Annotated in this window: 73 protein-coding genes and 1 pseudogene (1 of these 74 running past the window's edge); 64 read left to right on the top strand and 10 right to left on the bottom strand. The window is 71.5% G+C overall.

Annotation, left to right across the window (positions count from 1 at the left end; all coding sequences use genetic code 11):
* Positions 1-437: pseudogene (locus tag IG88_RS0113940) on the top strand (serine/threonine protein kinase); the annotation flags it as partial.
* Positions 438-481: 44 nt separating this feature from the next.
* On the opposite strand, the gene IG88_RS0113945 reads toward IG88_RS0113940, so the two are convergent.
* Positions 482-1,864 carry a hypothetical protein gene (locus tag IG88_RS0113945; protein WP_031039740.1) on the bottom strand — a complete coding sequence of 461 codons (1,383 nt, stop codon included), beginning with the start codon at positions 1,862-1,864 and terminating at the stop codon, positions 482-484.
* A 136-nt stretch (positions 1,865-2,000) separates the two neighbouring features.
* On the bottom strand, positions 2,001-2,129 hold the full coding sequence (locus tag IG88_RS44265) for a DLW-39 family protein (protein WP_003999697.1): 129 nt from the start codon (positions 2,127-2,129) through the stop codon (positions 2,001-2,003).
* A gap of 338 nt (positions 2,130-2,467) precedes the next feature.
* Between IG88_RS44265 and IG88_RS0113955 the strand changes: the two genes are divergently transcribed.
* From IG88_RS0113955 to IG88_RS0113965, 3 genes are all read left to right on the top strand, one after another.
* Entirely contained in the window at positions 2,468-2,851 is a 384-nt protein-coding gene (locus IG88_RS0113955) for a DUF6344 domain-containing protein (protein ID WP_031039742.1), read from the top strand.
* 247 nt (positions 2,852-3,098) lie between these two features.
* Positions 3,099-3,887: a GntR family transcriptional regulator gene (locus IG88_RS0113960; RefSeq protein WP_031039745.1), complete on the top strand. Its 789-nt coding sequence runs from the start codon at positions 3,099-3,101 to the stop codon at positions 3,885-3,887.
* Positions 3,884-4,666: a glycosyltransferase family 2 protein gene (locus IG88_RS0113965; protein ID WP_037835885.1), complete on the top strand. Its 783-nt coding sequence runs from the start codon at positions 3,884-3,886 to the stop codon at positions 4,664-4,666. Before IG88_RS0113960 ends, IG88_RS0113965 begins: the two co-directional genes overlap by 4 nt.
* Before the next feature lie 90 nt (positions 4,667-4,756).
* Here IG88_RS0113965 and IG88_RS0113970 read toward each other — a convergent pair whose 3' ends face one another.
* Both IG88_RS0113970 and IG88_RS0113975 read right to left on the bottom strand, forming a co-directional pair.
* The gene (locus tag IG88_RS0113970) at positions 4,757-5,635 is read right to left on the bottom strand and encodes an FkbM family methyltransferase (RefSeq protein WP_037835906.1); all 879 of its coding nucleotides are present in this window, start codon (positions 5,633-5,635) and stop codon (positions 4,757-4,759) included.
* Between the two features lie 62 nt (positions 5,636-5,697).
* Positions 5,698-5,910 (bottom strand): ferredoxin, encoded by a 213-nt coding sequence (locus IG88_RS0113975; RefSeq protein ID WP_031039752.1) that lies wholly within the window; start codon positions 5,908-5,910, stop codon positions 5,698-5,700.
* Between the two features lie 219 nt (positions 5,911-6,129).
* Between IG88_RS0113975 and IG88_RS0113980 the strand changes: the two genes are divergently transcribed.
* Positions 6,130-6,693 (top strand): hypothetical protein, encoded by a 564-nt coding sequence (locus IG88_RS0113980; protein WP_037835907.1) that lies wholly within the window; start codon positions 6,130-6,132, stop codon positions 6,691-6,693.
* A 427-nt stretch (positions 6,694-7,120) separates the two neighbouring features.
* Positions 7,121-11,389 (top strand): NACHT and WD repeat domain-containing protein, encoded by a 4,269-nt coding sequence (locus tag IG88_RS0113985; RefSeq protein WP_031039756.1) that lies wholly within the window; start codon positions 7,121-7,123, stop codon positions 11,387-11,389.
* 412 nt (positions 11,390-11,801) lie between these two features.
* Here the strand turns inward: IG88_RS0113985 and IG88_RS0113990 are convergent, their stop codons facing one another.
* The 3 genes from IG88_RS0113990 to IG88_RS0114000 form a co-directional block, all read right to left on the bottom strand.
* Positions 11,802-13,247 carry a tyrosine-type recombinase/integrase gene (locus tag IG88_RS0113990; protein WP_051851897.1) on the bottom strand — a complete coding sequence of 482 codons (1,446 nt, stop codon included), beginning with the start codon at positions 13,245-13,247 and terminating at the stop codon, positions 11,802-11,804.
* A gap of 16 nt (positions 13,248-13,263) precedes the next feature.
* Positions 13,264-13,509: a hypothetical protein gene (locus IG88_RS0113995; RefSeq protein ID WP_031039761.1), complete on the bottom strand. Its 246-nt coding sequence runs from the start codon at positions 13,507-13,509 to the stop codon at positions 13,264-13,266.
* 174 nt (positions 13,510-13,683) lie between these two features.
* Entirely contained in the window at positions 13,684-14,130 is a 447-nt protein-coding gene (locus tag IG88_RS0114000; RefSeq protein WP_234332142.1) for a helix-turn-helix domain-containing protein, read from the bottom strand.
* A gap of 211 nt (positions 14,131-14,341) precedes the next feature.
* Here IG88_RS0114000 and IG88_RS43765 point away from each other — a divergent pair, with 211 nt between their 5' ends.
* The 32 genes from IG88_RS43765 (at position 14,342) to IG88_RS0114165 (ending at position 32,152) form a co-directional block, all read left to right on the top strand.
* Positions 14,342-14,842 (top strand): hypothetical protein, encoded by a 501-nt coding sequence (locus IG88_RS43765; RefSeq protein WP_199807451.1) that lies wholly within the window; start codon positions 14,342-14,344, stop codon positions 14,840-14,842.
* 70 nt (positions 14,843-14,912) lie between these two features.
* On the top strand, positions 14,913-15,509 hold the full coding sequence (locus IG88_RS0114010; RefSeq protein ID WP_051851898.1) for an RNA polymerase sigma factor: 597 nt from the start codon (positions 14,913-14,915) through the stop codon (positions 15,507-15,509).
* Positions 15,506-15,829: a hypothetical protein gene (locus tag IG88_RS0114015; RefSeq protein ID WP_031039771.1), complete on the top strand. Its 324-nt coding sequence runs from the start codon at positions 15,506-15,508 to the stop codon at positions 15,827-15,829. Before IG88_RS0114010 ends, IG88_RS0114015 begins: the two co-directional genes overlap by 4 nt.
* On the top strand, positions 15,826-16,401 hold the full coding sequence (locus IG88_RS0114020) for a BN159_2729 family protein (RefSeq protein WP_051851899.1): 576 nt from the start codon (positions 15,826-15,828) through the stop codon (positions 16,399-16,401). Before IG88_RS0114015 ends, IG88_RS0114020 begins: the two co-directional genes overlap by 4 nt.
* A complete protein-coding gene (locus tag IG88_RS0114025; protein WP_031039777.1) occupies positions 16,398-17,306 on the top strand; it encodes a hypothetical protein in 909 nt (302 codons plus the stop codon). Before IG88_RS0114020 ends, IG88_RS0114025 begins: the two co-directional genes overlap by 4 nt.
* Positions 17,303-18,070: a hypothetical protein gene (locus IG88_RS0114030; RefSeq protein WP_031039781.1), complete on the top strand. Its 768-nt coding sequence runs from the start codon at positions 17,303-17,305 to the stop codon at positions 18,068-18,070. Before IG88_RS0114025 ends, IG88_RS0114030 begins: the two co-directional genes overlap by 4 nt.
* Positions 18,067-18,357, top strand: a complete 291-nt coding sequence (locus IG88_RS0114035) for a hypothetical protein (protein ID WP_031039783.1) — start codon at positions 18,067-18,069, stop codon at positions 18,355-18,357. The genes IG88_RS0114030 and IG88_RS0114035 overlap by 4 nt, the downstream gene beginning before the upstream one ends.
* On the top strand, positions 18,354-19,631 hold the full coding sequence (locus IG88_RS0114040) for an AAA family ATPase (RefSeq protein WP_051851900.1): 1,278 nt from the start codon (positions 18,354-18,356) through the stop codon (positions 19,629-19,631). The genes IG88_RS0114035 and IG88_RS0114040 overlap by 4 nt, the downstream gene beginning before the upstream one ends.
* Positions 19,632-19,707: 76 nt before the next feature.
* Entirely contained in the window at positions 19,708-21,186 is a 1,479-nt protein-coding gene (locus IG88_RS0114045) for a UvrD-helicase domain-containing protein (protein WP_031039787.1), read from the top strand.
* Positions 21,183-21,446: a WhiB family transcriptional regulator gene (locus IG88_RS0114050; RefSeq protein WP_031039800.1), complete on the top strand. Its 264-nt coding sequence runs from the start codon at positions 21,183-21,185 to the stop codon at positions 21,444-21,446. Before IG88_RS0114045 ends, IG88_RS0114050 begins: the two co-directional genes overlap by 4 nt.
* Before the next feature lie 84 nt (positions 21,447-21,530).
* Positions 21,531-22,214: a hypothetical protein gene (locus tag IG88_RS40220; protein ID WP_031039802.1), complete on the top strand. Its 684-nt coding sequence runs from the start codon at positions 21,531-21,533 to the stop codon at positions 22,212-22,214.
* Positions 22,214-23,545 (top strand): AAA family ATPase, encoded by a 1,332-nt coding sequence (locus IG88_RS40225; RefSeq protein ID WP_051851902.1) that lies wholly within the window; start codon positions 22,214-22,216, stop codon positions 23,543-23,545. Before IG88_RS40220 ends, IG88_RS40225 begins: the two co-directional genes overlap by 1 nt.
* Positions 23,546-23,732: 187 nt before the next feature.
* Complete coding sequence (ssb, locus tag IG88_RS0114070) at positions 23,733-24,236, top strand: single-stranded DNA-binding protein (protein ID WP_051851903.1); 504 nt, start codon at positions 23,733-23,735, stop codon at positions 24,234-24,236.
* Positions 24,237-24,274: 38 nt separating this feature from the next.
* Positions 24,275-24,412 carry a hypothetical protein gene (locus tag IG88_RS43770; protein WP_199807456.1) on the top strand — a complete coding sequence of 46 codons (138 nt, stop codon included), beginning with the start codon at positions 24,275-24,277 and terminating at the stop codon, positions 24,410-24,412.
* Between the two features lie 65 nt (positions 24,413-24,477).
* Positions 24,478-24,843, top strand: a complete 366-nt coding sequence (locus IG88_RS0114080) for a hypothetical protein (RefSeq protein ID WP_031039808.1) — start codon at positions 24,478-24,480, stop codon at positions 24,841-24,843.
* Positions 24,840-25,214: a hypothetical protein gene (locus tag IG88_RS0114085; RefSeq protein ID WP_031039810.1), complete on the top strand. Its 375-nt coding sequence runs from the start codon at positions 24,840-24,842 to the stop codon at positions 25,212-25,214. The genes IG88_RS0114080 and IG88_RS0114085 overlap by 4 nt, the downstream gene beginning before the upstream one ends.
* Positions 25,211-25,855, top strand: a complete 645-nt coding sequence (locus tag IG88_RS40230; RefSeq protein WP_051851904.1) for a hypothetical protein — start codon at positions 25,211-25,213, stop codon at positions 25,853-25,855. Before IG88_RS0114085 ends, IG88_RS40230 begins: the two co-directional genes overlap by 4 nt.
* Positions 25,852-26,046: a hypothetical protein gene (locus IG88_RS0114095; protein WP_031039814.1), complete on the top strand. Its 195-nt coding sequence runs from the start codon at positions 25,852-25,854 to the stop codon at positions 26,044-26,046. Before IG88_RS40230 ends, IG88_RS0114095 begins: the two co-directional genes overlap by 4 nt.
* Positions 26,043-26,300 (top strand): hypothetical protein, encoded by a 258-nt coding sequence (locus tag IG88_RS40235; RefSeq protein ID WP_031039817.1) that lies wholly within the window; start codon positions 26,043-26,045, stop codon positions 26,298-26,300. Before IG88_RS0114095 ends, IG88_RS40235 begins: the two co-directional genes overlap by 4 nt.
* 1 nt (position 26,301) lies before the next feature.
* Complete coding sequence (locus IG88_RS43350; protein ID WP_158853922.1) at positions 26,302-26,457, top strand: hypothetical protein; 156 nt, start codon at positions 26,302-26,304, stop codon at positions 26,455-26,457.
* Between the two features lie 97 nt (positions 26,458-26,554).
* The gene (locus tag IG88_RS0114110; RefSeq protein WP_031039819.1) at positions 26,555-27,244 is read left to right on the top strand and encodes a hypothetical protein; all 690 of its coding nucleotides are present in this window, start codon (positions 26,555-26,557) and stop codon (positions 27,242-27,244) included.
* A complete protein-coding gene (locus IG88_RS38665; RefSeq protein WP_037835887.1) occupies positions 27,231-27,563 on the top strand; it encodes a hypothetical protein in 333 nt (110 codons plus the stop codon). The genes IG88_RS0114110 and IG88_RS38665 overlap by 14 nt, the downstream gene beginning before the upstream one ends.
* Positions 27,564-27,696: 133 nt before the next feature.
* Positions 27,697-28,467, top strand: coding sequence for a DUF2637 domain-containing protein (locus IG88_RS40240; RefSeq protein ID WP_051851905.1), 771 nt, complete (start codon positions 27,697-27,699; stop codon positions 28,465-28,467).
* Positions 28,468-28,475: 8 nt separating this feature from the next.
* A complete protein-coding gene (locus IG88_RS43355; RefSeq protein WP_158853924.1) occupies positions 28,476-28,631 on the top strand; it encodes a hypothetical protein in 156 nt (51 codons plus the stop codon).
* An 11-nt stretch (positions 28,632-28,642) separates the two neighbouring features.
* The gene (locus IG88_RS0114130; protein ID WP_031039824.1) at positions 28,643-29,155 is read left to right on the top strand and encodes a hypothetical protein; all 513 of its coding nucleotides are present in this window, start codon (positions 28,643-28,645) and stop codon (positions 29,153-29,155) included.
* On the top strand, positions 29,155-29,517 hold the full coding sequence (locus IG88_RS0114135; RefSeq protein ID WP_031039827.1) for a hypothetical protein: 363 nt from the start codon (positions 29,155-29,157) through the stop codon (positions 29,515-29,517). The genes IG88_RS0114130 and IG88_RS0114135 overlap by 1 nt, the downstream gene beginning before the upstream one ends.
* 77 nt (positions 29,518-29,594) lie before the next feature.
* Positions 29,595-29,732: a hypothetical protein gene (locus tag IG88_RS43360; RefSeq protein ID WP_158853927.1), complete on the top strand. Its 138-nt coding sequence runs from the start codon at positions 29,595-29,597 to the stop codon at positions 29,730-29,732.
* Positions 29,729-30,280 carry a hypothetical protein gene (locus IG88_RS0114145; protein WP_031039830.1) on the top strand — a complete coding sequence of 184 codons (552 nt, stop codon included), beginning with the start codon at positions 29,729-29,731 and terminating at the stop codon, positions 30,278-30,280. The genes IG88_RS43360 and IG88_RS0114145 overlap by 4 nt, the downstream gene beginning before the upstream one ends.
* 1 nt (position 30,281) lies before the next feature.
* Complete coding sequence (locus IG88_RS0114150; RefSeq protein WP_031039837.1) at positions 30,282-30,491, top strand: hypothetical protein; 210 nt, start codon at positions 30,282-30,284, stop codon at positions 30,489-30,491.
* 157 nt (positions 30,492-30,648) lie between these two features.
* Complete coding sequence (locus IG88_RS0114155; protein ID WP_031039839.1) at positions 30,649-31,023, top strand: hypothetical protein; 375 nt, start codon at positions 30,649-30,651, stop codon at positions 31,021-31,023.
* Positions 31,024-31,179: 156 nt separating this feature from the next.
* Positions 31,180-31,566 (top strand): hypothetical protein, encoded by a 387-nt coding sequence (locus IG88_RS0114160; RefSeq protein ID WP_031039842.1) that lies wholly within the window; start codon positions 31,180-31,182, stop codon positions 31,564-31,566.
* 160 nt (positions 31,567-31,726) lie between these two features.
* Positions 31,727-32,152: a hypothetical protein gene (locus tag IG88_RS0114165; protein ID WP_031039844.1), complete on the top strand. Its 426-nt coding sequence runs from the start codon at positions 31,727-31,729 to the stop codon at positions 32,150-32,152.
* A 606-nt stretch (positions 32,153-32,758) separates the two neighbouring features.
* On the opposite strand, the gene IG88_RS0114175 is transcribed toward IG88_RS0114165, so the two are convergent.
* Both IG88_RS0114175 and IG88_RS0114180 read right to left on the bottom strand, forming a co-directional pair.
* Complete coding sequence (locus IG88_RS0114175) at positions 32,759-32,941, bottom strand: hypothetical protein (RefSeq protein ID WP_031039848.1); 183 nt, start codon at positions 32,939-32,941, stop codon at positions 32,759-32,761.
* Between the two features lie 37 nt (positions 32,942-32,978).
* Positions 32,979-33,176 carry a hypothetical protein gene (locus tag IG88_RS0114180; protein WP_031039849.1) on the bottom strand — a complete coding sequence of 66 codons (198 nt, stop codon included), beginning with the start codon at positions 33,174-33,176 and terminating at the stop codon, positions 32,979-32,981.
* 59 nt (positions 33,177-33,235) lie between these two features.
* Between IG88_RS0114180 and IG88_RS0114185 the strand changes: the two genes are divergently transcribed.
* Entirely contained in the window at positions 33,236-33,451 is a 216-nt protein-coding gene (locus IG88_RS0114185; protein ID WP_031039854.1) for a hypothetical protein, read from the top strand.
* Between the two features lie 6 nt (positions 33,452-33,457).
* Here IG88_RS0114185 and IG88_RS0114190 read toward each other — a convergent pair whose 3' ends face one another.
* Positions 33,458-34,072, bottom strand: a complete 615-nt coding sequence (locus tag IG88_RS0114190; RefSeq protein WP_031039856.1) for a hypothetical protein — start codon at positions 34,070-34,072, stop codon at positions 33,458-33,460.
* Between the two features lie 688 nt (positions 34,073-34,760).
* On the opposite strand from IG88_RS0114190, the gene IG88_RS0114195 reads away from it, so the two are divergent.
* The 25 genes from IG88_RS0114195 to IG88_RS38680 form a co-directional block, all read left to right on the top strand.
* Positions 34,761-35,021 (top strand): hypothetical protein, encoded by a 261-nt coding sequence (locus tag IG88_RS0114195; RefSeq protein ID WP_031039860.1) that lies wholly within the window; start codon positions 34,761-34,763, stop codon positions 35,019-35,021.
* A gap of 14 nt (positions 35,022-35,035) precedes the next feature.
* The gene (locus IG88_RS0114200; protein ID WP_031039863.1) at positions 35,036-35,326 is read left to right on the top strand and encodes an HNH endonuclease; all 291 of its coding nucleotides are present in this window, start codon (positions 35,036-35,038) and stop codon (positions 35,324-35,326) included.
* A gap of 2 nt (positions 35,327-35,328) precedes the next feature.
* Positions 35,329-35,583 carry a hypothetical protein gene (locus IG88_RS0114205; protein WP_031039867.1) on the top strand — a complete coding sequence of 85 codons (255 nt, stop codon included), beginning with the start codon at positions 35,329-35,331 and terminating at the stop codon, positions 35,581-35,583.
* On the top strand, positions 35,583-35,801 hold the full coding sequence (locus IG88_RS0114210; RefSeq protein ID WP_031039871.1) for a hypothetical protein: 219 nt from the start codon (positions 35,583-35,585) through the stop codon (positions 35,799-35,801). The genes IG88_RS0114205 and IG88_RS0114210 overlap by 1 nt, the downstream gene beginning before the upstream one ends.
* 2 nt (positions 35,802-35,803) lie before the next feature.
* Entirely contained in the window at positions 35,804-35,992 is a 189-nt protein-coding gene (locus IG88_RS0114215; RefSeq protein ID WP_031039875.1) for a hypothetical protein, read from the top strand.
* A 6-nt stretch (positions 35,993-35,998) separates the two neighbouring features.
* Positions 35,999-36,442 carry a hypothetical protein gene (locus IG88_RS0114220; RefSeq protein ID WP_031039877.1) on the top strand — a complete coding sequence of 148 codons (444 nt, stop codon included), beginning with the start codon at positions 35,999-36,001 and terminating at the stop codon, positions 36,440-36,442.
* A gap of 429 nt (positions 36,443-36,871) precedes the next feature.
* Positions 36,872-37,135, top strand: a complete 264-nt coding sequence (locus IG88_RS0114225; protein WP_234332143.1) for a hypothetical protein — start codon at positions 36,872-36,874, stop codon at positions 37,133-37,135.
* Positions 37,125-38,666 carry a terminase gene (locus IG88_RS0114230; protein WP_234332144.1) on the top strand — a complete coding sequence of 514 codons (1,542 nt, stop codon included), beginning with the start codon at positions 37,125-37,127 and terminating at the stop codon, positions 38,664-38,666. The genes IG88_RS0114225 and IG88_RS0114230 overlap by 11 nt, the downstream gene beginning before the upstream one ends.
* Positions 38,648-38,839: a hypothetical protein gene (locus IG88_RS43365; RefSeq protein ID WP_158853930.1), complete on the top strand. Its 192-nt coding sequence runs from the start codon at positions 38,648-38,650 to the stop codon at positions 38,837-38,839. Before IG88_RS0114230 ends, IG88_RS43365 begins: the two co-directional genes overlap by 19 nt.
* On the top strand, positions 38,839-40,221 hold the full coding sequence (locus tag IG88_RS0114240; RefSeq protein WP_051851906.1) for a phage portal protein: 1,383 nt from the start codon (positions 38,839-38,841) through the stop codon (positions 40,219-40,221). The genes IG88_RS43365 and IG88_RS0114240 overlap by 1 nt, the downstream gene beginning before the upstream one ends.
* Position 40,222: 1 nt before the next feature.
* A complete protein-coding gene (locus IG88_RS0114245) occupies positions 40,223-41,191 on the top strand; it encodes an HK97 family phage prohead protease (protein WP_031039888.1) in 969 nt (322 codons plus the stop codon).
* A 3-nt stretch (positions 41,192-41,194) separates the two neighbouring features.
* Positions 41,195-42,688, top strand: a complete 1,494-nt coding sequence (locus tag IG88_RS0114250; protein WP_031039893.1) for a phage major capsid protein — start codon at positions 41,195-41,197, stop codon at positions 42,686-42,688.
* Between the two features lie 74 nt (positions 42,689-42,762).
* On the top strand, positions 42,763-43,041 hold the full coding sequence (locus IG88_RS38675) for a hypothetical protein (protein WP_037835890.1): 279 nt from the start codon (positions 42,763-42,765) through the stop codon (positions 43,039-43,041).
* A gap of 10 nt (positions 43,042-43,051) precedes the next feature.
* The gene (locus IG88_RS0114260) at positions 43,052-43,867 is read left to right on the top strand and encodes a hypothetical protein (RefSeq protein ID WP_031039899.1); all 816 of its coding nucleotides are present in this window, start codon (positions 43,052-43,054) and stop codon (positions 43,865-43,867) included.
* Between the two features lie 3 nt (positions 43,868-43,870).
* Entirely contained in the window at positions 43,871-44,320 is a 450-nt protein-coding gene (locus IG88_RS0114265; RefSeq protein ID WP_031039902.1) for a hypothetical protein, read from the top strand.
* Positions 44,307-44,507: a hypothetical protein gene (locus tag IG88_RS43370; protein WP_158853933.1), complete on the top strand. Its 201-nt coding sequence runs from the start codon at positions 44,307-44,309 to the stop codon at positions 44,505-44,507. Before IG88_RS0114265 ends, IG88_RS43370 begins: the two co-directional genes overlap by 14 nt.
* Before the next feature lie 49 nt (positions 44,508-44,556).
* Complete coding sequence (locus tag IG88_RS0114275; protein ID WP_199807452.1) at positions 44,557-45,003, top strand: hypothetical protein; 447 nt, start codon at positions 44,557-44,559, stop codon at positions 45,001-45,003.
* A gap of 2 nt (positions 45,004-45,005) precedes the next feature.
* The gene (locus IG88_RS0114280; protein WP_031039908.1) at positions 45,006-45,518 is read left to right on the top strand and encodes a hypothetical protein; all 513 of its coding nucleotides are present in this window, start codon (positions 45,006-45,008) and stop codon (positions 45,516-45,518) included.
* 16 nt (positions 45,519-45,534) lie between these two features.
* On the top strand, positions 45,535-45,984 hold the full coding sequence (locus IG88_RS0114285; RefSeq protein WP_031039909.1) for a hypothetical protein: 450 nt from the start codon (positions 45,535-45,537) through the stop codon (positions 45,982-45,984).
* Positions 45,985-46,118: 134 nt separating this feature from the next.
* On the top strand, positions 46,119-49,082 hold the full coding sequence (locus IG88_RS0114295; protein WP_051851907.1) for a hypothetical protein: 2,964 nt from the start codon (positions 46,119-46,121) through the stop codon (positions 49,080-49,082).
* On the top strand, positions 49,083-50,036 hold the full coding sequence (locus tag IG88_RS0114300; RefSeq protein WP_031039915.1) for a phage tail family protein: 954 nt from the start codon (positions 49,083-49,085) through the stop codon (positions 50,034-50,036).
* A 15-nt stretch (positions 50,037-50,051) separates the two neighbouring features.
* Positions 50,052-51,236, top strand: a complete 1,185-nt coding sequence (locus IG88_RS0114305) for a Gp37-like protein (RefSeq protein ID WP_031039917.1) — start codon at positions 50,052-50,054, stop codon at positions 51,234-51,236.
* 3 nt (positions 51,237-51,239) lie between these two features.
* Positions 51,240-52,190: a hypothetical protein gene (locus IG88_RS0114310; RefSeq protein WP_031039920.1), complete on the top strand. Its 951-nt coding sequence runs from the start codon at positions 51,240-51,242 to the stop codon at positions 52,188-52,190.
* Entirely contained in the window at positions 52,190-53,992 is a 1,803-nt protein-coding gene (locus IG88_RS0114315) for a glycosyl hydrolase family 28-related protein (protein WP_031039929.1), read from the top strand. The genes IG88_RS0114310 and IG88_RS0114315 overlap by 1 nt, the downstream gene beginning before the upstream one ends.
* Before the next feature lie 155 nt (positions 53,993-54,147).
* Positions 54,148-54,230: the 5' portion of an N-acetylmuramoyl-L-alanine amidase gene (locus tag IG88_RS38680; protein ID WP_234332146.1), read on the top strand. Its footprint extends 763 nt past the window's final position; 83 of the gene's 846 nt are visible here — the first part of the coding sequence; it begins with the start codon at positions 54,148-54,150; its stop codon lies beyond the right edge, outside the window.

Consider the following 54,230-nt stretch of genomic DNA (forward strand, 5'->3'; position numbering starts at 1 on the left):
CCCCCGCGCCCCCTCCGCCCCCCGGTCCCGCCCACCCCGCACCAGCCGGAGGCCTGCCGCCGACGGCTCCCGGAGCCGAGCCGACCGGAGCCGAGCCGACCGGAGCCATGTCGGAGACCGGGAGTTTCCACCTGCCGCCTCCGCACCCGGCCCCGGCCACCGCCGGGGACGCCCCGCGGCACCCCCCGTACACCGAACACCGCGCGCCCCACGTGCCGCCGCTCCCCGCCCAGGCCCTCGTGCCGTCGCCGCAGCAGCCCGCGGACCTTCCCACCGCCGCGTACACCGCCCCGAACCCCCGGACGGCGCCGCCCGCCCAGCACCGCGGGGCACGGCGACGGCGCCGATCCGGCCCCCCGGCGAGGGTGGCGTTGCCCCTGCTGCTGCTCGCGCTGGCCTGCTACGCCGTGGGTTTCTGGGCGCTGGCCCGCGTCTGACCCCGGCGTTCCAGGGGGCCGGGCCAGGTCCGGTCAAGGCCGGGTCAGGTCCGGCGCCGGGCGGCCGCGGTCCACACGGCCAGGACCAGGAGCAGCAGGCTGCCGGTGCCGATGCCGCCGACGGCGACCGCTTTCATGGCCGTGTCGTCGCCCGCGGCCCCGCTCCCGCCACCGGGGGCGGCGATGCGGTCCCGTGCGGAGACCTCGAAGAGGCCCTTGGGACGGGACTCCCCCGCGTACTCGGGCCCGCTCCGCGCCGCTCCCCCGAGGCGCAGGCGCAGCGTGAGTCCGAACGGGCCCTGGCCGAAGTCGTCGGCGGCCTGGGCCGCGAGGTGGACGACGACGTAGTAGTCCCCGGCGAACCGCAGCGCGGCGACCCGCCCCGCGGTGGCGTACCGGTTGGCGTACGCCACCGGCGGCAGGGGAGCGAGGCCGACGGTGGTCCGGCGTCCGGTGTAGCCCTTGGCCGCGTCGGCGACCTCGCCGCGCACGGGGTTGTGCAGGGCCAGGCGCAGGGCACCGGTGGCATAGCCGGAGGCGTCCGCGGAACCGGCGAGTTCGGCGGTGGCGTACACCTGATGGCCCCAGTCGACGGGCACCCTGTAATAGAGGGTCTGGCCGGGCCGGATGTCGTCGCGCCAGACGCCCTGCCCGAGGAGGGTGGCGTGGGCGAACCCGCTGCCGCCCGCCCGGCGTTCCGGCTCGCCGCCGAGGGGTTCGGGCGAGGCGGAGTCCCAGGTCTCGGGCGCCTTCGTCGTCCCGGTCCGCCGCAGGCCGGGTTCGGTGGCCACGGTGAGTTCCAGGTCCCAGTCGTCCGGCGGGGAGTCCTGCGGCCTGGTCCGCTCGACACCGACGTAGTAGGTGCCGGGGCCCTGGCACCGGTTGCCGCCGGGGCCGACCTCGCGCACGCCCCAGGCGGTGACCGGACGGGGACTGCGGGCGGCGCCGAACGTCGCGCTGTGCACGGAGCAGGAGCCGCCGTCGGCGTCCCGCACGGAGACCCGGATGCCGTCGACCGCGGTGACCTCTTCGCCGGCGCCGGGTACGGCGGTCACGGAGACGTAGGCGTCGGAGGCGGCGTCGAGGTCGAGGCGGTAGTAGCGGGTGCCCTCCCTCGGCAGGGAACTTCGGTAGGCGGAGCCCGCCGCCAGCGTTTCGGCGCCCTCGGTGTCACTCGCGCCCGCGACCGGCAGGACGCCGTCGGCGAAGCCGTACCCGGCGGACGCCCCGGCCGCCCCGGCCGCACGGGCGGCACCGGCCGGTACGGCCGGACCGGCCGCGAGCACCGTGGCGCCCGGCAGGGCCGCGGTCGTGGCCAGAACGGCGGCCACCACGGCCGTCCGTGTGAACGCCGTCGGCAGTGCGGACCCCCTCGCCCGCGACCGCCCCGTTCCGGCACGCCGCCGAGCCGTACACCACCGTCCCATGACCCGCCACCCCTCGCGTCCACCGGCTCAGTCGCCCCGTCACCGCCCGCCCCGACCGGACCTGCCCCCTGAGGGCAACACAAAACCCCGACCGTTTCACGGCCGGGGTCTGCTCAGGACCGGATGTCGGTCGTACTCACGAACCCGTGGGCACGGAGTCAGTCGCCTCCGTCCACAGATCCTGCTCGGCGCGATCCGCCTGGATCTGGCGGTACACGAGGAGCCCGCCGATGGCGGCCAGTGCGACCAGGAGAAGCTTCTTCACCGCGCGACCTCGTCTTTCCTTGACGTAGGGGACCTCTGGCGCCCGACTATACACACCGGTCGATACCGATCGGTGACCTGCGTCGGCGGTCAACTGCCCGGTGCCGGAGCCCTTTAGAAGCGGACGAAGCCGTTCTGACCGGAGGGTGATCACGCCCTCACATGCGGTGACTTTTGCCCGCCTCCCTCCCGTCTGCGCACCTTTTCCACCGCCTTGCGGCTATTCGGGTGGTGTTCATCTGAACATCGACGCGCCACGGACGTAGGTCCACCACTTCGCGACGCTCATACACATCATGAGGAAAGTACGCAAATCGCCCAACCCGAAAGTGAGGGGCCATGGCCCGGAACAAGGTCCTGACGCTGTGGACCAGCATCGTCACCGCCTTCCTCGCGCTGTGCACGGCGCTCGGACTCATCACGACGACGGCCGCCGCGGCCACGCCGCAGACCGGCACGCACAGCAACAGCGAGAGCGAGAGCGCCTCCCCCGAGGCGGCACCCGCGGCCACCGCCCACCGGACCTGGCCCCGGACCGGTTCCCTGCCTCCCACGATGAAGCAGCGCATCCGTGCCGAGGCGCACGGCGCGGCCCCCAGTTGCCGGCACCACCCGCTCGCCGGCACCTCCGCCCCCGCCCCCGCCACCGCCGCCATCGGCCTCCCGTGCGGCGACACCGCCGCCGAGCCTCCGGCCCAGCACACCATCCCGCTCCAGCGCTGAGCGGACCGCACCACCCCGACCCCGACGCAACGGCGATCTGCGTACCGCTCCACACGCGAGAACGGCCCGGCGGCTCGACCGAGCAGCCGGGCCGCCGCCGTGTGTACGCAGAGCGGCGGCTCCGCCGGCAGGCCCCCGGACCCTCAGACCCCTCTCGTAGGGCACACCCTCGTACGGCAGACCCCTCTCCCACGGCCGACGGGACCCGACTCCTCAAGTCCTCTTGAGGAGTTGTAGCCTGCGGACCGTGCCCAAGGCGTACGAAGTGATCGCTGACGACCTCCGCCGCTCGATCCGCGCGGGCGAACGCGGGCCCGGCGAGCGGCTGCCCTCGGAGGCGGACCTCGCCCACCACTACCGGCGCAGCGTGCCCACCGTGCAGAACGCGCTCCGGCTGCTGAGCGACGAGGGCCTGATCGACAGGCGGCACGGACGCGGCACCTTCGTCCGGCGCCCCCGCATCCCGGCGGTGCGGGACAACCGCCGGCACCAGTGGGAGAAGGACCGGGCCCGGCGGCCTCTCGCCACGCGGGCCGAGACCGGCGCCACGGAGCGCGACACCGGCCTGCGCGCCGACGATCTCGTCTTCCACGCGGAGTACCGCGAACGGGAGGCGTCCGGGGAACTGGCCGAGGTCTTCGGCGTCCCCGAGGGCACCAAGCTCCTCCAACGGGACTTCCGGACCCGGCACTCGGTCGAGCCCGCCCCCTTCAGCCTGGTCACGTCCTACCTCGTCCGCGACATGATCGCGGCCAACCCCGACCTCCTGGACGAGACCAGGGAACCCTGGCCGGGCGGCACCCAGCACCAGCTCCACACCGTGGGCATCGAGGTGGACCGCGTGGAGGAGCGTTTCACCGCCCGCCCTCCGTCCCCTGAGGAAGCCGCGGCCCTGGACCTGCCGCCGGGCACCTCGGTGATCCTGTTGCGCAAGACCTCGTACGACACCGGGGGCCGGGTGGTGGACGTCTCCGACGTCACGCTGCCCGGCGACCGCACCGAACTGCTCTTCACGACCCGTCTGGAAAGGTGGTGAGTGCCGCCGTGAACCGGCGCGTCACCGTCGTCACGGCCGTCCACGGCCCCTCCGCGCCCTTCCTGCCCGAGGCCCACGCCTCGCTGTGCGCCCAGGAGCTGCCCGACGGCTGGGAGTGGCGCTGGGTGATCCAGGAGGACGGCCGGACCGAGGACGTCCGGCCGTACGTGCCCGACGACCCGCGGGTCGTCTTCCACCAGGGGCGCCCCGGCCGGCAGGGCGGACCCGGGGTGGCGCGCACCCTGGCCCTGGCCCACGCGGACGGCGCGTACGTGAAGGTCCTGGACGCCGACGACCGGCTCACCCCGGGCGCCCTGGCGCGCGACCTGGCCGCTCTGGAGGCCGACCCGTCGGTCGGCTGGGCGACCTCGCGTGTCCTGGACCTCCTGCCGGACGGTTCGACGGCCGGCTTCCCCGGCGACCCGGTGCACGGGCCCGTCGAGCGCGGGGAGGTCCTCGGCTTCTGGAAGGCGAACGGCTTCCGTGCCCAGGTCCACCCGGCGACCCTCCTGGTGCGGCGTGACCTGCTGCTCGCGCTGGGCGGCTGGATGGCCCTGCCCGCCTCCGAGGACACCGGCCTGCTGCTGGCGCTCAACGCCGTGAGCCGGGGGTGGTTCACGCAGGAGGTGGGTCTTCTCTACCGCAAGTGGGAGGGGCAGGAGACCGGCCAGGCCGCTCATGCGGAACCCGCCGAACACGCTGCCCGGATGGCGGTGGTGGAGGCCAGGGCACGCGCGCTGGCCGCCTTCGGGTGGCGGCTTCCGGAGGGCACACGGTAGCGGGAGCGGGGGTCAGGGCAGTCGCCATCACACCGTTGCACGGGCCGTTCAGACCGTCGTACGAACCGTACAGACCGTCGTACGGGCCGTTCAGGGCAGCCGCTCCGCGTCGACCCGGGAGAAGACCAGGTCGCTCTCCCCGGTGACCGGCCCGCGCCAGCGGACCGGCGCCGTCCGCGCCGCGCCGCGCAGTGCCCCGGGATAGCTGCCCGGCGCGTAGTCGTTGGCCAGCCGGTAGGCATGGAATCCGGCCTCCCGCATCACTTCCATCAGCTCGTCGGCCCGGTCGCCCAGCCGGGCCATGCGCTCGGGAGCCACCTCGACCGTGATCTCCGCGTCGGGCCGCAGCGTGCCCAGCACCGGCGCGAGACCGCGCACGACGCCTCCCTCGGCGCCCTCGACGTCGATCTTGATCACGCGGGCGGTCGCGATCTCCGCCGCGCCGAGGAGTTCCGGCAGGGGTCGGGCCTCCGTCTCGAAACGGGACTCCGCCGGACCGTCGTACGGCACGATGCTGTTCGCGCCGGTGTTCCGGGAGCTGGCGAGTGTGAAGGTCAGCTTCCCGGCGCGGTCCGACACGGCGGCGTTGAGGGCGCGGACGTTGCCGAGGCCGTTGAGCCGGACATTGTGCACCAGGCGGCGGTGGAGGTCGGGGGACGCCTCGATCGCGACGACCCGGCCCCGGTCACCGACGAGCCGGGCCGCCAGGACGCTGAAGAAGCCGATGTTCGCCCCGACGTCGACGAAGCCGTCCCCGGGACCCAGCCGTCGTCGCAGCCAGTGCGTCAGGTGCGGTTCCCAGGCGCCGAACAGATACAGGTACCGCTGGATGAGGTCCTGGGTGTCCACCGCGAACCGGCCGCCCGAGCGCGTCACGACGACGGCCCGGCGGGGATGCTCGCGCAGGTGCGCGTCGAGCCGCCGTTCGGCGAGGAGCGCCTTCCCGAGGGTGCCGGGGCCGTGCCGCACGTACCGGACGGCGAGGCCGACCAGCACCTCGGTCGCAGCGGCCCCCGGACCGGCCCGGCCGCTCAGCTCCTGGCCTCTTCCGGTTCCGTACGAGTGATCGTGATCGCGGCGGACGGGCATCCCTCGGCCGCCTCGCGCACCCGCGGGGCGTCGACGGCGTGTTCCCGGCCGGGTATGACGGCGCCCAGACCGTCGACCTGGGTGAAGACGGATGGGGCCCGGTGAACGCAGTCGCCGGAGCCGTAGCACTGCTCGGGGTCGAGGGAGATCCTCACGCGTCCTCCAGCGGCGGTCGGTGGCGAACCCTTCACGTGCTGCCTTCCCACGGATCGGCACAGCGAACCCGCCTTGTCCTCCTGCCTGTTGGCCGGTCCGGCCCGGCGCTCATAAGATCGTCCGGCAGTCCCGTCGAGCGCAGGCACGGGGCACGGGGGCACGGCGCACCAGGTGCCGAGTCGTGACTGGGGGGCGGTTTGGGGACCGGCGAGCAACTGGTGACGATCGCTGCCGTGCTGCTCGGCGCGCTGACCACCCACGTCACGAACCACCTGATGGAGCGGAGCAGGAACCGCCACCAGTTGCTGACGCGGTGGGACGACAAGAAGGTCGACGCCTATGGGGAGTACGTCGACGCCGCCAAGATGCGGATCGCCGCCGCCGTGCCGCTGTACGAGATGCGGGAGGGGCTGCGCGAGAGCCACCGCGGCGAGGAGGACCTGCGCGACGACCTGGCGGAAGCGGGCCGCCGCTGGGGAGCGGCCTTCGAGCGGGTCATGCTCCTCGGCGGGGACGACGCCATCGAGTCCGGGCACGAGCTCAACGTACTGCTCGCCGAGATCGACTGGCAGGCCACCGGCCGGGTCGAGGGCACCCTGGAGGAGTGGCGGGAGCGGCACCGGGCGGCGTTCCGCGCCATCAACGCCTTCCACGAGGACGCCAGGGCCGATCTCGGCATCCGGGGCCGCGTCACCGGCGAGAAGCATCCCGAGCGGGATCTGCTGGTCCCGTCCGCCCGGCGTCCCGCCCGCCGGCCGCCGGCGAGCGACGACGAGGGATGACCGCGGAGAACGACGGCGAGGACTGACCTCGGGGACCGGCCGCGAGGACCGGCCGTGAGGCTGACGGTTGTCGCCGGGGGGCGGGGGAATACGCGTCGGCATGGTTTGGCTCCGGTCCCTCCCCTCGTGGGGACCGGTGCCAAACCATGCCGGCGACGATTCGCGTGCGGCAGCCGGACGGCGGGACTCCGGAAGCGACGGACCGCCGAAAGCTGACCGAGAACGTGCGGCCTCGTGGCGAGTCCCTCCGAGCCCCGGGCCGCTGACCTGTCCGGGTGCCGCGGAGCCGCCTCGCCACTGCGACGCGATCCTGCCACCCGAGGTCGCCCCCGAGGAGGCACCGGAACCGCGGAACCGCTGTAGCCGCAGGTCAGCCGTATAGAGTGAGTTTTCCGGTCCGGACGTCCAGGTGCGGGGGAAGTTAGGAGTGGAGGCCTTGAGTTTCGACTCAGGGGCACGCACGGCCTTCGCGGAACGCCTCGCTCTGCTGTACAGGGAGGCCGGCAATCCTCCCCTCAAGCGCGTGTCCGAGGCCGTCGTCCGACTCCAGCGGGTCGACGAACGGGGCCGGCCCGTACGCGTCTCTGCCCAGCGGATCAGCGACTGGCGGCGCGCCAAGAACGTGCCCGCCCAGTTCACGGCTCTCGCGGCCGTCCTGCACGTCCTCATACCGCAGGCGCGGCGCGCCCGTCCGGTACCGGTCTCCGCCGGTCTGTACGACCTGGCCCAGTGGCAGCGCCTGTGGGAGCGGGCGATGGCCGACCCGGGCGGGGAGCGGCCCGGGCAGCCCGCGGCCGAGGAACGGCCCGCCGCCGAGGCCGCGGCGACGCCCGGCGGGGTCTGCCCGTACCGGGGACTGGCCGCCTACCGCCCGCAGGACGCCGGCTGGTTCTTCGGGCGGGAACAGAGCACACGGGCCCTCGTCGCCCAGCTCCGCACCGCGCGGGACACGGGCGGTCTGGTCATGCTCGTGGGCGCCTCGGGGGCCGGGAAATCCTCGCTGCTGAACGCCGGGCTGGTGCCCGCCCTGCGCGCCGGCGCACCGGACGCCGGGGCCGGAGCCGGGGCCGGGTCGCCGCCCCGGCGGGTGCTCCAGCTCGTTCCGGGGGCCGACCCGGTGGGGGAGCTGACCCGCCTGGTGCCGCAGCTCACGCCCGTCGTCGGCGCCGTGCGCGAAGCGGTCGCGCAGGGGACGGCCGCCGTGGAGCCGGACGCCTCCGGGGCCGGGGGCGCGGTGCCCCCGGGTTCCGACGACGCCACCGGGGCGGCCTTCTCGGCGTGGGCGGCATGGGCGGCGTGCGCGGAGGAGCGGGACGGTCCGGAGGGGACGGGCGGTCCGGAGCCGGAGGGGACGGGCGAACGGGGCCGCACGTCCGGTGCCAAGGACCTCCAGGGCTTCCAGGGCTTCCAGGGCCTCCAGGGCCCCTGGGATCTCCGGGACCCCAGGGCCGTCCAGTCCCCCCGGACCGCGCGCACCGGCCCGGCGGCCCCCGAACCCCCGCCCCCCGCTCCTCCGGTCGTCATCGTGGACCAGTTCGAGGAACTCTTCACGCTCTGCGCCGACGAGACGGACCGGCGCGTGTTCATCCGGCTGCTCCAGGCCGCCTGCGTGCCCGGCGCCGACGGCGACCCGGCGCCGGTACAGGTGACGCTGGGCGTCCGCGCCGACTTCTACGACCAGTGCCTGCGGTACCCGGAACTGGCCGACGCCCTCCAGCACCGGCACATGGTGCTCGGGCCGCTGACCACCGCGGAACTGCGCGAGGCGGTGACCGCGCCCGCGCGGGCCGTCGGCATGGAACTCGAACCCGGACTCGCCGAGCTGATCATCCGCGAGGTGAGCACCGACGGCCCGCGCGGGGCACACGACGCGGGCGTGCTCCCGCTCCTGTCCCACGCCCTGCTCGCCACCTGGCAGCGCCGCAAGGCCGGCCGGCTGACGCTGGCCGGCTACCGCGCTGCCGGCGGCATCCAGGGCGCGGTGGCCGCGACCGCCGAGCGGGCCTGGTCCGGCCTGGACCCTGCGGCCCGCACCGCCGCGCGGCTGCTGCTGCTCAGGCTGGTCCGGCTGAGCGAGGACTCCCAGGCCACCCGCAGGCGCAGTACGCGACGCCGGCTGGCCGAGGAGTCGGGCGACCCGGGCAAGACCGAGGAGTCCCTCGAGGCGCTGGTGCGGGCCCGGCTGGTGACGCTCGACGCGGACACCGTGGAGATCACCCACGAGGCGCTGCTGCACGCCTGGCCCCGGCTGCGCAACTGGATCGACGAGGACCGCGCCGGGAACCTGCTGCGCCAGCGGCTGGAGGAGGACGGCCTGGCCTGGGAGGAGTCGGACCGCGACTCCGCGCTGCTCTACCGGGGCTCGCGGCTGGCGCAGGCCAGTAGCTGGGCGAAGTCGGCCGGCGACACCCTGCTGACCCGCAGCGCGGTGGAGTTCCTGGCCGCCGCGGTCAGGCTGCGCAGGCGCACCGTCATGATCAGCCGTACCGCCGTCTCGGTGGTGGTCGTCCTGGCCCTGGTGGCCGTCGGCTCGGCGGTGCTCGCCTGGCAGCAGCGCAACGACGCCGTCTTCGAGCAGGTGGTCGCCGAGGCGGACCGGGTCCAGGACACCGACCCCTCGCTGTCGGCGCAGCTCGACCTGGCGGCACACCGCCTGCGCCCGGACGACGAGGGCGTCATGAACCGGCTGATCTCGATCGTGAACGCGCCCCTGGCCACCCCGCTCCACGGCCACACCGGCGCCGTATACCTGACTTCGTTCAGCCCGGACGGACGGACCTTGGCGACGGCCAGCTACGACCGCACCGTCCGGCTCTGGGACGTCTCGGACCCCGCCCGTCCCAAGCAGCTCGGCAAGCCCCTCACCGGGCACACCAGTTGGGTGAGCACCGCGGTCTTCAGCCCGGACGGCCGCACCCTGGCCAGCGCCTCGGACGACGGCACGATCCGGCTGTGGGACGTACGCCGACCCAGCCGTCCCCGTCCGCTCGGCGCCCCGCTGCCCGGCCGCGGCGGCACCGTCTACCTGCTCGCCTTCAGCCCGGACGGCCGCACCCTGGCCAGCGCCCACGACGACCACGCCGTACGCCTGTGGAACGTGGCCGACCCGCGCGCCCCCGAGGCGCTGGGCACCCTGACCGGCCCCACCGCGGCGGTGCGCTCGGTGGCCTTCAGCCCCGACGGCCACACCCTCGCCGCCGGCGGCGACGACGACAAGGTCAGGCTGTGGGACGTCACCGCCCCCGCGCGGGCCGAACCGGTCGGCGCACCGCTCACCGGCCACGGCGGCCTCGTGCACTCCGTGGCCTTCAGCCCCGACGGCCGCACCCTGGCCAGCGGCAGCGCGGACGACACCGTCCGCCTCTGGAACGTCACCGACCCGGCCCGCGCCGAACCGGCCGGCGCACCCCTCACCGGCCACAGCGGCCCCGTCTGGGCGGTCGCCTTCAGCCCCGACGGCGCCATGCTCGCGGCGAGCAGCGCGGACAGCACGGCGAGCCTGTGGAACGTCAGCGACCCGGCCTACCCCTCCCAGGTCGGCGTGCCCCTCGCCGGGGGCAGCGGCGAGATGTACGCCCTGGGCTTCAGCCCCGACGGCCGCACCCTCGCCACCGGCAGCGGCGACAGCAAGGTCCGCCTGTGGTCGCTGCCGACGTCGGACATGATCGGCCGGATCGGCGCCTTCAGCCCGGACGGGCGCGTCCTGGCCACCGCGGCCCGCGACGGCAGGGTCCGGCTGTGGAACGTGGCGGACCCCGCCCGGCCCGTGTCGCTGAGCGCCCCCTTCAGACCGGGGGAGGGCGACATACGGTCGCTGGAGTTCTCCCCGGACGGCGACACGCTCGCGGTGCTCGCCGGGGGCCGCACACTGCAGTTGTGGGACGTCACCGACCCGGCCGGGCCCCGGGCCCACGGACCGCCCTTGGCCCTGGACACCCGCTACGCGGGCCCCGACACCCTCGCGTTCGGCCCGGACGGCCGCACCCTGGCCACGGCACACGACGACCGGACCGTCCAGTTGTGGGACACCGGTGACCCGTCCCGCCCCCGTCGCCTGGGCAAGCCGCTCACCGGTCACACGGGATACGTCAACACCCTCGCCTTCAGCCCCGACGGCCGCACCCTGGCCAGCGGCGGCGCGGACGACGCCGTGCGTCTGTGGGACGTCACCGACCCCGCGCACGCCACCCTGCTCGGCGCGCCCCGCAGCGGGCACCTCGGCCCCGTCAACGTCCTCTCCTACAGCCCCGACGGCCGCACCCTGGCCAGCGGCAGCGACGACGGCACGGTCCGGCTGTGGGACGTCACGAAGCGGTCCGGGGCGTCCGGGGCCGAGGCCACGCTCGCCGGGCACACCGACTCGGTGGTGTCACTGACGTTCAGCCAGGACGGCGCCACCCTGGCCAGCGGGGCCAACGACAACACCGTCCGGCTCTGGAGTGTGTCCGACCCCGCCCGGGCCACCCCCATCGGCCAGGCGATGAGCCCCAACACCAAGGCCGGCACCTTCCTGTCCTTCAGTCCCGTGCGCCACATGCTCGGGGTCTCCAGCGGCACGGACACCGTGCGGCTGTGGAGCCTGGACGTGGGCGACGCCATCGACCGCATCTGCTCCGCCACCCGGGGCGTGCTGACCGAGGAGAAGTGGCACGAGTACCTGCCCCGCCTCGACTACGAGTCACCGTGCGGCCACTGACCACCCCACAGGCCCGTGATCCCCGTCACATCACCCGTACCCGACCGACCAGTCGGCACCCGCTGGACACCCACCCTTGTTAGCCTTGGCCACAGCCCGGCCGCTGGCGCATCCCCCGTCGCCAGCGGCCGGGTTTTTCCCTGCCCGCCATCGCAGCCCCACCAGCGGCGCCCCGAACACCGAAGACCCCCAACCGGATCCGGCTGGGGGTCTTTCGTACTGGTGGGGCTAACAGGATTTGAACCTGTGGCCTCATCCTTATCAGGATTCAGGCCAAAGTCTGTGATCTCCGCAGGTCACCTGACCTGCACGAACGCTCATCGTCTACAGCCTTCTACCCTCGGCGTATTCGCGGCGCCCCTGTGCAACGTACGCCGGTCCCGGGGTAGTTCTGGGGTAGTCCCGGGGTAGCTCACGCGGCCGCCACCGCCCGCAGCCGGCGGCCCGGCTTCCGCACCGTGCCCGGCTTCCCGTCCTCCAACGCCGCCAGCACCTGACCCGCGTAGTCCGCCGCCGCGTGCGTGTAGATCCACGTCACCTCGCCAGCCCGCTCGTGCCCGAGGATCTCCTGCGTGATCACCTCCGGGACACCGCGGTCGTGGAGCCTTGACGCGAAGGCGTGCCGGGTGTCATGGAAGTCCGGCCACCAGTCCGTGCGCTCCACCTTCTCCGGCCGGGTCCGTCCGGTCGCCTCGTCCACGGTCTGCACGGTCACCGTGCGGACCGTCTTCCGGACGACGCCGGCCTTCTCGATCGCGTCCGTCCACACCCGGCGGAAGGCCGACCGCCGGAGCGGCGCCCGGTACGGTTCGCCCTCCCCGCCGTTCCGCCGGCTGCCCCGGCGCACCTTGTTCCGCCCATGGAAGACCAGCTCGTCCTCGCACAGTCCGTCCTTCAGGTCGGACACCGCCCGGCTGGGGGTGCCGTCCTTGCTCTCCTCCGCCCACAGTTCCCGGAGCACCCGAGCCGCGAGGCCGGTGAGCGGGACCGTGCGCAGGCCGGCGTCCGACTTCGGGTACGCCTTCCGCTTGATCTTCCCGCGCGGCTCCACCAGAACCTCGCGCACGTGGATGCGCCGGCCCTCGAAGTCGACGTTGCACCAGCGCAGGCCGGCCAGCTCCTGGAAGCGGAGCCCAGTCTCCTGCGCAACGATCAACAGGCTGTGGAAATAGCTGGGGAGCTTCTGCCGGATCAGCCAGAGCTGGGCGTACGTCGGCGGCCGCCGGTCCTCGGGGTGCTTCTTCTTCACCGTCGGCAGCCGCACACCCTCGGCCGGGTTGAAGGGGATCCGCCGGTCCAGCTTGGCCGCGGTGAGCATGCGGTCCAGGACCTGGAAGCACTTCGTCACGGAACTGGCCGCGAGCGGACCGCCGTTCTCATCGTGGAGGCTGTTCACCCACGTCTGGATCTCCAGCCACGCCAGCTCGTACAGCTTGTAGCTGCCCAGCGTGGGCGCGATGTGGATGCGCCACATGCCCTCGTCGCGGAGCTGCGACTGGGTCCAGTGCTCGATCCGGGTCTCTCCCTTGGTCTGGGTCGGCCACCACAAGCGCCACCAGGCGGTGAGGGTGATCTCGCCGCGGGCCGGGTCGATCCACGTGCGTTGCCTCATCTCGGTGCGGGTCTGCTCGAGGAAGGCGACGGCTGCCGTGTAGGTCGGCTTCGTCTTGCTGCGGGTCCTCCCGGAGGGGTCGGTGTATCGGGCTTCCCAGCTCCCCGCGTGCTCGTCGGCTGGCGCCCGCTCGGGGAACTTCCCCGGCGGATACTTCTTCAGGCATGGCGGGCAGCCGCAGCGCTGAGACGGGTTCGGGCGTGGGTTCTTGCTGGCCCACGTCGGGGCCTCCTTCTTGCGCACCATGTGGGAGTGCTCCTGATCAGAGAGTCGGTGCGCCGGCCGTGGCCGGGGTGAGCGCGAGGGGCAGCTCGACGGGCTCGCCGCAGAAGCAGCGGAGGCCGGCGCCGGGGGTGTCGGGCGCGCCGAGGTCGACCGTCAGGATCGCGTGCAGTTCTCTGATCAGGTCGTGGGGGTGGGTGCCCCTGTCTACGAGGATGGTGACCTCGTCCGGGTCCCAGCTGGCGATCGTCTGGAGATCGTCGACCACGGTGATGCGAATGCACACAGGTATCCCCCCAGGGATGCACGACGGCACGGTGTGATCCGCTACGGGAGGACAGCGGGTGACTGATCGTACCTGTGTGTGAAGAGGGTGTGGAGGGGGTTAGGCATATTCGGAGCGGATTGTTTTTCCGCTCAACCAAGCCTGAAAATCACCCCTTTCTTAGGCAACCCTTAGTTACTGCGCCGAGACGTGGCTGACCTTGAACAGGGCGTCGGCGTACTTGATCACGTCGCGCTGCTTGTCCTCAGGCAGTTGGCGGTAGAGCCGGAGCAGCCGTTCCTCGCGCTGTGCGTCGGTGGGGCCTGGAACGGGACGGCCGGCCGCAGCGAAGACCTCGCGCGGTGTGACGGACACGCCCCACTTGCGGAAGACGCCGACCAGGTCGCGGAGCCGGTCAGGGTCGATGCGCGAGGTTCCGCGGGTGCGATTGATCCACGCGTTCAACGTCGGGTACGAGATGCCGGCCTCGGTGGCCAGGTCCTTCTGGGTCTTGCCTGGCGCCTCGGACAGGAGGCGGTCCAGCAGAGCCGCCAAGTCCTCGCCTCGCGGGGCGGGATCCTCGGCGGGGCCTTGCTCGCCGGGGTGCTGCTGGTGGCTGGTCACGTAGAGAGGATCAGGCATGAGCATCTACATGCGCAAGTAGATCGCAGATCGATGACCTGTATTTAACGTTGCCCCGGCGCGTCTACATCACCCCTGTGCGCCCCTCCGCTACCCGCCCGCGCCCCTGCCTGCTGCCCTTGACGTCATATGCGTCTACACGTAGATTGTAGATCCCGCTGGTCATCCAGACCGGTGGAGCCCCGATTCGGCCATGCGCCGGAGGTTCACCATGCGACGACTGGACAAAGGTGCCCCGCTGCGGGCCGCCATGAAGGCGGCTGGGCTGGACATCCCGCGCCTCGCCGCCAAGACGAAGGACGTAGACCCCGCAGGTGAGGGTCTGTCCCGATCCCTCGTCGGCTTCATCGCCGGCGGCGGGAAGACGGCGCGCGAGGAGTGCAGCGACCGAGCCGCAGAACTCATCGCCGCAGCACTCGGCAAGGAGGTCGAAGACCTCTTCCTCACGCCCGTTTTCACGCTCGCGGAATCTACATCTACGCGCAGAACGCAGACCGACGAGCGGTCGGCGACGGAACTGCCGGCGCGGCTGATGGACCAGGCCGAGCTGTCGACGTTCCTGCGGAAGTCCCGGAGCTGGATCGACAAGCAGATCCAGGAGGCCCGGGAGCGCGGCGAGATCTGGCCCGGCCTGATCTACGTCGGCAGCTCCCGCCGCTTCGACCCGCACGCCGTGCTCGACGCGATGCGGAAGCAGAGCACCGCCGCCTGACACACCAGGGGCCGCCCCGGACGCGACCCGGAACGGCCCCACACAACCCGCCTCAGATCAAGGAGAACAGGTGTCACCACAGGCTAACCCCAAGATCAGTCCGCCGGGCGTCGATGCCGGGCTGGTGGCCCGGGCCGTCGCGGGAGACCGTGAGGCTTTCGCCGCCCTGTACAACGCCCACCGCACCGATGTGTTGCGGTACCTCACCCGCCGGACCGGCAACCGGCACCTGGCGGAGGACCTCACGCAGGACGTGTTCCTGCGAGCCCTGCGCCGCATCGACACGTTCACCCCGCGCAACGCCTCCAGCTTCGTGGCCTGGCTGATGACGATCGCGCGGAACATCCACCTGGACCACCTGAAGCTGCACCGCGTGCAGAAGGAGGTCCCGGTCGACCAGGTCGACGACGAGTCGACCGACCCCAGCGCCGAGGCCTCCGCGATGCGGGGTCTGGACGCTGTGGAGGCGGCCGCCACGGTCACGGCCGCGCTCGCGGTGCTCACCCCGCAGCAGCGGGAGTGCGTGCGGCTGCGGTTCTTCGCCGAGCTGTCCGGTCCGGAGACGGCCGTGCGAATGGGCAAGGGCCTGCCGGCAGTGAAGACGCTCCAGTTCCGGGCGCTGCGGATCATGCGTTCGGCACTGACCGAGACGGCGGTGGCGGCATGACCGAGCAGACCACCGAGCTGGGATCGCTGGGCTACCAGGGACCCGCACTGGGGATCTTCGCCCGCCTCGCCGAGGTCCAGCCGACGCTGCCCGACGCGTACCTCGTGTTCTCGGGCAGCGAGGTGATGGTCCAGCTCGACAGCGTGCCGGAGGTCGAGGCGTGGCGTGAGGCGCTGCACGTCGCACCGCAGGACGTCGTGCTCAACAAGGGCGCCTCCCGCACCTACCTGGAGTTCTTCACCCGGGTCAGCGGCGTGGCCGTGCACGCATACACCACCGTCGACATCGCCCAGCCCGAGCAGGAAGGGGCAGCAGCGTGAGCAGCGAGCGTGAGCTGACCGAGCTGGAGCAGCAGGCCATCGCCTGGGACCGGACCTGTGCCCGGGCCCGCGCGGTCGCGGCCAGCATCCACGACCGCACCGGCGACCACCCGGTGGGCAAGCACGTGCAGACCGACGGCGACCGGGTTCTGGTCGCGCTCCACATCACGGACCAGACGCAATGGGCGGAGTGGCGCCGCTACTTCGGGATCACGCCCGCCACGGAGCGGCCGCTGCCGTACGCCGTGTGCGCCGAGGGCTACCGCGACGGGGTCCGGGTGTCCGTCGTGGCGTACGACGTCCCGCAGGTCCGGGCCCGGGCGACCGAGGTGGCCGCCCGCCCGTACCTCCTCGACGGCATCGTGTACGACCTGGCGCTGCCGCAGCGCGACAAGGACGGCGACGTCTGGTTCTTCCAGGGGGAGCGCCGCGAGGACGGGATGCCGCTGCTGTCGATGGACAGCCGGCCGGAGCGGTGCACGCTCGGCAACATCGTGCAGCAGGTCGGCCCGCTGACGCCCGTCACCACCACGGCGACGCCCGTCACCCGCAAGGACGGTGAGGCGGCATGACCCGGATCGCCTACGTAGGGAAGCGGTTCAGCCAGTCGAGCCTCGACCTGATCGCCACGGCCGAGAGTATCTGCCGCGACTACGCCGCCCAGGGCTTCGACCTCACCCTGCGCCAGCTGTACTACCAGTTCGTCGCGCGGGGCTACATCGCGAACAAGCAGACCGAGTACAAGCGGCTCGGCGGCATCGTCAACGACGCCCGCCTGGCCGGCCTGCTCGACTGGGACTACATCGTCGACCGCACCCGGAACCTCCGCGGCCTCTCCCACTGGGACAACCCGGAGTCGGTCATCCAGTCGGCGGCGTACGGCTACCGCACTGAGCGGTGGGCGAACCAGCCCCACCGCGTGGAGGTGTGGATCGAGAAGGACGCCTTGGTCGGCGTGATCTCCCAGGTCTGCCAGCGCAACGACGTCAACTACTTCAGCTGCAGGGGATACACCTCCCAGTCCGAGCTGTGGGGCGCGTCCCAGCGGATGATCCGCTACGAGCAGGCCGGGCAGAAGCCGGTGATCATCCACCTCGGCGATCACGACCCGTCCGGCGTCGACATGACCCGGGACATCGAGGACCGGATGGCGCTCTTCGGCGCCGACGTCACGGTCCAGCGCATCGCCCTGAACATGGACCAGGTCGAGGCCCACCGCCCGCCGCCGAACCCGGCCAAGCTCACGGACTCGCGGGCCACCGCGTACATCCGCGAGCACGGGCGGAGCAGCTGGGAGCTGGACGCCCTGGAGCCGACGCTCCTGGACCAGCTCATCGAGGACGAGATCTGGGCATGGCGTGACGCCGGGCTCTGGGAGCAGGAGACCCAGGCCATGGAGCGGGAGCGCACCCTGCTGCGTGGCGTCGCGGACCGGTGGTCCGAGGTCGCTGACCTGATCGGCGGTGACTCCCGATGATCTCCCCGCTCGTCATGACGGCGAAGAAGGTGATCGAGGCCGCGTGGCTCAACGGCCCGACGTACGACATGGCGGTCCAGGCCGCCGAGGCGCTGGAGTCCGCTCAGCTGCTCCAGTCCCCCGAGACCGCCGCCGAGCTGGCCCGCCTGCGAGCGGACCAGGCGGCGAACGACCGCGAGTACGAGGCGGCCACCAGCCGCATCGCCGAGCTGGAGCAGCAGACCAAACCGCAGGAGCTACGCGACGTCACCAAGCCGGACTTCTACCAGCCCGGCCACACGTACGGGACCAGCGGTCTGAGCGACTGGAAGTTCCGCGTCGATCACATCACCACCCGCCCCGACGACGGCGAACGCACGGCCCTGGGCTGGCGGCACTTCCAAGGTGTGTGGGAGCCGTACGCCTACGGCGAGGACGACTACGACATTCACCAGCTCTCTGACCATGGCCTCACCGATGAGTGCACCGCCTACGCCAGGACCCAGGAGAAGAGCAGCCGCCCGGCGGCCGACGCCACTCCCGAGTCGGCACGCGAGCAGCGCCTCGCCCAGCTCCTCGACACGATCCGCACGCACCGCGGGGAGTGGCGGGCCAGCGACATCGTGACCCTGCGTCGCCTGACCGGCGGCCCGACCAAGCGCAGCACCGCTCGCCGAGACCTCGCCGAGCTGCATCGCCGGGGCCACCTCAACCAGCACGGGCCGACCGACGGCCGGTTCTACACCCTCAGGCGCAAGCGCACTCGGGGCGGTGACGAGCGGTGAGCGCGTACACCACGGCCTTCCAGGCCCTCACCAGCGGTCGCGCCCTGCGCCCCGCCGAGGCGGCCGCGCTCCTCGCCCAGCTCCGCAAGGAGACGGGCGAGGAGCTGGCGGCCGCCGTGGAGCGGGAGCTGTCCGGCCAGTTCCGGCGGACCGAGACCGACACCGACGCCGAGTTCCGGCGGAAGCGTCGGGCGTACGGGGCGGCCATCCGCACCGTGAACCGCGTCCGAGAGATCGCCGCCACCCGCACGACCACGACCCACCAGCGCACCCGGAGCACCTCATGACCTTCACGTTCACGCCCGCGACCCGCGAGCAGGCCCGCGCCCGGATCGGACTCCAGGGACCGGCCGGCTGCGGCAAGACCAAGACCGCCCTCCGCCTCGCCGAAGGCCTCGCCCAGGGCGGACAGATCGGCCTGGTCGACACCGAGCGCCGGTCCGCCCTGAAGTACGCGGTCGTCCCGGGGAAGCCGGAGCTGGGTGGTCACGTTTTCGGCCACATGCCGATGGACACCCACGACCCCCGCAACCTCATCGCCGCCGTGCGGGCCGCCGAGGAAGCCGGCCTGGCCGTCCTCGTCGTCGACTCCTGGTCGCACTTCTGGAACGGGCGCGGCGGCCTGCTGAGCATCGTGGAGCAGACCGGCTCGAACGCCCGCGCCGGAACCTTCGGCGCCTGGAAGGACGCGAACCCGATCGAGCAGGACATGCTCGACGCGATGCTCAACTTCCGCGGCCACCTGATCGTGACCCTGCGGACGAAGAACGACTACGTGATCGAGGGCAAGACGGTCACAAAGGTCGGCACCAAGGCCGTGCAGCGCGAAGGCGCGGAGTACGAACTGGACGTCGTGATGGACATGGTGGAGGGCACCGCCACCGTCACGAAGACCCGCTACCAGCCGCTGGAGGGCATGGTCATCCACCACCCCGGCGAGGCTGAGGCGGAGCTGATTCTTGAGCAGCTCGGCCAGGGCGTGGACCCGGTGCAGGTGATCGTGGACGAGCTGGTCGCCGAGGGGCTGACGTACCAGCGGGCGATCCAGCTGCACCGTCGGGCGGAGGACCGGCGCATCTTGGGCGCCGATCTGCTGCACCCGACGACGGGGCAGCCGGCCAAGCTCGGCGACGTGATCCGCGAGTACGGGCAGGCCGTCAAGGCACCGACGACGGGCGTCACGACGAGTGCGGGCGAGGGGGAGTACACCGGTCCGTCAGCGCACTCGCTCTCCGACGCCGAGTCTTCCGCCCCGGCGGTGCGTAACGCGCAGCCCGCCGGCGACCGCGTGACGCCCCCGCAGATGCGGATGATGCATGCCCTGTTCACCCGCGTCGGACTCGGCGCGAAGGAGGACAGGGAGCAGCGGCTCCAGGCCACGTCGCTGATCATCGGCCGCCAGGTCGAGTCGGCCAACGAGCTGACGCTCGACGAGGCCAAGACCCTCCTCGACACGCTCGGCGCGTACGGCGAGCGCGGGGAGACGGCGGCCGCCGACTTCGCCGCCATGGTCGAAGGCCTCATCACCGACGCGACCGGTGCCACCGGCGCCGCCGCCTGATCCACCACTGACCGCGGGCCGCCCCTCTCCCCCGTCCAGGGGCGGCCCGCACCCCCAGAAAGGAGGTGCACCAGTGGTGGACCCTACCCCTGAGCAGGCCGAAGCCATCGCCACCTACGGCGACGGCACCGACCTGGTCCTCCAGGCCGGCGCCGGATGCGGCAAGAGCTCCACGCTCAAGATGATCGCGAAGGCCGACCCGCGCGCCAGCATGCTCTACGTCGCCTACAACAAGAGCATCGCGGCCGACGCGAAGCGGTCCTTCCCCGGGAACGCCTCGTGCTCCACCGCCCACGGCCTCGCCTTCCGCGCCATCGGCAAGGAGTACGCACACCGGCTGTCCGGCCCCCGGCAGACCGCGTACAAGGCCGCCCAGCTCCTCGGCATCGACAGCATCATCGGCCCCGGCATCCCCCGGATCACCGGCGACCTCGGCGACATCGTCGCCATGCCGTCGAAGCGGATCACGCGGTACGCGCTGGAGACGATCACGAACTGGTGCTACTCGGCCGACGACGAGATCCACTCGCGGCACATCCCGCGCAAGCCCAACCTGAAGCTGCCCGCAACCATCGCGCAGATCGCCGAACTGGTGCTGCCCGTGGCCCGCGCCGCCTGGCGTGATCTGCGCAAGACGGACGGCGTCCTGAAGTTCGCCCACGACCACTACCTCAAGATGTGGCAGCTCGGAGGCCCGACCCTCGCGGCGGACGTCGTCCTCCTCGATGAGGCACAGGACACCAACGACGTGGTGGCCGCCGTCATCCAGGGCCAGGACCACGCGCAGCGCATCGTGGTCGGCGACTCGGCGCAGCAGATCTACGAGTGGCGCGGCGCGAACGACGCCCTGGCCAAGTTCGAGGCGGCCGGCGCCCAGGTGCGCACGCTGTCCCAGTCCTTCCGGTTCGGCCCCGCCATCGCCGAGGCCGCCAACGCCTGGCTGTACGTCGTCGGCACCGACCTCCGGCTGAAAGGTTTCGAGCAGGTCGAATCCCGCCGGGGCCACCTCCCGGACCCCGACGCGGTGCTGTGCCGCACGAACGGCGGCGCGATGGAGGTCGTCATGGACGCCCTGTCCCGGGGCGTCAAGGTCGCCCTGGTCGGCGGCGGCGCCGAGATGAAGCGGCTCGCCGAGGCGGCCGCCACGCTCCAGGCCGGCGGCGAGACCGACCACCCGGAGCTGATGGCGTTCGCCTCGTGGGACCAGGTCCGCCAGTACGCCGACGAGGAGGCCGACGGCGCCGACCTCCGGGTCCTCGTCCGCCTGGTCGACGACCACGGCCCGGCGGTCATCATCGCGGCAACGGAGCAGCTCGTCACCGAGACCCAGGCCCAGTTGGTCGTGTCGACGGCGCACAAGGCGAAGGGCCGTGAGTGGCCGCGCGTGCGGATCCACACGGACTTCCGGGCCCCGTCACCGGACCCGTCAACGGGGCTGGTGACGGTCCGCCGCGAGGAGGCCCGCCTCGCCTACGTCGCCGTCACCCGGGCCCGTCAGGTCCTGGACGACATCGCGCTGGCGTGGGTGGACGACGTGAAGGCGGTGGCGGCATGACGGCCGTCAGGGACTGGGAGCAGCTGTCCGCCTGCCGGGCATACGACCCGGATCTCTGGTTCTCGGACCGGAGCCGCGGGCTGGCGATCGCGATCTGCGACGGGTGCCTGGTGCGCGAGGAGTGCCTGACGGCCGTGCTCGCCCGCGAGGACGGCGTGGCCAAGGGGCACCGCATGGGCATCGCCGCGGGCCTGACCGGCACCCAGCGGTGGGAGCTGGCCCGAAAGAACACCGGCACGTCCGAGGTCCGCACTGAGTGAGCTGCCGTCGGCCCGGCGGATGTGGCCGGCCGCCGGGCCGACGGCCACCAGCACAGATCCACTGCACAGAAGGGGGCGTCACCAGTGGGAGACCGCCTGGTCACCGAGGTCATGGACATGGCCCCGGCGACGCTGACCCACCGCGAAGCGTGGGTGCTCGCGGTGCTGGCGGCCGACGCCCACGACGACACGCGCACCACCCAGTCCAGCGTGGAGGCCCCGGCCGTGCTGCGCCGGGCCCGGGTCTCCCGTCCGCAAATGTACGCCGTACTCAAGGCGCTCATCACGAAGGGCGTGCTGAAGCGGGCGGCGGCCGGCCAGCGGAATCGGGCGGCGGCGTACACGCTGCTGCCGCTCGATGCCGAGCCTCAGCCAGTGCCAGCCCGCCCGGCCCCGGGGGCGCCCCGTCGTCCGGCGCCGCAGCCGCAGGCCCGCCCGGCCCGCAAGCGGACGCCGCCCCCCGTCGACACCGGGTTCGACGAGTTCTGGGCGGCCTACCCCCGGAAGGTCGCGAAGGGCACGGCCCGGACCGCCTGGACCAAGGCCCTCAAACGCGGCGTGACGGCGGAGCACATCACCGCGGCCGCCAGCCGGGCTGCCGCCCAGTGGCGGGCAGCACACACCGAACTCCGCTTCATCCCGCATCCGGCGACCTGGCTGAACGGCGAGCGGTACGACGACGAACCCGAGCAGCCCCCCGCCCAGAATCAGCCGACGCTCCCCGGCACCGCCCGCTACACCGACCCGTCAGAGAAGGGGATCTTCTGATGACGCACGACCACGTCCCCGAGGACGACGAGCTGTTCACCCGCACCATGCCGCACGACCTCGGCGCAGAGCAGGCGTACCTCGGCGCGCTGTCCTTCGCGGCGAACGCCTCGGGCAACGACACCCGTCGCGTCCACCAGCTCGTCAGCACGGGCGACTTCTACCGCCCCGCCCACGCCACCATCCACGCCACCGCCGGCGTCCTCATCGACCGCGGCGAACCCGTCGACCCGATCACCCTCGCCGCCCAGCTCCAGGCCGACGGCACGCTCAGCAAGGTCGGGGGCGCCCCGTACCTTCACACCTTGGTCCAGGCGGTGCCGACCGTGGCGCACGCCGAGCACTACGCCGAGCGCGTCCGGGACCTGGCCCAGCGCCGCGCGCTCATCTCGGCCGGGCACCAGATCATGCAGCGCGGGTTTGACCCCACCGCCGGTGAACCCGGCGACCTTGCCGAGGAAGCCGTTGCGCTGGCCCGTGACGTCCGTGACGCCGGGCGTGCCGCCGCTGACGCCCCCGTCACGGACATGCACGACTTCCTGACGGTGGTCGACACCTACGACTGGGTCATCCCCGGGCTGCTGGAGCGCGGCGACCGGATGATCCTCACGGCCGGTGAGGGCGGCGGCAAGTCCGTTCTGCTGCGGCAGATCGCCGTGGCGACGGCGGCCGGGGTCAACCCGTTCACGATCGAGCCGTCCGAGTACGGCCCGCAGAAGGTCCTCGTTCTGGACTGCGAGAACTCCGCGCCGCAGTCCCGCCGGCACTACCGGCACCTGATGAACGCCGCCTCGCGTGCGCACATGCCGGTGAAGCGGGGCCAGCTCCACATCGACGTGCGGCCCGAGGGTGTCGACCTCACGAAGGCGGAGGGCCGCGCGTGGCTGATGCGCCGCGTGGAGCAGGTCATGCCGGACCTGCTGGTGATCGGCCCGATCTACCAGCTGCACACGGGGGACCCGAACAGCGAGGACCACGCGCGCCGGGTGACGGTGGCGCTGAACGAGGCCAGGATCACCGCGAACTGTGCGCTGGTCATGGAGGCTCACGCCCCGCACGGGAACGGCTTCGGTCCCCGCTCGCTCCGCCCGGCCGGGTCCTCGCTGTGGATGCGGTGGCCTGAGTTCGGGTTCGGGCTGCGGCCGGTGGAGGACGAGAAGAGCGCGGAGGAGGACCGGGCGCGGCGCCTGGTCCCGTGGCGTGGCCTGCGCGACGACCGGTCGTTCCCGCCGTTTCTCAGGCAGGGGGAGAAGGGATCTTGGCCGTGGATCCCGTACACCCCGATCGACTCCGACGTCCGCGGCTACAGCTCGACCGGGGCCACCGGGTGAGCGGCACGTGCTCCGAGTGCGGCCGCCCCCTCCGGGTGTCTACCGGAATCGGACCGAAGTGCGCACGGAAACGCGACGGCCCCCCGCCGCCGGCCGTCCGCTCCACCCGGGCCGCACCGCCGGTCGAAACCCACCCCGACCAGATCACCATCCCGATCCAGCTCCCCCTCCCGAAGGAGACCTGACCGTGGCACTGCCCACCATGACGGGCGTCGGACGCCTCGTCGACGACCCCGAACTCCGCTTCACCCAGTCCGGCAAGGCCGTCGCCACCGTGCGGCTCGCCTTCAACTCCCGACGCCTCAACCAGCAGACGAACCAGTGGGAGGACGGCGACGTCTTCTGGGTCCGCGGCACCCTGTGGGAGAAGCTCGCCGAGAATGCCTCCGAGTCCCTGGAGAAGGGCATGGAGGTCCTCGTCTCCGGGGAGCTGCGCACCGAGTCGTGGGAGAAGGACGGCCAGAAGCACAGCCAGCCGTCGCTGCTGGTCCGCTCGATCGCCCCAAACCTGGCGTACGCCACGGCGCAGGTCACGAAGGCCAACGGCCAGCAGCAGGGCGGCGGACAGCAGCAGCGGCCCGCGCCGCAGCAGCAGCGCCGCCAGGGCCCGCCGCAGGACGACCCCTGGGCCACCGGCCCCGCCACCAGCGGGAGCCAGGCCGGCGGCTACAGCGACGAGCCCCCGTTCTGATGGCGGTCCTCCTTCGCCTCCCCGGAGGCGCTGACGACGTGGCGGAGATCATCGACGCCCTGCTGTCGACGGCTGACGGCTGTGAGGACCGCGCACCCGCACTCGCGGCCCGACGCCGGCAGTTGGCCCACGACATGGGCGACGCCCTGGACCAGTTGCCCGCACCTCCGCAGTAACCCCCACCTCTCCCGGACAGGGGCCCCACGCAGGGACCCGCCCCGGCCACCACCGGAGGCACCCCATGTTCGGACGCAAGATCAACCGCCGCCGCGCCGCAGCGCCGCCGGCCAAGCCCGACCGCATCACCATCGACCTCGGCTCCCTGTGGGAGCGCATCGTTCTGGAGCCGCGCGAGTTGCGTGCGGTCCAGCGTTGGCTGCGCCTCAACCGGATCGACCCGAATGACGTCCCCGTCCGGTCCCAGCTGGTCCTGGAGGACAGCGCGTTCGGTCCGGTGATCCGGTACGACGCCTTCCTCACCACGGACGAGGGCCACCGGTTCATCGACGTGGCGTACGGGGACCGGCCCGCGACCCAGCGGCGCACTGCGCTGCTGTGGCAGGAGCCCTCGCTGGAGTGGATCGTCGCCGCTGGCGGTGAGCAGTGACCGCCTTTACCCGCGGGTTCCGTCTGCACGTCGCCGACGGCCAGGTCCTCGACGGCGCCGCGTTCCCGTCCGGCCGCACGATCGTCGTCGACGACCCGGAGTACGGGCTCGCCACGGTGACCTCCTCCCTCGAAGTTCTGCTACAGGGCTACCACCGGGCGCGGGTTGAGTGGGACGACGAGGCGCTGCTGGACGGGCAGCCCCGGCCCACCGTCGACTCGATCACCAGCGACCAGCTGGATGCGCTGCTGGTGCAGGCCGCCGCGCTGTCCCGCGTCCGCGCGTACCTCGAAGCGCGCCTCGACCAGGTGGCCGTGGATCCCGCCGACCTCTTCAACCTGTGCCTGCCCCAGGCCGGGGAGGCGTCGTGACGATCGCCGCGCTGCGCCGACTCCTCGACGAGATCGACACCCAGGGCGGGCCCAACGCCGCCCGCCGGCGTCACCTCAGCCTCGACGACAGCCCACGGCAGGACACCGCCGCTCCGCAGGTCGAGTCCGCGCCGCCCGCTCAGGCAGGTCTGCACGCCGCGATCGCCGAACTCCTGCGGGCTGGCGCCACGTACGAGGAGATCCGCAAGGAACTCGGCGGTGGCAGCTACAGGACGATCTCCCAGGTACGGCGCGCCGAGGACATCCCGGTCATCCCGCGCCCGCGCGCGTCACACACGCCTGAGGCGACGTACGCCCGGTACGCCGAGCCGTACGGCGACGGGCACGCCCGCTGGACCGGGGCCTGGGCGGGCCGCATGCCGCAGATCCAGCACCCCGGCCCGAACGGCAAGGGCCGGAAGGAGTCCGCGCTGCGCGTCGCCTTCCGCATGTTGTACGGCCGCGAGCCCACCGGCTATGTACGGGCCAGCTGCCTGGAGTCCGGCTGTGTTGCCGCTGGTCACCTGGCCGACCGCGAGATGCGACAGGAGCTCAACCGGACTCGTCCTCGCGCTCTGCCGACAGCGCACCCGACGCCCGAGCGCTCCGACCCTCTCGACCTCTCTGGAGCCGCGTCGTGATCGCCGAAGCGTTCGAAACCCTCCGCCTCGTCATCATCGCGGGCGGCGCCTGGTTCATCGCCGGAGCCATCGCCGTCGGCCTCGTCCTGGCCGTGTTCCTTGTCGCCCTGCACGCGGCCGCCCGCACCGTCTGGCGCGCCCTCCGCCCGTCCGCGGCCCGCAGCACCACCGACTACGAGGAAGTCGCATGAGACACGCCCGACGCACCGCCAACGCCTGCAAGATCGGCGCCTTCCTGTCCGCCGTCATGGCCGGCTACTCGGTGACCCACCACCCGTGGCTCATCGTCCCCGGGCTGGTCGCGGCCGCCGTCCTCCTGGTGGCGGCCGCCGAGACCCAGAGGACCGGGGCCCGGCGGCGGGACCGGTACGAGCGGGTGGCGGCCGCGGCCGCCACCGACGAGCAGCTGCTCCGCCCCCAGCACGACCAGCCCAAGGAGCAGTGACGTGCTCACCTTCATGCTCGGCGTCGTCCTCGGCGCCATCTCTGGAGGCATCACCTACGGCCTCACCTCGGACGGCCAGCTCGCCGCGATCGTCGGAGGCGTGGCCGCCGTCCTCACCTGGCTCGGGATCGCCGCCCTGATCATCGCGGACGACTGAGCACCGACGAAGGGGCGCGCCCTCGAACTCCCCAGCTCCACGGCGCGCCCCATCCGGTGGTCTCACCGTACTCGCCCCACGCACCACAGGAGCCACGATGACCGCAGCCGACGACCTCGACACCATCACCGAACGCTGGGCCGCCCTCGAGGAGGCCGCCGGCACCCGCCCCACCACCACCTGGCCCCCGGCCATGGGCATCACCCGCCTCATGTCCGACGAGGAGCAGGCGGAGGCCGCCGCCGAGCGCGCCGACAGCAACCCGGACGCGCCCGGTGCCCGGCCGACTCCCGTCAACGTGGACGTCCTAGACGTCATGACGACGATCGAGACAGGTCTCGTCACCACGGCCGACTGGCTTGCTGAGCGGGTCCAGCGGCCCGCGCTGTCGTGGGCGACGGGGCGTGGCTGGCGTGACGACGTTCACCGCCAGGCCGTGCTGCTGTCCACGAAGGATGCGGCCGACCCGCGACGCTGGCGGTTCACCGGCCAGCGGTCCGCGGCCGCGGCCGCCGAGTGGCTGGCGCTCCGGCTCCGCGCGGCGCCGGGCCCGTTCCGGCCGCTCGACGAGGGCGAGCGCCAGGCCGTGGAGAAGGTGGCCCGCATGGGCGCCGAGCTGATCGGCCGCACCCTCGGTGACGCCCGTCGCCGGGAGCCCGTGCCGCACCCGTGCCCGCTCCCGTGCGGGGGCCAGCTGGTCGTCGAAGGCGGCGACGGTGAGGCGCCGGTCGTGCGCTGCGAAGACTGCGGCCGGACGTGGACGGAGACGGCCGATGGCGCGGCGTGACGGCCGTCGCCTGCGTCAGGCCTGCGACGTGACCTGGCCCGGGCACGGTCTCCAGTACGCCCGTCCGTATCCGTGTGGCTGGCGCTGCGACCGGCACGCCCCGTGGGCGATGGCCGGCCAGCCCGAACCGTTGCCGGGCCCCGGCTGGCCTGCAGGCGCCTGGACGACCCTCAGCCCCATCAGCGACAGCCGCGTCCACGACCAGCGGGCGATCGCCTCGGGCAAGCGCCGCGCCACCGCGCACGCCTACCGGGCCGCGCAGGGCGCCGTCGCCCGCCGGAATGACGCCCGTCAGCCGGGCCCGTCGTTGAACCCGTAGCACCACCCGCGACCAGCGCGGTACCGTCATGGACGGCAGATGCCCCCCGTAGGGCGTCACCTCCACATGAGCGAGCCCCAGCCAGGACATTGCGGGTCCGGCCAGGGCTCTAACCGCAGGAGAGTGACCTCCTATGGCTGAGCTGCACCTTAGTGCGCCCAACCACCCCAGCAACAGTCAGCGGCGCGCCATCACCGCGTTGGCCATCACCGCCGCCGCCCTGATCTTCCTCCTCACCGGCGTCTCCCTGTGGCTCTCGTACGAGCACCTTCACGACGTCGGCGCCCGGCACGGCTTCGCTGACGACCCGATCCGCGCCTGGGCCTGGCCCGCCACCCTCGACCTGTTCTACGCCGCGGGCGAGGTCCTCATCCTCCGCGCCGCCCTCGCCCGCCGCCTCGACTGGTGGGCCATCTCGCTGGTCGTGTTCGGCGCCGGCGGCTCCATCGCCCTGAACATCGCCGGGGTCGGCGAGGGCGCCCAAGCCCTGGACTACGTCGTCGCCGCCGTCCCCCCGGTCGCGAGCCTGCTGGCGTTCGGCGCGCTGATGAACCAGCTCTACCGGCTCCTCGCCCAGGGCGGCCCGGTCGTGACGCCCGTCGACCAGCCCGAAGAGCAGCCGGTGACGGCCCCGGTCACCCCGCCGCTGCCGAAGGCCAAGCCCCCCACCGTCCCCCAGCCGATCCAGTACAGCGACCCGCGGTGCTCAGCGATCCGCCCGCTGTACGACGCCGGCCTCCGTCCGGGCACGAAGGCCATGCGCGCCGCGATCCTCGGCGCCGGCTTCGCGGACTGCTCCGACGGGATCATCCGGGGCACGCTGCGCGCGGAGATTGAGCGGCACGAGCCGCACCTCGCGCAGCTGCCGCCCGCGCCCGTCGCCATCGCCGCCGTCGGCCCCTGACCACGGCCGTGTTCGCCGTGCTGTTCGGCGTGTTCTGTGCTGCGTGCGCGCTGCTCGCGCTCGCCGGTCTGGCCCTGGTGGCTCCCCGCGACGTGCCCCCGATCACCGGCACGTGCGCGTTCATCCTCACCCTCGCGGCGCTCGGCGTCGCCGTCCTCCGCTGAAGGACCCCACCGTGAACTACGTGACGTACGGCGGCGTGACCGTCGGCCTCTGCATCCTCGGCTACGAGATCGTGACCTGGTGGCCCGGCCGCAAGCAGCTGCAGCAGGACCCGATCAGGCACGCGTCCCGGCTGCTGCCGTTCCTCGCTTCCTGGGCGTACGGATGCCTGACCACCCTCGGTATCGCCGGGCTCATCGGCACCGCGTCCAGCGCCGTCCTCGGCCTGTCCAACTGGTTGGGAGACGCGGCCCTGGTGTGGGGCGTGGGCGAGCAGCCGGGCCAGCTCGCCGCCCGCGAGACCTTCGTCCCGCTGTCCGGGCCCGGCGCCTGCCTGGTGCTGATCCTGACGGCCGTGTTCGTCGCCGCGGTGAAGAAGGCGAGCGACGCCAACTCGGGCGTGCTGAAGCGGGGCGCCTGGTGCGGCATCACGCTCGGCACGTCCGCCGGCGTCGCCGGGTTCGCCGCGGTCCCGCTGGCGACGGCCGCGAACTGGCTCGGCGACAACACCTACGGGCGGCTGTGATGGCGCGCCGGAAGCAGGCCACCGAGGACCCGGAGGAGCGGAGCGCGCTGGCCGGTGCGGTCGTCGTCGTACTGCTGCTCGCCGTCGTCTTCGGCGTCCTGTTCGCCGTGTCGGATGCGGCCGGGATCCTCGGCACTGTGGCCGCGTCCACCGTGGCCGTGTGGTGGTCGGTTACCCGCCGCAAAGGTTCGTACCAGCCCCTCCCCTCCCCCACCGAACCCCTCCCCCCTGAAGACGAGTTGCCTGGTCACGGGCCTGTGACCATCCGGCACCGAGAGGGGATGTCGATCTTCCTGCGGGACGACGCGGACAACCCCGCCCGCACCCACGTCCACGTCGTACGCCACGACCAGGACGCCTAAGACCCCGGGGCGGCCGCCATGCCGCCAAGCCGTCGGCCACCCCGGTCCCATCCCAACCACGAGACGGAGACGCCATCATGGCACTCGGATTCAAGAAGCCCATCCGGCCCGACGACCCGCGCCTTCAGGACAAGGAGACGGAGTACAGCGCGTCGCGCGGCGGCTGGTACCCGCCGAAGAAGAAGCCCACCCCCGGCAAGCCGAAGAAGGGATGACCGCCGTGCGCACCCTGCCCCACGACCCCTACATCGAGGCCGTCACCGACGCGCTCACCGCCGCCGGTCTGAAGCCCGCCGAGCACTGGACGTCCGACGGCGAGACCAAGGGCACGTACTGCCACCTGAACGCCATCATCACCCTCGACCCCAGCAACGCCCGCGACCTGGCCGACGACGAGGTCCCGGCGGGCACCGCCTGGCGCCACGGCCTGATCCTCAGCTGGGAGTGGCACACCGGCGCCGAGGAAGGCTGGGAGAAGGGCCCCTTCTGGGAGTTCGCCGCGCTCAAGGCGGACGGCTCCTGCCAGTACGTGCCCGCCATGCTGCCCGTGCCCGGCTACGCCAGCCCGGCCGCCGTCGTGGACGCCGCCCGCAAGGTCATCGCCCGCGAGATCAAGCCCGACCCGTCCTCCTCCTCCGGTGCCGTGCTCTGGGACGGCGGGATCATCGGCGACGCCTGGGAGCGGCCCACGGAGCTGGACGCCGCCTGCGAGGCCTGGGGCGCAGCGGAAACGACCGAGACTGAGATGAAGGAGAGCAACTGACATGAGCGAGCGACTGGACGCAAGTGTGCTGCTGCTGATCGGTGACGAGGCGGAGATCGTGACGCCGCACCGTGGCCACGCGGACCCGGAGCGGGTGTCCGTCGACCGGCTGGTGAGGGAGACGGGTCTGACCCGGGAGCGCTTGGTCGGCGCGCGCCTGGTGGCTGTTGTGGGTGACGACGGGGAGTTGGTGCGGTTCGAGCGCGCCTGATCGAGTGCTGAGGGGGCGGTCGTGTGGCCGCCCCCTTCCTCTCCCCAGAGATGTTGCGTTCTTAGAAGTCAATGCTGTAAAGTTAGACACGTCAGGGCGGGGGGCGAGAGCCCCGCACCGGACACCAGTTGAAAACTCCACAGAGAGGACAGCCACCATGGCTGACCACGAAGACGAGACGATGGGTGCGCTCGCGCACTCGATCTCGCTGGTCTACTCGATCCTGATCGAGGTGTGCGGGATGCTCCCCGTACCAATCAGCCTCCCGGCCGATCACCACGTCCCCGCGACGGACGCCGTCCCCGCCATCCAGCGGGTGGCGGTCCTGGGCAGGGACCAGCCGATGGGTGAGGCGCAGGAGTTGCAGCTCTACACCGGCTGCATCCACCTCCTGGCCGCGATCGACCTCTACGCGCTCTGCGCAGCGAGGTACACGGACACCCGGGCCGAGGGTGTCGGGGCCAATCTGCTCATCGCAGAGGATGCCCTGAAGAGCCTGGCGCTCTGGCTGGTGATCAACCAGGCCGACTGATCCACTCCGCCCCCCGGCAGCCAGCCGGGGGGCGCTCTCATTTCCCCAAGAGTGTTGCAATCTTAGAAGCAAGTGCTGTAAAGTAAGACGTGTCGGGACGGGGGGTGAGAGCCCCGGAACCGACAGCCAGTTGAAAATTCCAGAGAGGAGAACGTCGTGGCAGACCACGACAACCACAGGGAGCGACTCCTGACGCTGATGGAGGCCCTGGTCGGCGCCTACGCCTACGTACAGGCACTGCTCAAGGACCTCCCCCTCCCCGTCATCATCCCCGACTTCCAGCCGGGAGAGGACGAGGAAGGCCCCGTAACGGCCCTGAAGGGCCTCAACCGGGTCCGTGAGGTGGTGGCCGACGAGCCGATCTCGGAACGCGACAAGCGAGCCTTCGAGCACATGGTGCTCGACTGGTTCACCGCGTACGAACTGCTCGTCATCACCCGGCTGGCAGGCCCCGCCCCCTGGCGACTCGACGCCGCTGAATTCGCACTCAACCGGGTCGTGACCTGGATCGAACTGATCGAGGGCATCGACGACGAGTCGTAACCCACCGCCTGCCCCGGCAGCCAGCCGGGGCAGGCCCCCTCTCCTCCCGGAAGATTCACCGCCCCAGGCACGTAGAAGGGGCCGACGCGAGCCCCAGCAAGCCAGGGGTGAGAGACGTCGGCCCCACCAGTTGAAAACTCCGCAAAGGAGATTCCCCACCATGGTAGAGCCCCAGCGCCTCATCACACCCGAGATCGCCGACCGCTACGACGTGAGCATCCACACGGTGACCAAGACCTGGTCCGCCCACCCCGAATGGCCGGCCCCCGTCGACCGGCGCGGCCGGTACAAGGAGTGCGACGCCCAGGCCGTCGCCGACTTCGTCCGCCAGCACGTCGACCGCCAGGCCATCGCCCTGGAGCCCCGCCGCCTCTACACCGCCCAGCAGCTCGAAGACGCGGGCATCGGCATCAAGGCCTCCACGATCCGCGCCGACCTCTCCCGCAGCCGCAAGCCCGGCCAGCCGCGCCGCTGGCCCGAGCCCGACGACACGGCGAACGGCGTCAACCGTTGGTACGGCGAGACCGTCACGACGACCCTGACGGCCCGTCGCGGCTACCGCGTAAAACGACTCACGGATAGGTGATCGCGGAAGCAGCAGGTAGAAGGCTTTGCTCGGCCAGACGCGCGAGTCGTTATCGATTTCGAGTTACGTGATTCACGGAACATGAACCCACTCCAGCGCTAGGGTAGTACCACCGACCAGGGCATCCATGGATGCGCCAGGGTGGAGGTCACTGACACCAGTGCTCGGTGACCGCAAAGGTGAAAGTGAAGGTGGGGGCCCAGTTTCGCTCCCAAGCAAGTCCGGACCCCCACGATCGGGCTACAGGCCGTGCAGGAGCCAGGCCAGCACCTCACGAAGGACGGCGGCCACCGTCACTTCGCTGAGGTACAGGACGATCCGCCCTGCACGGCCGTAGTTCCCGGCACGTACGAGCGCGATCCAACGCCTGACTCTCTCCGTCTGAGCCTTACCGAGTGCCGCCAGAGGGCGGCGTCGGCGGTGACGACCCATGTCGTCTTCCTCCATGCTGCGGGCCTGCACCGACCCCGGTGGGAGCCGTTGTGGGCACGGCCCAACACCCACAAGACGGAGGAAGTCCTGTTTGAGCGTCAGCACGATCCAACCCGATCTGCGAGCCGTACGGGGTCGGAATGCCGAAAATTGGAACGGGTCGTACAGCTCCCGTCAGTTGGCTACAAGGCCGGGGTCTGACGTGGTGCTCCGGACGCTTAGCCGGTACTCGCCAACGAACTGAGCCTCCAGCGCGATCGCCCGGCCCTCGAAGGCCTGCCGCTCCTCACGGGTCAGGAGCTGCCGGTCGACCTGGCGGGCCGCGCGCTCACGGTTCGGGTACGGACGGTGCCCCATGCTGGCCTCCTCGCGTCCGGGCCAGCATGACAGGCCGTCACGCCTCCTCGGGCCACTCCGTCAACGTCACGCCCGTCTCCTCATCGCGCAGGGTGACCCGGGCGCCCGGCAGGCCCCCGTACCGGCCGACCCAGTCCCGGAACTTGCCCCGCGCCACGTCCTCGCGGTCCCACCAGCCCGTGATGGCCGGCCTGCCCGCGGAGGTCGCCGTGACGCGGTAGCGGTCGCTACTCACCCCGCCAGGATGGCCCCCGCCGTCGTGCACCGCCCGCCCGGCGCGCGCAGGCTGGTGGCATGGCCAGCTCCCAGCCTGTCGTGATCTACCCGCCCGACGAGGACGGCGGCCGCCGTGTCCAGGTCGACGGCGAGATCCTCGGCCGCGCCTTCGGCGTCCAGGACGTCGCCCGGTTCATGCAGGAGGCCGGCCTCCAGGACTGGGACGAGATGGACGTCGTCAGGTCCGGCCTGATCGACTGGCGCGGGGGAGGGCCGGACGCCTGGGAGCACTGACGCCCGTCACGACGCCCCGTCGGCCGGAACCTCCTCCAGCTTCCCGTACGAGTCACGACGCCAGAGCACCCCGCCATCGTCCGTGAACAGCAGGGCTGGCCGGTTGTTGTCCACCGTCGCCTCCGACCAGTTCGGAGACTCGAACACCACCTTGTGCCCTGCTGGGATGAGCGGCACGGGCACCAGGCGCCGGCCGCCGTCCGGGTGGTGGAAGCCCTGCTCATCCGTGGCGGTGGCCGCAATGTACGTCTCGCCGAACCGGACCGTAACGTCGCGAATCGGCTCGTTGCTCTTGTTCTCGACCTCAACCCGCCAGGCGCTGTAGCCCGTTCCGTCGCCGTAGCGGTCCTCACCGCTGCTTCCCCAGGTGGTGAAGGCCATGTGGATCTGCCGGGCCTGCGAGACCCTGCGCTCCTCGGCCTGGGCCCGCAGCTCGGCGCGCTCCAGCTCCAGGTTCTGACGCTGCTCGTCCATGAACCGTGTCTGCTCCGCGATGAACGCCCGCTGCTCGCCGATCTGCCGCCGCTGACTCCTGATCGTCTGGTACGCAAACCAGCCTGCTGTAAGCGCGCCCACTCCGCTGAACCACGTCGGTACGTCTCCCCAGTCCGCCAGCCCCATGCTGCGCCCCTCCCCGGGCGGCGGCCGCGCGACTCTTTCGAGTGGATCTTGCGCCCGCCTCTGTGTCTCGATTCACCGGACACTGAGCCCTTCTCAGTGTCCGCAATTCCCGGACGCTGAACCCCCCTCAGTGTCTCGGAATACCGGACCCTAAACCCGTCCTTCAGGGTCCGCGAATCCCGGACACTGAACCCCTCTCAGTGTCCGCAGAACCGAGACACTGAGACGCCCCTCAGTGTCTCGGAATACCGGACACTGAAACCCGAGTCGCTCCACAACCGCGCAGGTCACCGCACTGCACGCCCCTCTGCGTCCGCGAATCCCGGACACAGTCCCGCGTGTATGTATGTAGTTAGAAGATCACTACCAAGACACACTCACCGCGTCCCACGACCACGCCGACCTACTTGCGCCCCACGCCCCAGCCGTGGATCATGGGCCCCAAGTTCGGCGTGCCCGGACACAGAAGCCGCTCCGTGAACACCCCGGAGCACAGAGGTCCGGCAACCACACGGGCAGCCCCCGGCTGACGGAAACCGGCCAAGATCAAGTGCCAGCGCTCCCCCCAGGGGAAGCCGACCCCGTGAGGCCAGCTGGCACTCATCTCAGATCACAGCCTGATCAACACGCCTTCACACCACCCCCACACACGGCAGCCTGGACCCCCACACACCACCCAGGGGAGACCATGGCCGAGCCCACCTACAGCGACATACAGAAGGCCGTCCGCGTCGAGAAGCTGCGCATCTGGTTCGCTTGGATCTGCGGCAACATCATCCTGCTGATCATCGCCAACGGCACCAAGGACATCCACATCCTCAGCGTGATCACGCAGGTGCTGCTCGTCGTCGGCTTCCTCGCGCTGACCGTCGCCCTCTTCCGCATGACCGGCGCCCTCAACCGCAAGGCCGCCGCCGCACGCCGCGAGGTCCTCGGCGACGACCTGTAGGCAAGGAGGCGCCCGTGGCCGGCAACCCGCGCAACGGACGCCCCTACCGCCGCCTCACCACCCAGCAGCGCGCCCTCGGCCTCCCCTGCTGGCTCTGCGGCGGAGAGATCGCCTACTGGATCACCGGCCCGGAAGCAGGCCGGCACCCCGAGGCCTTCACCCTCGACCACGCCGTCCCCCTCAGCCTCGGCGGCGACCTCCTCGACCCCGCCAACGCCCGCAGCGCGCACCGTCGCTGCAACTCGGCCCGCGGCAACCGCACCGACCACCGAGGCCACCGCATCCGCGCCTCCAGGAGGTGGTGACCATGAGCTACGACCAAGACCGCGCCGCCTTCGAGCAGCGCATCCGCCACGCCCTCCACACTCAGCCACCCCGCGTCATCACCCCCCGACGCGACGCCTGGATGCGCCGCACCGGCCCGGCCTGGTGGATCGGCTACGCCCTGTACGAGCCCTGCGACTTCGCCTACGCCGCCCCTCGTCGCATCGCCTGCCGCCTCCTCGGTCGGCACAACCCGACCTGCGTTGGACGACCCGCACCCCATCCAAGGAGATGGTGATGGCCGACACCCCCACGACCCTGGCCCTCGACCTCGCGGCCGACCTCACCGTCATCCGCCCTGGCGACACCGTCCTCGTCCGCGTCCCCTCCGACATCCCGGCCGAGCAGATCCGTCGCATCGTCGACCAGTTGAAGGAGCGGATGCCCGACGTCGCCGACGTCCTGGTCCTCGCCGGCGCCGACGGCATCGCCGTCTACCGGCCGAACGACGAGTGACGATGCGCGCTCTACTGCACCGCATCGCCCGACGCTGCGAGACCCACGACCGCGCCTCGTACGCCGTCACCAGCCGCCTGGAACGCCAGCTCGGCATGGAGCCCAGCGAACCACCGGCGAGCATCACGGACCAGTTCATGGACCCCGACCTGATCGACTGCGGCAACACCTGGTGCCAGCACCGGAGGTGACGCCCCGTGCTGTACGTCGTCACCGGCCCGCCAGCCGCGGGCAAGTCCAGCTGGATCGAAGCCCGGGCCCGAGCGACCGACATCGTCATCGACCTCGATCGCATCACCCAAGCCCTCACCGGACCCGGCGCCCCCTCCTGGAACCACCACCCCGTCGCATCCAAGGTCGCTCTCCGTGCCCGGTACGCCGCCATCGACGAGGCCCTCAAGCACCTCGACCAGGTCGACGTGTACCTCATCCACACCATGCCCAGCCGCAAGTGGCTCACCCGCTACCAACACCACCAGGCCGAGATCATCACCGTCGACCCGGGACGCGACGTCGTCATGCAACGGGTCCGGGACATGCGGTCACCCGGCCTCCTGGCCGTAGCCACCCGCTGGTACCAACAGCACGCCCGACGCCCCCACGGAAGGCCGGCCGGACGCCAGGCCTCCCGAGCCTGGTAACCCACCGTCACCCCACACCCGGTCACCCACCGTGCACCCCCACCCAGCCGGCACCCCACCCCCAGGGCAGGGCACCCCCCGGCACGGGCGGCCAGTACCCCACCCAGGGTGACACCCGGCCCCAACCGACCCGACTCGCGACCGAATCGATCATCGTCATCGCGTTCAGTCACAACGCGCTGAGCTGCGACGATGCCCGGTCGGTCCCCGGAGGGGAGGGGGGTCCTGGGGCATCGTGGCTCTGACCAGGCGGGCGACCCAAAAGCCCTTGTCGCCCGTTTTTGCGCGTGAGGCCCCTCCAAGATCACCAATGGTCACGCTCCGTATTCACGGCGAACTGAGTTCGACCCCACTATCACCATCACTCTCCGTAATCATCGCGAACGAGGTTCGGTCCTCCAATCGCGCGCTGACTCTCCGTGACAGGGGGTGATCGCCGTGGACGTGGAGGCCAAGACCCTCGCGGAGATCGACGCGCTGCGCGTCGGCGACCTCGCCCCCGGCCTGGTCGCCACTGCCCTGGAGCTTGCCCGCCAGCTCGACGAGTGTGAGGCCCCGACCTCCGCCGCCGTGGTCGCCCGCGAACTCCGCGCCACCCTGCTGGAGCTGCGGAAGGTCGCCCCGCCCGCGGCGGCCGCCGCCGACCCGCTGGACCAGCTCGCCGAGAAGCGGAAGCGGCGCCGTGGTGCCTGAGAGTGACGGCCGCCTGTACGGCGTGCAGGCCCCGCGGGTCGAGACCGTCCCGCCGTTCGTCTCCAGCTCCGGCCAGGAGGCGATCGAGCTGGCGGCCTCGGTCGACCTGGTCCTGGACCCGTGGCAGGAGCACGCGCTGCACGTCGGCCTGGGGGAGAAGGAGGACGGCTCCTGGTCCGCGTTCGAGGTCGCAGTGAACGTCCCACGCCAGAACGGGAAGGGCGGGATCATCGAGGCCCGCGAGCTGGCCGGCCTCTTCCTCCTCGGCGAGCCCCTGATCATCCACTCGGCGCACGAGTTCAAGACGGCCCTGGAGGGGTTCCGTCGGATCGAGTCGCTGATCACGAACTACGACCACCTGCGCAAGAGGGTGTCGCGGGTGCGTCGTACGACGGGCGAGGAAGCGATTGAGCTGCTGAGTGGGCAGCGGCTCCGCTTCCTCGCCCGCTCCGGCGGCTCCGGCCGCGGCTTCACCGGCAAGTGCCTCATCTTGGACGAGGACATGATCCTCGGGGACGACGCGATGGGCGCCCTGATGCCGACGCTGGCGGCCGTGGAGGACCCGCAGGTCTGGTACCTGGGCTCGGCCGGGATCGGCCCGCTGTCGGTCCAGCTGGCCCGCCTGCGGGCCCGGGCCCTGGCCGCGATCGAGGCCGGCGTACCGGACCCGTCGCTGGCCTACCTGGAATGGTCGATCAACCCGCACGTCCGGGAGTGCCGCGAGGACTGCACCGACCACGACGACCCGAACGCTCCGGAGTCCGTGGCCCGGGCCAACCCGGCGCTGGGCTACCGGCTCAGCCTGGAGCACACGGAGCGTGAGCGCCGCACGATGGGCCCGGAGATCTTCGCCCGGGAGCGGCTCGGTGTCGGCGACTACCCGTCCGACGAGAGCGACGCCTGGGCGGTCATCGGCAAGGACGCCTGGGAGGCCCTGGTCGACGACCGCAGCCAGATGGAGGACCCGGTGGCCTTCGCCATCGACGTCACGCCGGAGCGCAGCCACGCGACGATCTGCGCGGCCGGGCAGTCCGGCGCCGCGGTCCACGTGGAGGTCATCGACAACCGGCCCGGCACGGCCTGGGTGGTGCAGCGGGCCAGGGAGCTGACGGAGAAGTGGCAGCCGCGCTGCTGGGTCATCGACACGGGCGGTCCGGCCGGTGCGCTGATCAAGGAGCTGACGGACGCGCTGAAGGTCAAGCAGGACGACGACGAGGACCTGGACGAGGACGAGGAGCCGGAACTCCTGGCGCCGATCGTGCAGATGAAGACCCGCGACGTCGTTCAGGCCGCGAACCAGTTCTACGACGCCGTGGCCGCGCACCGGATTGTGCACCTGGACCAGGCGCCGCTCGCCACCGCGCTGGCCGGCGCCCGCAAGCGGGACCTCGGCGACGCGTGGGCGTGGGCCCGGCGCGGGGTCGGCGTGGACATCAGCCCGCTGGTGGCCGCCACGCACGCCCGGTGGGGCCTGTCCGTAGAGATCGAAGAGCCAGAGGAAGAGGTGGAGCCGTGGGCCGCATTCGGCTGACGCCCGTCGCTCGCGCCCGTGCAGGCGTCATGACGGGCGGGGTGATGGTGGCCGCGGGCGCCGGCCTCGGGTTCGGCGTCGCCGTGGGCCTGGCCGTGGCTGGTGTGCTGCTGGTGGCGTACTGCCTGCTGCTGATGGACGTCGGCTCGGGGGCCGGAGGTGACGGCCCGTGATGAACCTGTGGCAGTCCCGCCGGCGCTCCGCCGAGTCCCGGGCGATCAGCACGATCGACGACTACGCCCTGGCGCTCCAGGAGTCTCTGGGCTACGGCGGTTGGTCGGCGCTGGGGATCACGCAGACGCAGCCCGGGCAGGCTGCGGAGAAGGCGCCCGGCGACCTTCCCGGCTACGCGCAGCTGTTCGCGACCAACCCGGTGATCTGGGCGTGCATGACGGCCCGACAGTTCGTGTTCTCGGCGCCCCGGTTCATCTGGCAGCGGCTGAACCGCGGCACGCCCAGTGAGCTGTTCGGCTCGCAGGATCTGCGGCTCCTCGAGGAGCCGTGGATGGGCGGCACGACCCAGGGCCTGCTGTCGCGGGTCATCCAAGACGCGGACCTCTCCGGGAACGCGTACTGGACCCGCGTCGATGACGAGCTGGTCAGGCTGCGCCCCGACTGGACGTTCATCGTCCTGGAGCGGCGATACCACCGCGGCGGTGTCCTCGGCTGGCGGAAGCTCGGCTACATCTACCAGGAGCCGGGCGAAGAGCCGGTGCCGCTGCTGGCGGACGAGGTGGCGCACTTCGCGCCGGTGCCCGACCCGCTGGCGACCTATCGGGGCATGTCCTGGCTGACGCCCGTCATCCGGGAGACGCAGAACGACAATCTGATGGCGAAGCACAAGCGTCGGTTCTTCGAGAACGCGGCCACGCCGAACATGGTCGTACGTCTCGCCCGCGAGGTCTCGCCCGATGCCTTCGCCAAGTTCAAGGCGAAGATGGAGGCCAACCACCAGGGCATCGAGAACGCCTACCGAACGCTGTACCTGGGCGGCGGCGCCGATGTGACCGTGACCGGCACGAACTTCCAGCAGATGGATTTCGGTGCGGTGCAGGGCGCGGGGGAGACGCGCATCGCGGCCGCGGCTGGGGTGCCGCCGGTCATCGTGGGCCTGTCCGAGGGCCTGAAGGCCGCCACCTACTCGAACTACGGGCAGGCCCGCCGGCGTTTCGCGGACGGCACGATCCACCCGCTGTGGCAGGACGTGGCCGGCAGCTTCGGCCTCCTGGTCCGGCCGCCCGGTGGCAGCCCGTCAGGGGCCGTCAGGCTCTGGTACGACGCCCGTCACGTCCCGTTCCTGCGGGAGGACGCCAAGGACGCCGCCGAGATCCAGGGCGTGCAGTCCCGCACGATCCGCACGCTGGTCGACGCCGGCTACACCCCGGAGTCCGTCATGGCGGCCGTCACCGCCTCCGACTGGAGCCTCCTCGTCCACACCGGCCTGTTCTCCGTGCAGCTCCAGAAGCCCGGCGACGGCCTGCCGCAGGCCGACCGCGCGCGAGTCCTGGCCGCCGCGCTCCGAGACGCCATCCGACCCATCGAGGGAGGGGCCTGAGATGCCCGCCATGCAGTCCGCTGCCCGCGACCTGATGCGGTCGGCGCCGTTCCAGCTCGTCCGCGCCGACGGCGACGAGGAGGGCGACGGCCGGACCCTGACCGGCTACGCCGCGCTCTTCGGCGTCGACACCGAGATCAACTCGTGGGAAGGGAACTTCACCGAGAAGATCCGCAAGGGCGCCTTCCGGAAGACCATCCGTGAGCAGACCCCGGTCCTCCAGTTCGACCACGGCCGGCACCCGCTCATCGGCAGCATCCCGATCGGCGCGATCGGCGACCTCCGGGAGGACGACCAAGGCCTCTACGTGGAGGCCCGCATCACCGACAACTGGCTGATGCAGCCGATCCGGGACGCCATCGCCGAAGAGTCCATCAACGGCATGTCCTTCCGGTTCGAGGTCGTGCGCGAGGAGTGGCGCGACGTCAACGGCAAGGTCGTCAAGCCGGAAGAGGTCTACGAGCTGCTGTGGATGCCCGGCGACCGCGGTCCCCTCCAGCGCGAACTGATCGAGCTGAAGTGCCGCGAGCTCGGGCCCGTCGTCTTCCCGGCTTACGCGGGCACCAGCGTGTCCGTCCGGGCGCGGGACGTCGCCGACGTCCTGGTCCACGACGAGCACTCCGCCCGCCGGCTGCGCGCCGCGCTCGCCCGCGACGCTCCCCAGCTGGCACCGCAGGTACCCGGCGACCCAGGGCTGCGCCGAGAGGTCGCGGCCGCGCTGCTCTACCAGCAGCCCACCACCCCGACCCGCGGGTCCGCGCCGCCCCCCGAGGAGCACCCGGACCCCGTACGCACCACCACCGGCGCGCCGGCCACCGAGAGCCACCCGCCGACCGACACCACTGACGCGCCGCCCGCTCCAGGGCACCCGTCGCCCGACCCGGACACCATCCGCCGCCGAGCCCAGATCGCAGAGGTCAGGGGCCTGATGCGCGGCGTTCTGGCGTCCATCACAGACAAGGACGACTGACCAATGCCCGTACAGCTGAGCCACCCGCAGGCCGTCATCCGCCTGCAGGACATCCAGGCCGAGCTGGAGCGTCTCGAAGGACTGGAGACGCTCACCGCCGAGGACGAGCAGTCCTTCGACGAGCTGACCCGCGAGTTTGCCGAGGTGGATTCCCACCGGCGCCAGCTGGAGCGGACCGCCGCGCTGGAGCGCATCCGCGGCGCCGCCCCGTCCGGTGGCGGCCGCCGCCCGGCCGCGACCGCCATCCAGCCGGGGACGTCGATCAGCGGCAACGCCTACGACTCCGACCCGATCCTCAACCCCGACAGCGTGGAGGACCGCCGGTTCCGCAACCCGTGGGACCTCGGCGAGATGCGCACCTTCGGCCGCTCCCCGGACGAGGTCGGCTTCGAGATGCGGCAGCGCGCCCTGTCCGCGGTGGAGAAGATGTCCGCCGCCACGGACCGCATCCGGGGCGCGGCCACGTCGATCATCGAGCAGTTCGACGACAAGCGCGGCACGATCGCCCGCATGGTCCTGGCCACCAGCTCGCCGGAGTACCTGCGAGCCTGGTCCAAGCTGGCCGCCGGCAAGGGGCACATGGTGTCCCCGGAGGAGCAGCGGGCCCTGGAGCGGGCCATGAGCCTGACGGACAACCAGGGCGGCTACCTGGTGCCCTTCCAGCTCGACCCGACCGTCATCCTCGCGAGCGACGGCTCCAAGAACGACATCCGTCTGCGAGCCCGGTCCGTCGTCGCCACCGGCGACGTCTGGCACGGTGTGTCCGCCGGCGCCGTCCAGTGGCGGTGGGCCGACGAGGCATCCGAGGCCGGGGACAACGCCCCCGCCTTCAACGGCCCCGAGGTCCCGGTCTACAAGGCCGACGGCTTCGTCCCGATCTCCTTCGAGGCGATGGACGACGCCGAGAACGTCACCCAGGAGGTCGGCCGCCTCCTCGCCGCAGGCAAGGACGACCTGGAGGCCGAGGCGTTCGTGAACGGTACCGGGGTGAAGCAGCCGACCGGCATCGTTACCGCGCTCGCCGGGACCGCGTCGGAGATCGCGCCGACGACGCCGGAGACGTTCGCCTCGGCGGACCTCTACGCCCTGGACGGGGCCCTGCCCGCCCGCCATCGGCGCAACGCCGCCTGGCTGGCCAACCGGCACATCTACAACCTCACCCGTCAGTTCGACACGTCCGGCGGCGCCGACCTGTGGGTCCAGCTCGGCGAGGACCTGCCGCCGAACCTCATCGGCAAGCCCGCGCTGGAGGCGGAGGACATGGCCTCCGGGTTCGACCCGGCGGTGGCCGGCGACAACCGGATCATGGTCTTCGGCGACTTCCAGCACTACGTCATCGCCGACCGCATCGGCATGTCCGTCGAGTTCATCCCGCACCTCATGGGGGCGAACCAGCGGCCGAAGGGCCAGCGCGGTTGGTACGCCTGGTACCGCGTCGGCGCCGACTCCGTCCTGGACAGCGCGTTCCGGATGCTCAACGTCGCGACCGCCGTCTGACGAGGCCTTCGCTTGCGGGCCCCACCTCACGACTCCGGGGTGGGGCCCGCGGCATGCCCAGAGAGGAACGAACCATGGCACTACGGTGCAAGCGGGCCTTCTCCGCCTACGTGGACGGCCGGCCGCGCGTCGTCAAGACCGGCCAGCTGGTCCCCGACGACGACCCGATCGTGAAGGGCCGCGAGGCCTCCTTCGAGTCCATCGACGCCCACCTCGCCGCGCGGCGGCCGCGGGTGGAGCAGGCGACGGCCGACCCGGGCCAGCCCCGGGACCTCACCCCGCCGACGCCCGTCACGAAGGACAACGGCGACAGCAAGCCGACGCCGAGGCGCGGCCGCGGCTCCAGCAAGTAAGGGGTGAGCGATGCCATTCGATCTCGGCGCGACGGTGCGCCTGACCGGGGAATGCCGGGACCCGGACGGCACGCTCGCCTCGGCGGCGACGGCCGTCGTGACGGTCACCCTGCCGGACGGGATGACCGTCACCCCGGCCGTCACCGAGGACCCGGACACGGCGGGCAAGTACCGGGCCGACTACGTCACCACGACGCCCGGCCGCCACTCGGCGCGCTGGGTGTGGACCGAGCCGGCCGCCGCCTACACCGACGTCTTCGACGTCCAGGAGGAGGCGCCGCCGACGATCCTTTCGCTGCACGACGCGCGGGATCACCTGAACCTCGTCAGCACCAAGGACGACGGCGAGCTGCGGTTCTGGAACAGCGCGACAACCCGGGCCGTGGAGTACTTCACCGGCCCCGTCGTCGCCCGCTCCTTCACTGAGGAGCACGCGGCGCGGGACGCGCGGGCGGTCGTGCTGCACCGGACCCCGGTGCTCACTGTGACGGCCGTCGAATCCGTCCTGACGGGAGGCGTCACCTATGCCGTGGACAGCCTCCACGTGGACCGCGACACCGGCGAGGTGATCCGGCTGGACGGCGGCCGCCTGACCGGGCGTCTCCGCTTCACCTACCGGGCCGGGCGGACGGTCATCCCGGAGAACATTCTCGCCGGGGCCCGGATCATCCTCGAACACCTCTGGCTGACCCAGCGCGGCAACCGCGGCGGGCTGGCCGGCGGCGGCCAGGACCTGAGCGACCCCATCCCGGGGCTGGGCTATGCCGTACCGAACCGAGCGCTCCAGCTGCTGGAGGCCGATCGGCTTCCCCCGGGGGTGGCGTAGATCGTGTCGCGAGTACCGGAGGTCATCGCGCGGCTGGTCGCGCTCGGCAAGGCCGACAAGGAGCTGCACGACGTGCGGGTGGCAGACGGCCCCGAGGTGACGGGCGATGCCGACCTGGACTGGCTGATCGTCGGGTTTGACGGCGATCCGACCGGTGATTTCGAGGCTTCCCAGTCAGCGAGCGGCTGGACCGATCTGGGGGCCGGGCGCGAGGAGGAGTGGCAGGTCACGGTGGCCGCGATCGCCCAGCGCGGTGACACGGACGTGGCAGCGGCCCGGGCCCGGGCGTACGAGATCGGCGGCCGTGTGGACGCCTGGCTGCGGGCGGACCCGTCGCTGGGTCTGTCCTCGCTGCAGGCCGGGATCGGGGCGACCCGGCTGACGCAGGACCAGACCGATCGAGGGGTCCAGGCCGTGCTGCTGCTGACGGTGGCCGGTCGTGGCTTCACGTAGAGAGGAGCCCGCGGTGGCGGTGCGGATGCGCCATGACGGCATCGAGCAGGGCATCGAGGTCCAGGAGATTTCGGTGAAGCACTACAAACGGGCCGGCTGGGTCGTCGTCGACGACGACGGCTGGCCGGTGGCAGAGCAGATGGCCGCGGCGAAGGGCCGCCGCCGGCGCGAGACGGGAGAGAGCTGATATGGCGGCGACTTCGATTCAGGCGTCGACCCGGTACTACCGGCGTGGTGTGACCCGCGTTCTGTGGGTGCCGACGATCGCGAACAAGGCCGCGCCGACGCGCGCGGAGCTGGATGCCGGTACGGCGCTGGAGGCGGAGACCGGGGCGATGTCCGGGTGGCAGACCACCTCCGGCACTGTGCCCACCCCCGCGCTGGGGAGCCGGTTCACGCCCGTCGTGGGCGGTGAGATCACCGCCTCCGACTCCAGCCTCACGTTCTACGCGTCCAAGACCGGCGACGACGTTCGTACCCTGCTGACCCGCGAGACCCCCGGCTTCATCGTGTGGATGGACGAGGGCGACGTGCCCGGCCAGCCCATGGACGTCTATCCGGTGACCGTCACCGCCCAGACCAAGATCAGGGAGCTGGACCAGGCCGCGCAGATCATGTGCTCCTTCGCGATCACGTCGGAGCCTGCCGAGAACGTCGACATCCCGGCCGCAGCGGGGGCCTAGTCGTGGCGGGCAGCGTTCAGATCCTCGGCACTGGCCAACTGCTCACGCTGTCCCGCAAGATGCGGGCCGCTGGTGGCCCCCGGCTGCGGCAGAACTTCAGCCGCCGCATCCGGCGGGCCGCCGAGCCGCTGCACAAGGACTTGCAGAAGGCGATCCGCAACCAGCCGCTCGTCTCGGAGGGCCGCAAGGCAGGGAAGAGGGGCGGCCCCTCCCCGACCACGCGGCCCTTCCGGCAGATGCTCGCCGGCGGCATCCGGATCAGCGTCCGGTCCGGGGCCGCTCCTGGCGCCCGTGTGTGGATCGACAAGTCCCAGCTGGAGCCCAAGGCCGGGAACGTGCCGTGGCAGATCCAGGACGGCCGCCTCAGGCACCCCGTTTTCGGTAACCGCAAGAGGTGGTCCAGCCAGTACGCGCGGCCGTCGGGCTGGTGGTCGAAGACCGTGGCAGCCGGCACACCGCGCATGCAGGCCGAAGTCCAGCGGATCCTTGGCGACGTGCGCCGGGACCTGACGTAAGAAGAGGAACAGACCCGTGATCATCTCGTACAAGCAGGACGACGGCACCGTGGAAGAGCTGTCGACCGACGACCTGACGGCGCGCGAGGCAGCGGACATCGAGACCGCCATGGGCGGCGATCAGTGGCAGCGCATCGAGGCCCTGCTGAACCTGCAGGACCCCACCGCGCTGCGGGCCGTCATCTGGATCTTCCGTCGGAGGGAGCAGGTAGACCTGAAGTTCGAGGACTTCGACGTGCCCGGCTGGCGGCGACGGCTGAAGGCCCGGATCACTCGGGCGGAGATCGAGGACGCGCTGAACAACACGATGCTCCAGGCCATCAGCACCAAGGCCGAGGACACCGGCATCGACCTCCTGATCCCGCACCTGCGGAAGCTCGCCCAGGACCCGGCTGATGTGGACGTGGCGCTGGATGGGCTGGGAAAAGGCCACCTGGTACGCCGCCGCCAGGAATCGCAGCACTGATCCAGGAGTACGAGCCGCTGCTGATGCACTACCTGCACATGCAGCCCTCCGAGATCGACCGGCTGACCGTCACCCGCTTCCTGCGCCTGGTCGCCTGGCTGGACCGGCACGTCTCGACACTGAGGGGGTGAACCGTGGCGGAGCGCCTGACCTTCACCCTGGCCGGCCGAGACGAGCTGTCCCGTGTCCTGGACGGCACCGCCGATCACGCGGACCGGCTGCGGCTGCGGCTGGCCGGGATCACCGCCGACGCCGACGGCAACCTGCGTGACCTGGAAGGCCGCCTGATCAGTGTCGCGGACGCCGAGCGCCGGGTCGACGACACTACCGGCCAGGTCCACCGCCGCATGGCCGACCTGTCCGACGCGACGGGCAAGCTCGGCGAGTCGATCAAGGCGAACCTGATCAGCCTCCTGCCGGCCGCGATCCCGGCGGCGGCCGGGCTGGCGAGCAGCGCGGCCGCCGTCGCCGCGCAACTCGGGGCGGGCGCCGTGGCGGCCGGCGTCTACGCGCTCGCGCTCGGGCCGCAGATCGGGAAGATCACCGAAGCAGCCGACGCGCAGGACAAGCTGGACGAGGCGCTGCGCACGTCGGGGGCGGGCAGTGCGGAGGCTGGGCAGGCGGCCCTGGAGTACGAGCGGCAGCTGGCCTCGCTGACACCGGAGACGCGGGAGGCCGCCGTCGCGGTGGGGCTCCTGAAGGACGGCTACGACGAGTGGTCCGACAGTCTCAGCGGCGACGTCATGGCGCCCTTCAATAAGGGCGTCGCCATCGCCAACGCCCTGCTGCCCGAGACCACGGGCCTGGTCAAGGGCGCCAGTGGCCAGTTCGATCGGCTGCTCAACCTCGTCGGCGGAGCCATCACGACGCCGGGCTTCGACGCGATGAACAGCCGTTTCACTGACTTCGCGACGAACACCCTCGACACCGGCATCGACCGGCTGACGGTCTTCCTCGCCAAGATCCAGAGCGGCGAGTACGACGGCGGCGGCGTCGCGCAGTTCTTCGACTGGGCACAGGAGCAGGGCCCGGTCGTCTGGGACACGCTGGAGAACATCGGCGAGGCCCTCTTCCACGTCCTGGACGCAGGGGCTGAGGTCGGTGTCGGCATGCTCGACGTCGTCAACGTACTGACCAGCATCGTCAGCGCGGTCCCGCCCGAGGCCATCGCCACGATCCTCCAGCTGGCCATCGCTATCAAGGCGGTACGTCTGGCGGCAGCCGGCGGGGCCGCGGCGAGCGCCGCCGTGGCCGCGCTCGGGACCCAGATCGGCGCCATGCGCGTGGCGGCCGCGGGGACGCCCGGAGCACTCGCCGGTGCGGGCGCCGCGATCACGGGTCTGTCCCGGACCGCGAAGCTCGCGGTTGCGGGCACCGGCCTGGGGTTGCTGCTGATCACTCTGGACGCTCTCTCGGCCGGGAGCCAGAAGCCCAAGCCGGACGTGGACGCGCTGTCGACGTCGCTCACCGAGCTCGCGCACTCGGGCAAGGTGAGCGGCGAGGCCATGCGCGTGTACGGCGGCGATCTGTCCGGCCTCGGCGACGCCCTGCAGAAGGTGGTCGACCCGGAGGGTCTCGACCAGGTCCAGCAGTCCATCGTCAGCTTCTTCGGCATGGACTCCACCCCGATCAAGAACGCGAAGGAAGATCTCAACGCGTTCGACGAGGCCCTGGCGAGCATGGTGTCCAGCGGCAACGCCGACATGGCCGCCGAGGCGCTCGCGCGCACCATCGAGCAGCTGGAGGCGCAGGGGCAGAACACCGACGGCCTGCGGGGCAAGCTCGACGCCTACAACGACGCGCTGGCGGCCCAGGCCCTGGAACAGGAACTGGCCGCCGCCAGCATGGGCATCTTCGGCGACCAGGCCCGCGACGTGCAGGCAGAACTCGACGCCCAGAAGCAGTCTGCCGACGGACTGCGCGCCAGCATCCTCGCCCTCAACGACGCCCACAGGTCGGCCTATGACGCGGAGATCCAGTTCGAGGCGGGCCTAGACGCGCTCACCAAGTCGTTCTCGGAGAACGGCAACACGCTGGACCTGAACACCGAGAAGGGCCGCCAGAACGCGCAGGCCATGTCGGGCGCCGCGAAAGCGCACGACGAGATGCTGGCGGCCGGCCTCGCCGCTGGCGAGTCGATGGGGTCGATGACGGAGAAGTCGGAGAAGCTCCGCGAGAAGATGATGACCCTGGCAGAGGCCACCTTCGGCACCAAGGAGGAGGCCCGCGACTACGTCAACACCCTGCTGGGGACACCGGAGAGCATCTCGACCACGGTCCAGGTGGAGAAAGAGAACGCCATCTCCGGGCTCCAGTCCGTGCAGGCGGAGATCATGGCGACGCCGGGCTCGCACACGGTCACCGTGGACACGCTGAACGCCGCGGCGATCGCTGCGCTGGAGGAAGTCGGCCTGGTGACGCGGCGGCTGCCGGACGGGCGGACGGAGGTCTACACGAAGAACGGCCAGGCCCTCGACAGCATCGACGCGGTGGACCGGGCGATCGGCGCTCTGCGGGGCACGACCGTGACGGTGTCCGCGAAGGACCGGGCCAGCTCGACAGCCAAGGCCATCGCGGACGCCATCGCCAAGGTGAAGAGCAAGCAGGTCACGATCACGGCCCGCTACCGCACCATCGGTATCGAGGGTGCCGGAGCGCGCGCGGACGCCAAGATGAACGGCTTCGCGCAGGGCGGCCTGCTCCGTCGGGCGTCCGGCGGGCCCATCCCCGGCTTCCCCGATGGCGGCCGACTGCAGGGGCCCGGCACGCCGACCTCCGACGACATCCTGATGTGGGGATCCACCGGCGAGTACGTGACCCGGGCCGCGGCCGTCGACTTCTACGGCCAGCCCCTGTTCGACGCGCTCAACAGCATGACGTTGGACCCGAAGGCTCTGCTCGCGGTGACCGTCCCGGCGGGGCGGGCCGCGGCTTCGCCAGGCCTGCCCGCTGCGCAGCCGGCGGCGCCGACGGCTGGAGCGGACCGGCCGTCGGTGACGTACATCGTGCAGCCCCGGAAGTCCGTGATCGACGCCAGGGACCTGGAGCTGATCACCCGCGAGGAGGAGGCGCGCATGCGTGTGGGGAGGCCTTGGTAGATGCCCATCATCACCGCGCCGGTCATCACGCCGGAGGTTCCGGAGACGCCGCCTGTAGAGATCCCGGAGATCGGTTTCGCGTCGATCACCTACGTGGACCCGACCGGGCATCGGTGGCCGATGACCGACCTGTCGGCTGACTGGTACACGCTCGCCGAGGGCGTGTCCGGTCTGGGGGCGGCGCCCTACGAGCTGACGGCGGACCCGCACCCGCGGGGCGGGTCCCGCCTGCGGCACGTCCAGCCGCAGGCCCGGACGATCGTGTGGCCCCTCCTGGTGAGGGGCGCCGATCACCTGGTCTTCGTGAAGAACTGGCGGGACCTGGCCCGGGCGTTCACGCGGACGCTGAGGGAGGGCCCGGGCTGGCTGGAGGTCGCCCGGCCGGACGGCTCCGGCCGGCGGATCGCCGTCTACTACAGCCAGGGCTGGGACGGTCGTGGGCAGACCGCGACGGGCATCACCTGGGACAGCGCGGTCGTCACCCTGTGGTGCGAAAACCCGTACTGGGAGGACGTCCAGCCAGTCAGCGTGCACCGGGAGACCGGGACCGGCGTCGACTACCTGGCCCCGTACCCGAGCGTCTCCAGCTCGCAGGTGCTCGGCGCGACGACCGTCATGAACCCTGGCGACGTGGACGTGTGGCCGGAGTGGCATATCACCGGCCCGGCGACGTCCATCGCCTTTTCCCGCGAGGACACCGGCGACGCCTTCACCCTCGACATGCAGGCCACCGCTCACGGTGCCCTGCTCGCCGGGCAGACCGTGACGATCTCCACTGATCCGCCGCGGGCCCGCTCCGGCACCGGGGAGAACCTCGTGTCCGGGCTGAACTGGCCTGAGGCCGTTCTCTGGTCGCTGCCGCCTGGCGAGACTCCCGTCGTCTTCCAGCTCAACGGGGCCGCCGCTGGGTCGGCAGTCGACCTCACCTTCCACCCGCGCTACGAGACGGCATGACGAGGAGGTGAGCCGATGGCCATCCAGCTCCTCGTCACAGACCGCAACCTGGACTTCCTCGGCGACCCCATCGTGGGCTGGAGCAAGCTCTCCTGCGACCTCAACTACCGGGCGCCGGCGTCGGGCAGTGTGGTGCTGCCCGCGCGGCCCGAGGTCATGGAGCTTCTGCAGCCCGGCAACCGCATGGTGCTCATGCGCGACGGAGGGATCTGGTGCGCGGGCCCGCTTGAGGCGCCGCAGGACCCTTACGTCTGGGACCTGGAGGAGAACGCCGGCGTCGGCACGGTCACGGCTCGCTGGACCGATGACCTGGGCCGGATCGCCGGATACCTCACCTACCCGCACCCCGGCGTCCATTTCCCCTTCCAGGTCACAGAGCGAGACCAGATGTGGACCCGCACCGCCAACTCGGAAGCGGTCATCCGCGAGCTGGTGTCGCTGACCTGCGGGCCCACCGCGCTGGCCGAGCGGCGCATCGAGCGCCTGGTCCTCGACGCGGTAGCCGGGGTCGGCACAACCCGCACCCTCAGCACCAGGCTGGAGCCGCTGCTCGACGCGTGCCGCACACTCGCGGTCCCCGACGGGCTCGGCTTCCGCACCCGGCAGGTCGGTGACGAGATCCGGTTCGGGGTGTATCAGCCGACCGACCGCACGGCCACGGCCAGGTTCTCGGCGGGCCTCGGGAACCTCCGCCGGGTCGAGTTCACGCTGTCGGCGCCGCTGGCCACGTCCGAGCTGGTGATGGGCGGAGAGGACCCTGCCCAGCAGGTACCAGCGGGGGACCCGCCCAATCACCGCGAGTACACCGAGGTCATGTCGGGCGCCCAAGCCGACTGGTACCGGGTCGAGAAGCTGGTGCAGTCGCGAGGCAAGACCAACTTCGACGGCGAGCTGACCCAAGACGGGGTGCTCGCTCTCGGCAACGACAACCCGCAGGCCAGCCTCGCGACCGTAGCGGTCGACACCGAAGACCTGCGGGCGGGCCGTGACTACGGCCTCGGCGACCTGGTCTCGGTGGTGCTGCCGACCGGGCTGGAGATCGCCGACGTCGTGCAGTCCATCGGGCTCATCGCCGAGCCGAACTCGGGCGAGCTGGTGACCACCGTCATCGGCAACTCGGACAAGACCACGCTGACGCGCATGGTGTGGACCGTGCGCGACCTGGCCTATCGGCTGGGGCAACTCGAAGGGAGGGGGTGACCAGTGGCTGAGGAGTCCTATCCCAACGCCGGGCACAACAACAGGCAGGTGACCGACGACGAGCACGAGCTGCTCGCCAGCCGGTTCTCCGACGACGGGATCTACGGCGACCCCACGGACACGCAGGTCGTCACGGCCGGCACCGGTCTGTCCGTCAACGTCCGCGCGGACGTGGCCGCCTCGGTACGGGGGCACGGCTGGTACTCCGGGAGCACGCCATTCAGCGTGCCCCTGGCGGCGAACATCTCCAGCCAGACCCGCATCGACTGGATCGTGCTGCGCCTGGACCGCTCCGACTGGAGGGTCCGCGTGGCCGTCGTCGGTGGCACCCCCGGCTCTGGAGCACCTGCCCTCAAACAGCAGACCGGGAACACCGGCGTCTACGAGATCCCGCTCGCGCAGGCCCGCATCCTCGGCGGCGCCTCCTCGGTCACCGTCACCCGCGCCGAGCTGTACGTCGGGACACGGATCAGGCCCTGCACGTCCGCCACCCGCAACCCGGCCCCGCGGCTCGGCGAGATGGCCTTCGAGACCGACACGAAGCGCCTGGTGCTCTGGGACGGCAAGACGTGGCGCCTCGTCTCTCAGGACAGCGGCGAGGTCGTCCTGCAGAAGCTGAACAACGTCAGCTGGGTCAACGCCGGCGACTCGGTGCTGGAACAGCGAGGCGGCGCTGTGTGGCTGCGCATCGGTGGGTGGACGCGGAACGGGAGCACCCTCGCTGCGGCGTCGGAGAGCCAGCTGCCGGTGCTGATCCCCGAGGCCTACCTGCCCCACACCCGGTACCAGTACTGGAACGTCTACGTCACCCACGCCACCACCGCGAGCATGGCGCGGCTGACGATCTACCCCCGGGGCAACAAGCGCGGCGGGCAGCTCTGGCTCACACAGCACGTGGACATCCGGCACCTGGACGATCTGAAGGCGACGACGATGACGTGGACGGTCAACTGATGGCGCGCTACACCTTCGGCGGGGGCATCGCCGACTACCTCGTACAGCCGAGGGACGGCCTGTGGGGCGTGGCCCCCGGCGCCGTCGTCACCTTCTACTCCTCCGCCGATGGGGGCACGCAGTACACCGACCTCTTGAATGCCGGCGGCGCGGCAGTCACGGAGATCGTCGCGGACGACTACGGGCTGCTGCCCTCCTTCCAGGGACCGGACGGTGTGACGATCCTGTGGGCCAGCGCCGGCGGCGCGAGTCGGGTCTGGATGAAGGCCCGCGACGCGGACAATGTGGAGGTCACCCCCGGCTCAGTACGCGACTGGCTCAACGTGCTGGACTACGGCGCCCAGGGAGACGGCAACACTGACGACACCCTGGCGCTGCAGGCCGCGCTCGACGCGTGTCCGATGGGCGGAACCGTCTACGCGCCCGGGCGCCCGTACCGCACCAGCTCGACGCTCTCTATCCCGCCCGGCGTCACGTTCACGTCCACGCGCGCCAACTTGATGACGGTGCCCGGGCTGTTCGATCCCCCGTGCTACATCAAGCCGCTGCCGTCCTTCGAGGGCACCGCGGTGATCTCGTTCCTGGACGAGATCGACGGGGGTTACTCGACGATCTCGGCCGAGCACCGCATCGTGAAGGTGATGATCGACGGATCGGACCTGGCGATTCCAGGCGTCGATGGGGTTCGGGCCCGAGGCAACATTCAGAACGTGCAGCTGGTCGACGTGACGATTCGTCGGGTGACTGGCGCCGGCGTCCACACCGAGGCCAACGCGGGGAAATTCCCGTACAGCTGGCGGCTGACCAGGGTAATGGTCGACAACGTGGGCTGGCACGGATTCGCGTTCGAGGTCATGACCGACATCAGCCTCATGGACTGCCAGGCCATCGGCTGCGGGGCATCGGGTTTCGAGATCGCCAACGCGGCCAACTCGCACGCGATCGGGTGCCGCGCCGAGTGGTGCGTCGGCGACGGGTTCCACCTGACCGGGGACTGGGCCGTCGGTACCGGATCGGGCGGCATGCTCTTCGGCAGCTGCTCGACCGACCGCAACGGACGCAATGGGTTCCTGGTCGACGCGGTCGGCAACGCGCCCCTGCAGTTCGAGAACATCGAGACCAGGCGGGACGGCCGCAACAACGGGGCCGGTGGGGGCGGCTTCGCGGGATTCGCCGTCAACGGCGCGACCATGCCTGTCGTCGTCGGCCTGCTCACCTCGTATGTGGGAGTGGACGACGACGGCAGTCAGGCGAACTCGCCTCAGTACGGGGCGCGTTTCACGGACTGCGCCTACGTCAGCGTCAGCTCCGGATTCCTGCACGGCGACACCGCCGGCTGGTCCGACGGCGGCGGCAACGCAGTACTGCGCCGAGGCCTCAACATCGGCGAACGCACCGGCCCGAGCAACGCCCCGGTCGACGCCTTCGCCGGACCTACCGACGTGGCCGGCAACCTCGACGTAGCCGGCTACCTGGCCGCCGCGTCCGGCCAGTCCGGCGGCGTGTGGAACATCTGGGACGCCTCCGCGAAGGCCCTCAACCTGGGCAGCGCGGGCGGCGGCATCGCCATCAAGGAGGGCGCCAACGCCCGCATGGGCATCGCCACGCTGGCCGCCGGGACCGTGACCGTGGCCAACACCAGCGTGACCGCGAACACCCGCGTGGCCACCTTCCGGCAGGCGGCAGGCGGCACGCTCGGCCACCTGTCCACCACCAAGGTCGCGGGCACCAGCTTCACGATCACGTCCAGCAGCAACACGGACACCTCGGTCGTCGGCTGGGTCCTGTACGAGCCCGCGTAGCCCCCGCCCGTCCGCCCGCACGCCCCGCGCCGACCCTGGCCCGGGGCCTTTCTCATCCGGAGGCCTCCGTGGACGACTGCCGCTGCGCGGTCTGCGGCTGCTGCAAGCACGACCACCGTGGCTGGCGCCACGGGTGGCAACCGAAGGAGTAACCCGTGGCTGAGCCCATGTCCTACGGCAAGTTCCTCGCCGCCCTGCGTGCCGAGGGTCTGACCGTCATCGAAGAGAAGACGGGCGG

This window comes from Streptomyces sp. NRRL F-5650, from assembly GCF_000721365.1.
GTDB lineage: Bacteria > Actinomycetota > Actinomycetes > Streptomycetales > Streptomycetaceae > Streptomyces > Streptomyces ardesiacus.

Bases quoted from the DNA above. Each gene is read 5' to 3' on its own strand.
- IG88_RS0113945 (WP_031039740.1), bottom strand. From the start codon at position 1,864: ATGGGACGGTGGTGTACGGCTCGGCGGCGTGCCGGAACGGGGCGGTCG.
- IG88_RS0113955 (WP_031039742.1), top strand. From the start codon at position 2,468: ATGGCCCGGAACAAGGTCCTGACGCTGTGGACCAGCATCGTCACCGCC.
- IG88_RS0113990 (WP_051851897.1), bottom strand. From the start codon at position 13,247: ATGGTGCGCAAGAAGGAGGCCCCGACGTGGGCCAGCAAGAACCCACGC.
- IG88_RS0114000 (WP_234332142.1), bottom strand. From the start codon at position 14,130: ATGCCTGATCCTCTCTACGTGACCAGCCACCAGCAGCACCCCGGCGAG.
- IG88_RS43765 (WP_199807451.1), top strand. From the start codon at position 14,342: ATGCGACGACTGGACAAAGGTGCCCCGCTGCGGGCCGCCATGAAGGCG.
- IG88_RS0114015 (WP_031039771.1), top strand. From the start codon at position 15,506: ATGACCGAGCAGACCACCGAGCTGGGATCGCTGGGCTACCAGGGACCC.
- IG88_RS0114025 (WP_031039777.1), top strand. From the start codon at position 16,398: ATGACCCGGATCGCCTACGTAGGGAAGCGGTTCAGCCAGTCGAGCCTC.
- IG88_RS0114030 (WP_031039781.1), top strand. From the start codon at position 17,303: ATGATCTCCCCGCTCGTCATGACGGCGAAGAAGGTGATCGAGGCCGCG.
- IG88_RS0114040 (WP_051851900.1), top strand. From the start codon at position 18,354: ATGACCTTCACGTTCACGCCCGCGACCCGCGAGCAGGCCCGCGCCCGG.
- IG88_RS0114050 (WP_031039800.1), top strand. From the start codon at position 21,183: ATGACGGCCGTCAGGGACTGGGAGCAGCTGTCCGCCTGCCGGGCATAC.
- IG88_RS40225 (WP_051851902.1), top strand. From the start codon at position 22,214: ATGACGCACGACCACGTCCCCGAGGACGACGAGCTGTTCACCCGCACC.
- IG88_RS0114080 (WP_031039808.1), top strand. From the start codon at position 24,478: ATGTTCGGACGCAAGATCAACCGCCGCCGCGCCGCAGCGCCGCCGGCC.
- IG88_RS40235 (WP_031039817.1), top strand. From the start codon at position 26,043: ATGAGACACGCCCGACGCACCGCCAACGCCTGCAAGATCGGCGCCTTC.
- IG88_RS0114110 (WP_031039819.1), top strand. From the start codon at position 26,555: ATGACCGCAGCCGACGACCTCGACACCATCACCGAACGCTGGGCCGCC.
- IG88_RS38665 (WP_037835887.1), top strand. From the start codon at position 27,231: ATGGCGCGGCGTGACGGCCGTCGCCTGCGTCAGGCCTGCGACGTGACC.
- IG88_RS40240 (WP_051851905.1), top strand. From the start codon at position 27,697: ATGGCTGAGCTGCACCTTAGTGCGCCCAACCACCCCAGCAACAGTCAG.
- IG88_RS0114135 (WP_031039827.1), top strand. From the start codon at position 29,155: ATGGCGCGCCGGAAGCAGGCCACCGAGGACCCGGAGGAGCGGAGCGCG.
- IG88_RS43360 (WP_158853927.1), top strand. From the start codon at position 29,595: ATGGCACTCGGATTCAAGAAGCCCATCCGGCCCGACGACCCGCGCCTT.
- IG88_RS0114145 (WP_031039830.1), top strand. From the start codon at position 29,729: ATGACCGCCGTGCGCACCCTGCCCCACGACCCCTACATCGAGGCCGTC.
- IG88_RS0114150 (WP_031039837.1), top strand. From the start codon at position 30,282: ATGAGCGAGCGACTGGACGCAAGTGTGCTGCTGCTGATCGGTGACGAG.
- IG88_RS0114155 (WP_031039839.1), top strand. From the start codon at position 30,649: ATGGCTGACCACGAAGACGAGACGATGGGTGCGCTCGCGCACTCGATC.
- IG88_RS0114165 (WP_031039844.1), top strand. From the start codon at position 31,727: ATGGTAGAGCCCCAGCGCCTCATCACACCCGAGATCGCCGACCGCTAC.
- IG88_RS0114175 (WP_031039848.1), bottom strand. From the start codon at position 32,941: ATGGGGCACCGTCCGTACCCGAACCGTGAGCGCGCGGCCCGCCAGGTC.
- IG88_RS0114185 (WP_031039854.1), top strand. From the start codon at position 33,236: ATGGCCAGCTCCCAGCCTGTCGTGATCTACCCGCCCGACGAGGACGGC.
- IG88_RS0114190 (WP_031039856.1), bottom strand. From the start codon at position 34,072: ATGGGGCTGGCGGACTGGGGAGACGTACCGACGTGGTTCAGCGGAGTG.
- IG88_RS0114195 (WP_031039860.1), top strand. From the start codon at position 34,761: ATGGCCGAGCCCACCTACAGCGACATACAGAAGGCCGTCCGCGTCGAG.
- IG88_RS0114205 (WP_031039867.1), top strand. From the start codon at position 35,329: ATGAGCTACGACCAAGACCGCGCCGCCTTCGAGCAGCGCATCCGCCAC.
- IG88_RS0114210 (WP_031039871.1), top strand. From the start codon at position 35,583: ATGGCCGACACCCCCACGACCCTGGCCCTCGACCTCGCGGCCGACCTC.
- IG88_RS0114215 (WP_031039875.1), top strand. From the start codon at position 35,804: ATGCGCGCTCTACTGCACCGCATCGCCCGACGCTGCGAGACCCACGAC.
- IG88_RS0114240 (WP_051851906.1), top strand. From the start codon at position 38,839: ATGAACCTGTGGCAGTCCCGCCGGCGCTCCGCCGAGTCCCGGGCGATC.
- IG88_RS0114245 (WP_031039888.1), top strand. From the start codon at position 40,223: ATGCCCGCCATGCAGTCCGCTGCCCGCGACCTGATGCGGTCGGCGCCG.
- IG88_RS0114250 (WP_031039893.1), top strand. From the start codon at position 41,195: ATGCCCGTACAGCTGAGCCACCCGCAGGCCGTCATCCGCCTGCAGGAC.
- IG88_RS38675 (WP_037835890.1), top strand. From the start codon at position 42,763: ATGGCACTACGGTGCAAGCGGGCCTTCTCCGCCTACGTGGACGGCCGG.
- IG88_RS0114260 (WP_031039899.1), top strand. From the start codon at position 43,052: ATGCCATTCGATCTCGGCGCGACGGTGCGCCTGACCGGGGAATGCCGG.
- IG88_RS0114300 (WP_031039915.1), top strand. From the start codon at position 49,083: ATGCCCATCATCACCGCGCCGGTCATCACGCCGGAGGTTCCGGAGACG.
- IG88_RS0114305 (WP_031039917.1), top strand. From the start codon at position 50,052: ATGGCCATCCAGCTCCTCGTCACAGACCGCAACCTGGACTTCCTCGGC.
- IG88_RS0114315 (WP_031039929.1), top strand. From the start codon at position 52,190: ATGGCGCGCTACACCTTCGGCGGGGGCATCGCCGACTACCTCGTACAG.